This window comes from Pseudomonas wadenswilerensis, assembly GCF_900497695.1.
In the GTDB taxonomy this organism is placed as follows: Bacteria; Pseudomonadota; Gammaproteobacteria; order Pseudomonadales; family Pseudomonadaceae; genus Aquipseudomonas; species Aquipseudomonas wadenswilerensis.
Genome location: NZ_UIDD01000008.1, coordinates 446,309 through 495,266, shown reverse-complemented (window position 1 = coordinate 495,266; position 48,958 = coordinate 446,309). Strand labels below are relative to the sequence as shown.

50 protein-coding genes, 1 pseudogene and 1 riboswitch (1 of these 52 only partly in view) are annotated in these 48,958 nt (G+C 64.1%); of the genes and pseudogenes, 33 read left to right on the top strand and 18 right to left on the bottom strand.

What is annotated here, in order from left to right; translation table 11 throughout:
- The first annotated feature begins 12 nt into the window (after nucleotides 1-12).
- Nucleotides 13-1,214, top strand: a protein-coding gene (locus tag CCOS864_RS17780) for an IS3 family transposase (RefSeq protein WP_244211900.1) whose coding sequence is annotated in 2 segments (ribosomal slippage) — nucleotides 13-319 and nucleotides 319-1,214 — 1,203 coding nt in all. Because the reading frame shifts where the segments join, the coding sequence is not laid out codon by codon here.
- Nucleotides 1,215-1,366: 152 nt separating this feature from the next.
- On the opposite strand, the pseudogene CCOS864_RS17775 reads toward CCOS864_RS17780, so the two are convergent.
- Nucleotides 1,367-1,444: pseudogene (locus CCOS864_RS17775) on the bottom strand (YghX family hydrolase); the annotation flags it as partial.
- 68 nt (nucleotides 1,445-1,512) lie between these two features.
- On the opposite strand from CCOS864_RS17775, the gene CCOS864_RS17770 reads away from it, so the two are divergent.
- Both CCOS864_RS17770 and CCOS864_RS17765 read left to right on the top strand, forming a co-directional pair.
- Nucleotides 1,513-1,824 carry a hypothetical protein gene (locus tag CCOS864_RS17770; RefSeq protein ID WP_115087651.1) on the top strand — a complete coding sequence of 104 codons (312 nt, stop codon included), beginning with the start codon at nucleotides 1,513-1,515 and terminating at the stop codon, nucleotides 1,822-1,824.
- A gap of 3 nt (nucleotides 1,825-1,827) precedes the next feature.
- A complete protein-coding gene (locus CCOS864_RS17765) occupies nucleotides 1,828-2,010 on the top strand; it encodes a DUF1289 domain-containing protein (protein WP_010225542.1) in 183 nt (60 codons plus the stop codon).
- 4 nt (nucleotides 2,011-2,014) lie between these two features.
- On the opposite strand, the gene CCOS864_RS17760 is transcribed toward CCOS864_RS17765, so the two are convergent.
- Nucleotides 2,015-2,926 carry a LysR family transcriptional regulator gene (locus CCOS864_RS17760; RefSeq protein WP_115087650.1) on the bottom strand — a complete coding sequence of 304 codons (912 nt, stop codon included), beginning with the start codon at nucleotides 2,924-2,926 and terminating at the stop codon, nucleotides 2,015-2,017.
- A 125-nt stretch (nucleotides 2,927-3,051) separates the two neighbouring features.
- Between CCOS864_RS17760 and CCOS864_RS17755 the strand changes: the two genes are divergently transcribed.
- Both CCOS864_RS17755 and CCOS864_RS17750 read left to right on the top strand, forming a co-directional pair.
- Complete coding sequence (locus CCOS864_RS17755; RefSeq protein WP_115087649.1) at nucleotides 3,052-3,792, top strand: SDR family NAD(P)-dependent oxidoreductase; 741 nt, start codon at nucleotides 3,052-3,054, stop codon at nucleotides 3,790-3,792.
- A 19-nt stretch (nucleotides 3,793-3,811) separates the two neighbouring features.
- Nucleotides 3,812-4,021, top strand: a complete 210-nt coding sequence (locus tag CCOS864_RS17750; RefSeq protein ID WP_115087648.1) for a tautomerase family protein — start codon at nucleotides 3,812-3,814, stop codon at nucleotides 4,019-4,021.
- 69 nt (nucleotides 4,022-4,090) lie between these two features.
- On the opposite strand, the gene CCOS864_RS17745 is transcribed toward CCOS864_RS17750, so the two are convergent.
- The 3 genes from CCOS864_RS17745 to CCOS864_RS17735 are packed head-to-tail and all read right to left on the bottom strand — an operon-like array spanning nucleotide 4,091 to nucleotide 7,488.
- The gene (locus tag CCOS864_RS17745) at nucleotides 4,091-5,185 is read right to left on the bottom strand and encodes a carboxylate-amine ligase (protein WP_115087647.1); all 1,095 of its coding nucleotides are present in this window, start codon (nucleotides 5,183-5,185) and stop codon (nucleotides 4,091-4,093) included.
- Complete coding sequence (locus tag CCOS864_RS17740; protein WP_115087646.1) at nucleotides 5,182-6,132, bottom strand: methyltransferase; 951 nt, start codon at nucleotides 6,130-6,132, stop codon at nucleotides 5,182-5,184. The genes CCOS864_RS17745 and CCOS864_RS17740 overlap by 4 nt, the downstream gene beginning before the upstream one ends.
- A gap of 12 nt (nucleotides 6,133-6,144) precedes the next feature.
- On the bottom strand, nucleotides 6,145-7,488 hold the full coding sequence (locus tag CCOS864_RS17735) for an iron-containing redox enzyme family protein (RefSeq protein ID WP_115087645.1): 1,344 nt from the start codon (nucleotides 7,486-7,488) through the stop codon (nucleotides 6,145-6,147).
- Nucleotides 7,489-7,646: 158 nt separating this feature from the next.
- Here CCOS864_RS17735 and CCOS864_RS17730 point away from each other — a divergent pair, with 158 nt between their 5' ends.
- The gene (locus tag CCOS864_RS17730; RefSeq protein WP_115087644.1) at nucleotides 7,647-8,369 is read left to right on the top strand and encodes a GNAT family N-acetyltransferase; all 723 of its coding nucleotides are present in this window, start codon (nucleotides 7,647-7,649) and stop codon (nucleotides 8,367-8,369) included.
- Here CCOS864_RS17730 and CCOS864_RS17725 read toward each other — a convergent pair.
- Entirely contained in the window at nucleotides 8,366-9,253 is an 888-nt protein-coding gene (locus CCOS864_RS17725) for a LysR family transcriptional regulator (protein ID WP_115087643.1), read from the bottom strand. The genes CCOS864_RS17730 and CCOS864_RS17725 overlap by 4 nt on opposite strands.
- A 111-nt stretch (nucleotides 9,254-9,364) precedes the next feature.
- On the opposite strand from CCOS864_RS17725, the gene argC reads away from it, so the two are divergent.
- Complete coding sequence (gene argC / locus CCOS864_RS17720; RefSeq protein WP_115087642.1) at nucleotides 9,365-10,297, top strand: N-acetyl-gamma-glutamyl-phosphate reductase; 933 nt, start codon at nucleotides 9,365-9,367, stop codon at nucleotides 10,295-10,297.
- 113 nt (nucleotides 10,298-10,410) lie between these two features.
- On the opposite strand, the gene CCOS864_RS17715 is transcribed toward argC, so the two are convergent.
- Nucleotides 10,411-10,746 (bottom strand): SH3 domain-containing protein, encoded by a 336-nt coding sequence (locus CCOS864_RS17715; protein WP_233673815.1) that lies wholly within the window; start codon nucleotides 10,744-10,746, stop codon nucleotides 10,411-10,413.
- 102 nt (nucleotides 10,747-10,848) lie between these two features.
- Between CCOS864_RS17715 and CCOS864_RS17710 the strand changes: the two genes are divergently transcribed.
- Complete coding sequence (locus CCOS864_RS17710) at nucleotides 10,849-13,500, top strand: excinuclease ABC subunit UvrA (protein ID WP_115087640.1); 2,652 nt, start codon at nucleotides 10,849-10,851, stop codon at nucleotides 13,498-13,500.
- 57 nt (nucleotides 13,501-13,557) lie between these two features.
- On the top strand, nucleotides 13,558-15,000 hold the full coding sequence (locus tag CCOS864_RS17705; protein ID WP_115087639.1) for a SulP family inorganic anion transporter: 1,443 nt from the start codon (nucleotides 13,558-13,560) through the stop codon (nucleotides 14,998-15,000).
- A 6-nt stretch (nucleotides 15,001-15,006) separates the two neighbouring features.
- On the opposite strand, the gene CCOS864_RS17700 is transcribed toward CCOS864_RS17705, so the two are convergent.
- The gene (locus CCOS864_RS17700; RefSeq protein WP_115087638.1) at nucleotides 15,007-15,858 is read right to left on the bottom strand and encodes a CAP domain-containing protein; all 852 of its coding nucleotides are present in this window, start codon (nucleotides 15,856-15,858) and stop codon (nucleotides 15,007-15,009) included.
- Nucleotides 15,859-15,992: 134 nt separating this feature from the next.
- Between CCOS864_RS17700 and CCOS864_RS17695 the strand changes: the two genes are divergently transcribed.
- On the top strand, nucleotides 15,993-16,607 hold the full coding sequence (locus tag CCOS864_RS17695) for a cell wall hydrolase (protein ID WP_115087637.1): 615 nt from the start codon (nucleotides 15,993-15,995) through the stop codon (nucleotides 16,605-16,607).
- Between the two features lies 1 nt (nucleotide 16,608).
- Here the strand turns inward: CCOS864_RS17695 and CCOS864_RS17690 are convergent, their stop codons facing one another.
- Together CCOS864_RS17690 and CCOS864_RS17685 are read right to left on the bottom strand one after the other, a co-directional pair.
- Nucleotides 16,609-17,322: a DUF1963 domain-containing protein gene (locus tag CCOS864_RS17690; RefSeq protein WP_115087636.1), complete on the bottom strand. Its 714-nt coding sequence runs from the start codon at nucleotides 17,320-17,322 to the stop codon at nucleotides 16,609-16,611.
- A gap of 79 nt (nucleotides 17,323-17,401) precedes the next feature.
- A complete protein-coding gene (locus tag CCOS864_RS17685; RefSeq protein ID WP_115087635.1) occupies nucleotides 17,402-17,992 on the bottom strand; it encodes a TetR/AcrR family transcriptional regulator in 591 nt (196 codons plus the stop codon).
- A gap of 89 nt (nucleotides 17,993-18,081) precedes the next feature.
- Here CCOS864_RS17685 and CCOS864_RS17680 point away from each other — a divergent pair, with 89 nt between their 5' ends.
- Nucleotides 18,082-18,681, top strand: a complete 600-nt coding sequence (locus CCOS864_RS17680; RefSeq protein WP_115087634.1) for an NAD(P)H-dependent oxidoreductase — start codon at nucleotides 18,082-18,084, stop codon at nucleotides 18,679-18,681.
- A 9-nt stretch (nucleotides 18,682-18,690) separates the two neighbouring features.
- On the opposite strand, the gene CCOS864_RS17675 is transcribed toward CCOS864_RS17680, so the two are convergent.
- On the bottom strand, nucleotides 18,691-19,200 hold the full coding sequence (locus CCOS864_RS17675; protein WP_115087633.1) for an RrF2 family transcriptional regulator: 510 nt from the start codon (nucleotides 19,198-19,200) through the stop codon (nucleotides 18,691-18,693).
- A gap of 192 nt (nucleotides 19,201-19,392) precedes the next feature.
- On the opposite strand from CCOS864_RS17675, the gene CCOS864_RS17670 reads away from it, so the two are divergent.
- Entirely contained in the window at nucleotides 19,393-20,598 is a 1,206-nt protein-coding gene (locus tag CCOS864_RS17670) for an NAD(P)/FAD-dependent oxidoreductase (RefSeq protein ID WP_115087632.1), read from the top strand.
- 5 nt (nucleotides 20,599-20,603) lie between these two features.
- Here CCOS864_RS17670 and CCOS864_RS17665 read toward each other — a convergent pair whose 3' ends face one another.
- A complete protein-coding gene (locus CCOS864_RS17665) occupies nucleotides 20,604-21,497 on the bottom strand; it encodes a GNAT family N-acetyltransferase (RefSeq protein ID WP_115087631.1) in 894 nt (297 codons plus the stop codon).
- Between the two features lie 162 nt (nucleotides 21,498-21,659).
- On the opposite strand from CCOS864_RS17665, the gene CCOS864_RS17660 reads away from it, so the two are divergent.
- From CCOS864_RS17660 to CCOS864_RS17650, 3 genes are all read left to right on the top strand, one after another.
- A complete protein-coding gene (locus CCOS864_RS17660) occupies nucleotides 21,660-22,166 on the top strand; it encodes a sigma-70 family RNA polymerase sigma factor (protein ID WP_115087630.1) in 507 nt (168 codons plus the stop codon).
- A complete protein-coding gene (locus tag CCOS864_RS17655; protein WP_115087629.1) occupies nucleotides 22,163-23,146 on the top strand; it encodes a FecR domain-containing protein in 984 nt (327 codons plus the stop codon). Before CCOS864_RS17660 ends, CCOS864_RS17655 begins: the two co-directional genes overlap by 4 nt.
- A gap of 86 nt (nucleotides 23,147-23,232) precedes the next feature.
- Entirely contained in the window at nucleotides 23,233-25,683 is a 2,451-nt protein-coding gene (locus CCOS864_RS17650) for a TonB-dependent siderophore receptor (protein ID WP_115087628.1), read from the top strand.
- A 426-nt stretch (nucleotides 25,684-26,109) separates the two neighbouring features.
- On the opposite strand, the gene thpR is transcribed toward CCOS864_RS17650, so the two are convergent.
- Nucleotides 26,110-26,649, bottom strand: a complete 540-nt coding sequence (gene thpR / locus CCOS864_RS17645; protein WP_115087627.1) for an RNA 2',3'-cyclic phosphodiesterase — start codon at nucleotides 26,647-26,649, stop codon at nucleotides 26,110-26,112.
- Between the two features lie 149 nt (nucleotides 26,650-26,798).
- Here thpR and CCOS864_RS17640 point away from each other — a divergent pair, with 149 nt between their 5' ends.
- The 11 genes from CCOS864_RS17640 to CCOS864_RS17590 all read left to right on the top strand — a co-directional run bounded on the left by CCOS864_RS17640 (nucleotide 26,799) and on the right by CCOS864_RS17590 (nucleotide 37,309).
- Entirely contained in the window at nucleotides 26,799-27,575 is a 777-nt protein-coding gene (locus tag CCOS864_RS17640) for an ABC transporter substrate-binding protein (RefSeq protein WP_115087626.1), read from the top strand.
- A gap of 24 nt (nucleotides 27,576-27,599) precedes the next feature.
- Entirely contained in the window at nucleotides 27,600-28,289 is a 690-nt protein-coding gene (locus CCOS864_RS17635; protein WP_115087625.1) for an ABC transporter permease, read from the top strand.
- A 13-nt stretch (nucleotides 28,290-28,302) separates the two neighbouring features.
- Nucleotides 28,303-28,998, top strand: a complete 696-nt coding sequence (locus CCOS864_RS17630; protein ID WP_415842522.1) for an ABC transporter permease — start codon at nucleotides 28,303-28,305, stop codon at nucleotides 28,996-28,998.
- 9 nt (nucleotides 28,999-29,007) lie between these two features.
- Nucleotides 29,008-30,120 carry a succinylglutamate desuccinylase/aspartoacylase family protein gene (locus CCOS864_RS17625; RefSeq protein ID WP_115087623.1) on the top strand — a complete coding sequence of 371 codons (1,113 nt, stop codon included), beginning with the start codon at nucleotides 29,008-29,010 and terminating at the stop codon, nucleotides 30,118-30,120.
- An 18-nt stretch (nucleotides 30,121-30,138) separates the two neighbouring features.
- Nucleotides 30,139-30,903 carry an ABC transporter ATP-binding protein gene (locus CCOS864_RS17620; RefSeq protein ID WP_115087622.1) on the top strand — a complete coding sequence of 255 codons (765 nt, stop codon included), beginning with the start codon at nucleotides 30,139-30,141 and terminating at the stop codon, nucleotides 30,901-30,903.
- Nucleotides 30,904-30,985: 82 nt separating this feature from the next.
- Complete coding sequence (locus CCOS864_RS17615) at nucleotides 30,986-31,891, top strand: MurR/RpiR family transcriptional regulator (RefSeq protein ID WP_115087621.1); 906 nt, start codon at nucleotides 30,986-30,988, stop codon at nucleotides 31,889-31,891.
- Between the two features lie 76 nt (nucleotides 31,892-31,967).
- Nucleotides 31,968-32,432, top strand: coding sequence for a bifunctional diaminohydroxyphosphoribosylaminopyrimidine deaminase/5-amino-6-(5-phosphoribosylamino)uracil reductase RibD (gene ribD, locus CCOS864_RS17610; RefSeq protein WP_115087620.1), 465 nt, complete (start codon nucleotides 31,968-31,970; stop codon nucleotides 32,430-32,432).
- A 157-nt stretch (nucleotides 32,433-32,589) separates the two neighbouring features.
- Entirely contained in the window at nucleotides 32,590-33,489 is a 900-nt protein-coding gene (lpxO, locus tag CCOS864_RS17605; protein WP_010225312.1) for a lipid A hydroxylase LpxO, read from the top strand.
- Nucleotides 33,490-33,682: 193 nt separating this feature from the next.
- Nucleotides 33,683-34,027, top strand: coding sequence for a carboxymuconolactone decarboxylase family protein (locus tag CCOS864_RS17600; protein WP_115087619.1), 345 nt, complete (start codon nucleotides 33,683-33,685; stop codon nucleotides 34,025-34,027).
- Nucleotides 34,028-34,122: 95 nt separating this feature from the next.
- The gene (locus CCOS864_RS17595; RefSeq protein ID WP_115087618.1) at nucleotides 34,123-34,680 is read left to right on the top strand and encodes a GNAT family N-acetyltransferase; all 558 of its coding nucleotides are present in this window, start codon (nucleotides 34,123-34,125) and stop codon (nucleotides 34,678-34,680) included.
- 172 nt (nucleotides 34,681-34,852) lie between these two features.
- Nucleotides 34,853-35,058: riboswitch (cobalamin riboswitch) on the top strand.
- Nucleotides 35,059-35,167: 109 nt separating this feature from the next.
- A complete protein-coding gene (locus CCOS864_RS17590) occupies nucleotides 35,168-37,309 on the top strand; it encodes a TonB-dependent receptor (protein ID WP_115087617.1) in 2,142 nt (713 codons plus the stop codon).
- Nucleotides 37,310-37,420: 111 nt separating this feature from the next.
- Here CCOS864_RS17590 and CCOS864_RS17585 read toward each other — a convergent pair whose 3' ends face one another.
- Nucleotides 37,421-38,338, bottom strand: coding sequence for a LysR substrate-binding domain-containing protein (locus tag CCOS864_RS17585; protein WP_115087616.1), 918 nt, complete (start codon nucleotides 38,336-38,338; stop codon nucleotides 37,421-37,423).
- A gap of 99 nt (nucleotides 38,339-38,437) precedes the next feature.
- Between CCOS864_RS17585 and CCOS864_RS17580 the strand changes: the two genes are divergently transcribed.
- The 7 genes from CCOS864_RS17580 to CCOS864_RS17550 all read left to right on the top strand — a co-directional run bounded on the left by CCOS864_RS17580 (nucleotide 38,438) and on the right by CCOS864_RS17550 (nucleotide 47,141).
- A complete protein-coding gene (locus CCOS864_RS17580) occupies nucleotides 38,438-39,529 on the top strand; it encodes a tartrate dehydrogenase (RefSeq protein WP_115087615.1) in 1,092 nt (363 codons plus the stop codon).
- Nucleotides 39,530-39,725: 196 nt separating this feature from the next.
- On the top strand, nucleotides 39,726-41,324 hold the full coding sequence (locus CCOS864_RS17575; RefSeq protein ID WP_115087614.1) for a BCCT family transporter: 1,599 nt from the start codon (nucleotides 39,726-39,728) through the stop codon (nucleotides 41,322-41,324).
- A 170-nt stretch (nucleotides 41,325-41,494) separates the two neighbouring features.
- Entirely contained in the window at nucleotides 41,495-42,616 is a 1,122-nt protein-coding gene (locus tag CCOS864_RS17570; protein ID WP_115087613.1) for an aromatic ring-hydroxylating oxygenase subunit alpha, read from the top strand.
- A 51-nt stretch (nucleotides 42,617-42,667) separates the two neighbouring features.
- Nucleotides 42,668-44,116 (top strand): NAD-dependent succinate-semialdehyde dehydrogenase, encoded by a 1,449-nt coding sequence (locus CCOS864_RS17565; protein ID WP_115087612.1) that lies wholly within the window; start codon nucleotides 42,668-42,670, stop codon nucleotides 44,114-44,116.
- A gap of 57 nt (nucleotides 44,117-44,173) precedes the next feature.
- Complete coding sequence (locus CCOS864_RS17560) at nucleotides 44,174-45,145, top strand: PDR/VanB family oxidoreductase (protein WP_115087611.1); 972 nt, start codon at nucleotides 44,174-44,176, stop codon at nucleotides 45,143-45,145.
- A gap of 192 nt (nucleotides 45,146-45,337) precedes the next feature.
- Complete coding sequence (locus CCOS864_RS17555; protein WP_115087610.1) at nucleotides 45,338-46,420, top strand: helix-turn-helix domain-containing protein; 1,083 nt, start codon at nucleotides 45,338-45,340, stop codon at nucleotides 46,418-46,420.
- Nucleotides 46,421-46,451: 31 nt separating this feature from the next.
- Nucleotides 46,452-47,141, top strand: coding sequence for a YoaK family protein (locus tag CCOS864_RS17550; RefSeq protein ID WP_115087609.1), 690 nt, complete (start codon nucleotides 46,452-46,454; stop codon nucleotides 47,139-47,141).
- 6 nt (nucleotides 47,142-47,147) lie between these two features.
- Here the strand turns inward: CCOS864_RS17550 and CCOS864_RS17545 are convergent, their stop codons facing one another.
- From CCOS864_RS17545 to CCOS864_RS17530, 4 genes are all read right to left on the bottom strand, one after another.
- Nucleotides 47,148-47,498, bottom strand: a complete 351-nt coding sequence (locus CCOS864_RS17545) for a hypothetical protein (protein ID WP_115087608.1) — start codon at nucleotides 47,496-47,498, stop codon at nucleotides 47,148-47,150.
- A gap of 157 nt (nucleotides 47,499-47,655) precedes the next feature.
- Nucleotides 47,656-48,480, bottom strand: a complete 825-nt coding sequence (locus tag CCOS864_RS17540; RefSeq protein ID WP_115087607.1) for a methyltransferase domain-containing protein — start codon at nucleotides 48,478-48,480, stop codon at nucleotides 47,656-47,658.
- 26 nt (nucleotides 48,481-48,506) lie between these two features.
- Nucleotides 48,507-48,869 (bottom strand): DUF1641 domain-containing protein, encoded by a 363-nt coding sequence (locus CCOS864_RS17535; protein ID WP_115087606.1) that lies wholly within the window; start codon nucleotides 48,867-48,869, stop codon nucleotides 48,507-48,509.
- 26 nt (nucleotides 48,870-48,895) lie between these two features.
- Nucleotides 48,896-48,958 carry the 3' end of an NAD(P)/FAD-dependent oxidoreductase gene (locus tag CCOS864_RS17530; RefSeq protein WP_115087605.1) on the bottom strand. Its footprint extends 1,128 nt past the window's final position, so 63 of the gene's 1,191 nt are visible here — the last part of the coding sequence; the start codon falls outside the window, past its right edge — the gene reads right to left on this strand; its stop codon occupies nucleotides 48,896-48,898.

Genomic DNA, 48,958 nt, shown 5'->3' with positions numbered 1-48,958 from the left:
TGAACTGGCCTAATGATTTTGGACACCTTCGTCGGGCGCTATTATGGCGCCCAATTGGAGGCAAAATCAGTGCGAAAATCTTACTCGAACGAATTCAAAATCAAAGCTGCCGAGATGGTGCTGGACGATGGTGAGTCAGTCCCTGATGTCTGCGAGAGCCTTGGCCTAGGGCGGACCGCGCTTCGTCGCTGGGTCGAGCAACTGCGCCAGGAACGAGAAGGTCAAACACCAGTCGGCGCCAAGGCCATCACTCCAGAGCAGCAGCGAATCCAGGAGCTGGAAGCGCTAGTCCGGCAAAAGGACCGGGATATCGAAATCCTAAAAAAGGCCAGTGCTCTCCTGCTTCGGGACTCCAAGGATCGTTCTCGTTGATCAACGAACTGAGTGAGCAATTTGGTGTTTTCGACTGCTGTCGCGTCCTTGGAGTTCGGCGCAGCAGTTTCTACGCATGGCGAAAACGCCAGGGACGAAAGGATCCGGTCAGAGAGGATCTGCGTTCAACGATGGCCAGCCTTTTCAAGGCCTCTCGTAGCTCTGCTGGGTCGCGAACGCTGGTTCGGGAATTGCGTCGTGCTGGCCATAAAGCCGGGCGATACAAGGTACGTATGCTGATGAAGGAAGCCGGTCTGCAATGCAAGCAACGCAGGCCGCATCGTTACCGATCATCGGGCACAGAAGCATTGATCGCGAGTAACCAGCTCAAGCGAAACTTCAACGTCTCGACGGTCAACCAGGTGTGGTGCGGCGATGTCACCTACATCCAGGTAGGCAAGCGTTGGCTGTACTTGGCGGCTGTGATCGACTTGTATGCTCGCCGAGTGGTGGGCTGGGCTTTCTCAATGATCGCCGATGCCCGGCTTGCCTGCGAGGCGCTACGAATGGCGGCCGAATCTAGAGGTAGACCGGCTGGAGTGATGTTCCACTCGGATCAGGGCTGTCAGTACACCAGCCATAAATTCAGGGCTGCTCTTGAGGAGTACGGTCTGGAACAGAGCATGAGTCACCGAGGCCAGTGCTGGGATAACGCCGTCATGGAGCGCTTCTTCGGTGCATTGAAGTCTGAGTGGATGCCAGCAGAAGGTTACGAAACCGAAGCGCAAGCACAGTTAGACATCCAGGCTTATCTGATGCGTTACAACCTTAAGCGTCTCCACAGCTACAACGGCTATGAAACCCCGGTAGCCATGGAGAAAAAGCTCAAGGTTGCGGCATGAACCTAAACCGGTGTCCAAAATCTGTTGACCAGTTCAGCTTGCCAGCGATGAGGCCGGTACAGCCAGCACACCAGGTGTTGCCTGAATTACGAGCGCTTTGCGCTCGATCGCGGGCAAGCCCGCTCCCACAGGGTTGGCGCTGGACCCGCGATCAGGCCATCACCATAGCAAAAGCCGGTGATGCCAACCTTGCCGGTGGTTGCCGGATGCTTCATCAGCCATTCGATGGCCCACAAGCATAGTAGGCGTGGGCAAATAGCGTATGATCTGCCCGCCCTTCCACGAGGCTCCTCATCCCATGCCAATGAGCAAACGCGAACAGGCGCAGCTTGACCGCCGTCTGGTCGCTACCCTGACCGATGCCTGCGAGACCGCCAAGGCCGAAATCGTCGGTTTTGCCTGGCTCACTCACCTGGTCGACTACACCCGCTTCCCTTCCAGTTTGCAGGTGATCTGGGTATTCGAAAGCCGGGCCGCCAAAGACCACGCCCTGGCCAGCGGGCAAGGTGAGCGGATGATCGAGCTGACTGCTTTAGCGTTGCAGGATGCCGACGTCGAATTGCGCCCGCTTGCCCCCCACGTGCAGTTCGACGTCGAAAAACGAGGCTGACACATGGCCAAGGACATCGAGAACCCCTGCATCGCCGTGTGCCAACTAAGCGGCGACCTGTGCCTGAGCTGCGGCCGCAGCAAAGACGACATCCGCAAATGGAAGCGCATGAAACGCCCGGAAAAAATGGCTGCCGTGCAACGCGCCACCCAACGGATGAAAAGCCTGAAAAAAGCCAAAGGCTAGCGCTTCAGGCACCCGCACCCTGGGTCAGAAAATCAATGAAGGCCCGAACCCGTAGTGGCACATGGCGGGCATGAGGGTAGAGCAGGATGAACGGCCGTGAAGTGCCGCCATAGGGCGTCAGCACTTCCAGCAGCTGGCCGCTGTCAAGCTCCTGCTGCACAGTAAAGCGATACGCCTGCATCAACCCCGCGCCGCTTTTGACCAGGGTGACGGTGGCCAGGAAATCTTCCAGGCAGGTGATGCCACCGGACACCTCCAGTTCCTCGCGCTTGCCCCCGACCAGAAACGACCAGGGCACCTTGCGCCCGCTGCTGGGCAGTTCGAACTGGATGCACTCGTGAGCGGCCAGGTCTTGCGGCGTCTGCGGTGTGCCCGCTACACGCAGATACTCCGGCGTCGCCACGATCACCAGCTCGGCGTCTTCCAGGCGCCGGGCGATCAGGCTGGAGTCGGCCGGCTCGCGGCCGCGGATGGCCAGGTCGTAGCCTTCATCGGCAAAGTCGATGTTGCGGTTGCTGGCGTGAATGTCGATCTGCACCTGCGGATACAACTGGCGGAACCCGGCCAGCCTGGGCAGCAAGCGAAAGTGGGCATAGGGTGTCGGCACGCTGATGCGTAGCAGCCCGGACGGCACAGCCTGGCCACCGCTGAGCGCACGTTCGGCCTCCACCAGTTGGCTCAGGGCCTGGCGGCATTGTGCGTAGTAACTGCGCCCGCCTTCGGTCAGGCGCATCTGCCGGGTGGTGCGCACGAACAGGCGCACACCCAGGCGTTCTTCCAGGCGCGCCACCGAACGGCTGACCGCTGCCGGCGTCACCCCGGCCAGGGTCGCCGCACCGGTGAAGCTGCTGGTTTCGGCGGCCAGGCAGAACAGCTCGATACTGCCCAGTTGAAGGTCATCGAAGTGGCGGGTCATGGCGGCTCAATTGATTACATGAAGTATCAATTCAAATTCCATACACGCCATTTTTCAAGACCTGATTGCAAATTAAAGTCTGCCTCACTTGCCCGGCGACCCGCCTGGCCCACTGGAGACTGACCATGCACACCGCCAAGACTGTCATCGTAACCGGCGCCTCGAGCGGCCTGGGTTTCGCCATCGCCAAGGCTTACCTTGAGCGCGGCGACAATGTCGTCGGCAACGCCCGCACCCTCGCCCGCCTGCAGGAGGCCGCCGCCAAACTCGGCAACCCGGCCAATCTGCTGCTGGTCGAAGGCGATATCGCCCAGCCGCAAACGGCGCGAAAACTGTTCGACCAGGCCATCGAGGCGTTTGGCAAGGTCGATATCCTGGTCAACAACGCCGGGATCTTCATTGCCAAGCCGGTGACCGACTACACCGAGGCCGAGGTCGAAGCCATCGTCGACACCAACCTCAAGGGCTTCTTCTACCCGGCCCAGGCCGCAGCACGGCACATGGCCAAGAATGGCGCCGGGCATATCGTCAACATCACCGCGTCGATCGCCCTGCAGCCGAACATCAAGGTGCCGGCGCTGCTGCCGGTGCTGATCAAGGGCGGCATCAACCAGGCGGTGCGTGCCCTGGCCCTGGAGCTGGCACCGTCGCAGGTGCAGGTCAATGCCGTGGCCCCGGGGATCATCGATACCCCATTGCATGGCGACGACTCGCAGGCCCGCGAGGCCCTCAAAGCGCTGGCGCCGACCGGGCAGATCGGTTCGCCCGAGGATGTGGTCGACGCGGTGCTATACCTGACGGACTCGACTTTTGTCACCGGCACGGTGATTGCCGTGGACGGTGGTTCGGCGACGGGTACCTGGTAATTACAGCGAGGAAATGAACATGCCGTATGTCCATATTCGCGTGACCGATGAAGGCGTCACCCGCGAGCAGAAACAGCAGTTGATCGAACAGACCACCGCGATGCTCAAGCGGGTGCTGAACAAACCGCCGGCGTCGACCTTTGTGGTGATCGAGGAAGTGAACACCGACAACTGGGGGGTGGGTGGCGAAACAGTGACGACACTGCGCAAGCGAGAGAAAACAGAGTAGGCATCTGTCGCGGGGCAAGCCCGCTCCCACAGTAATCCCCTGTGGGAGCGGGCTTGCCCCGCGATAGCGTCAACACGATCTGACCTCTTGCAGCAACTCCCGCACCACTGCCAACATCCCCTGCTGCGCCATCGCCAACTGCCGGTCCGCACTGCTCCCCTGAGCGATAATCACCGCAGCCCGGGCAAAACTGCGATCACCGTCAAAACCCTGCGCAGCGTCCGCAAACACCGCCCGCGCCCGGGCCAGCCATTGCCCGGCGCTACCCTGCCCTTCGTCCTCCAGGCAGATGAACCGGCCATGCCGGCCATGGCGCATGGCCCGCCAGTAGTTCTCCTGGGCAATCCAGTGCGCCTCGCGGCTCAGGTGCACGGCAGCGCGTGGTTGCGCCAGATAATGTTCGACCATGCAGCGGAACATGCCGGCAATGCACAATGCCTCTTCAAGGTTCGGGCAGGCATCGGCGACTCGCAGCTCCACGGTGGGGAAACGCCGCGACGGCCGGATCGCCCACCAGCAGTCAAACCCCTCGCGCAACGAGCCGGTGCGCCGCAGCAGGGCCAGGTAACGCTCGTAAGCCTGCCAGTCACTCAAGCGCTCCGGCAGGCCCATGTGCGGCCATTCCCCGCACGCCACCTGGCGATAGCTCATGTAGCCCGTGGCCTGGCCTTCCCAGAACGGCGAGGAGCTACTGAGCAGCAACAGCAACGGCAACCAGGGCAGCAACTGGTTGATCAGTTGAATGCGGTCGTGCCCGGGCGGCACGCCAACGTGCACATGCAGGCCACACAACAGGCTGCGCCGGGCCACCTGCTGGTAGTCAGCGAACAGCTGGCGAAAGTGCTCATCGTCGGCAGGCTGCTGGTTGCGCCAGCCGCCCATGGGGTGACTGCCGGCGGTCAGCAGGCCGATGCCTTCCTCGGCCAGTACCTGCACCAGTTGCGTTCGACATCCGGCCAGAAATTCCCGGGCCTGGGCCAGGCTGCAGAACACTGGCGACGCCACCTCGATCTGGCCCTTGAACATCTCCTGGGCGAAGTGCGCGCCGAGCACCTGGCGGCACAGGTCGATCTGCGCCGCCGAGGGCGCGGCGAGCATGCGCCCGCTGGTCAGATCGACCAGCAGGTATTCTTCCTCGATGCCAAAGCCGCAGGGGCTGTTCATCGACGGGTGACGCTCAAGGCCACCGCGGCAATGCGTTCGACCTGCTGGTAACCGGGTTCGAGCAGTTGCTCGCCGAACACATCCGGGTCCAGTTCGTGGTAATGCCAGGCCCAGTCGGGTGACGCCAGCGGCGCTTGCAAGGCTGCCAGGAACGGGTCGCGCCCTTCGAGCATGGCCACCCCGGTGTACAGCAGCAAGGTGCCGCCCGGCGCCAGGCGTGGCAGCGCTTCTTCGACTATCCGCAACGACAGCCCGGCCCCCAGGGCACCGCCACCATGACGGTAGGCACGCTCGCTGGCGTCGAGCATGTAGGGTGGGTTGGCGACAATCAGGTCGAACGTACCGGTGATGCCCTGAAGGACATCACTGTGCTCGACCGAAACGTTGGCCAGCTCCGCGAGGGCCACGTTGATGGCGGTCAGGCGCAGGGCCTGCGGGTTGATATCCACGGCGCTGACCTGCGCATGCCGGCGGGCACGGGCGATCAGCACCGCGCCGACCCCGGCGCCACAGCCGATATCCACGGCGTGATTGATGCAGGCGAAACTTTGCTGCAAGTGCGCTTCGATCAACTGGGCGAAGCGGTAGCTGTCCGGGCCGAAGAACACCGCGTCGCTGCTGTCGGTGGGAAAGGCGGAATGAACGAACAACAGATCATGCAGGCTCGACCAACGCACCCGGCTGCGCAGCAGCTCTCCCTGTTCGTCGATGATCTGCGCCAGTTGCATCTGCGCCACCTCGTCCGGCGACAGCAACGAGGAGGAAAAGGGCCGGTTCCAGCCGAAGATATCGCGCAGAGTGCCGGCCTGTTGCGCGCCCTCACGCTGGTTATTGCGCAACTGGGTCAACGGCGTGACGCTGGTAAAGCGATAGCCATCGGCCAACAGCCGCCGCCCCAGTTGCAGCAAGGCCTGGTCGGCCTGGCGTTGAGCCTCGGTCAATTGCATGGTCACCCTCCCTCAAGATTCAAGCCCGGTCATCTGTGCGTATTTGCGGGTCGCCGCCAGGCCCTGGGGCAAAGCGTGGCGGGCGCCGGCCATTTCACTGATCAGGTAGGCGATCCGCGCTTCAGGGGGCAGGTCGTGGAGCTCGCGCTCAAGCGCATTCAGCACGGCATCATCGTGCATGGGCACTTCAGCTTTAACCGGCCCATGGCGCGGCCGGCGCGGCTGCCAGCTGACAGCGATCCAGTCATGCAGCAGCTGCTTTTCATAGGGGCTGAAGACGCCGAACATCGCCGCTGCCGGGCCTTCGATCAGTTGCCAGAAGCGGCTGTGCGCCGGGTCCTCGCCGCGCTTGATCCAGCCCTTGTCCTGCAAGGCGGCGAGAAAGCCTGGAATGCTGCCAGGCTCGGCCAGCCACTGGTTGACCGTACGCCCTTCGATGCGACAGTAATCGGAGTGCATGTGCTGGCCAAAACTGCGCTTGCGCTCGAAGGCCGCCAGCAGCTCGGTTTCCAGGTCAAAGCCGGCAATGATCGTGGGAGAACAAGGGCCCAGCTCGTTGAGCCGATAACCCCGGGCAACCCGCCGATAGAACTCGCTGCCCCCCTGCTCCGGCCACAGCTGCGCCAGCGCCTGCACCGCCTTGCAGGCATGGCCGCTGCTGGCGTTGTCGATGGTCACGTGCAGGCGAAAGTACTGCGGATCGATACCCAGTTCGTCCAGCTCATAAGCGCTTATCAGCAAATGCAGGGGCAGCTGTTCATAGCCCAGGTTATAGCCGATCACCTCGGGCAAGAAAGCCTCGGTGTTGAAGCCCAGCGCCAGTTGCAGTGCGCCCTGCCGGTAACGGTCGTCAGCCAGCGGCAACACCTCGTGGCAGCCCAGCTCGCTGAGCAGGCGCCGGTAGATCAGCACATGGTTGCAGGCCGGGTCGCCATCGCCGAGTTCTTCCAGGTAGATGCGGATCAGGCCGTGGTAGCGCGGGTCGGCCCAGTGCCTGAGCATGCCGAACAGCCAGGCGCCATCCACCGCCTTGGTCGGAGCGACATGCTGGAGAAAATACAGGGCATGGGCGCGGTTGCTGAAATAACGCCGGGCACCGCCCGCCTTGCGTTCGGCCAGGTACCCGGCGTAGTGCCCGGCCACGGCCGCCGCGCGGTCGGCGGTCCATTGCCCGAGCTCGGCAGGGTTGTTCGGCAGTTCATCAGGCAACGCTTCGGCCTGCTGCAGCTGCTCGGCCAGCCAGGTGGCGCTGCCGCTCAGGTCGCCCCGCAGCAAGGCATGGTAGCGTGCCTCATGGCCGGCACGGGGGTTCAAGGCCAACGGGTCGAGCGCGGGTGCGGCGGTCATCACGGTCATGGCGGCAGCCTTCGGCAGTCGGGCGAAAAGTGCCCTCTAAGCAAGGGAGCGCTGCGCTGAAGATGAAGTTCAGATCAACCGCGCGTTGAAGGGACGGATGGCAGGCCAGCGCGGTAGAATCGCGCCATTGCCGTTTTTCCCTGGAGTCACCCCTACCGATGCCCGCCCTCCACCACTTCGTCGCCCCGCCAGCGGAGCCGATCAAAAGCCAGATCCTGCAGATGGTGGTCGACTACCTGACCGACATCAGCAGCGTCGCCCTGCCGCCGAGCAACCCGCTGTACAGCCTGTACCAGTACGGCATCGGCTTCGAAGTGCACCTGTACCTGGAGGCCATGAACGGTTCGCGCGGCATTCCGGTCGAACTGATCGTGGCCATGGACCTCGACGATCCCGAGCAGGTGGTGGGTTTCTTGCTGTACTTGCCGCTCAAGGATGATCCCGAGGCGTGTTCCGTGGCCTACCTCGCCGTCCAGGCCAGCCACCGTCGCCAGGGTATCGCCCGCGCCATGCTGGCGCAGATGACCGCACGCTACCCCCATGCCGAGCTCGGCTGCGTGGCAAGCAAAGTGCCGGTCTTCGAGTCCCTGGGCTTCCAGGTGACCGGCGCACGCGGCCCGCAGGTGTTGCTCAACACCCGCGCCCAGCCCAGCACCGGCATGGCGGCGGTACTGGACGTGGCGCCGATCTACCGCACCCTGGAAGTGCAGCAGATCCACAGCTACCTGCTCAAGCAACACGGCAAGCGGGCGATGGTCGATGCCGAGAAACAGCGCGACCGCCACCTCGACCAGCTCAGCCGCAAAGCGCGCACCCTGGCCCTCGAACGCCTGGGTGAAGGGCCGTGGCTGGACGGCGGCCGCGGGCCGCGGCTGGTCTAGCTTTTCGCTACCTGGCTCATCAGCACCTGCAGCACGAAGCGGGTCCCCTGCTCCACCTCGCCCTGGCGGCAGGCGATGCCCAGGTGCCGCCACAGGCCTGGGCGCAACGGGCGCATGCAGATACGCGGATCATGCTCCGGCGCTGCCGATTCATGGGGCAGCAAGGTGGCGCCATAGCCCGCGGCTACCAGGCTTTTCACCGCGTCGTTGTAATTGAGCTGGATGCGCGCCGGCGGTTGCAGGCCGGCGCTGGCAAACCAGTCGCTGGTGACCCGTGACAGCTGGGTGCTGTTGTCGTTGAGGATCAGCGCGCGGCTGGCCAGCCAGCCCGGGCTGATGCGCGCCGGTGGCGACCAGCTCGACGGAATGAAAGCCATGATCGGGTCGCGCCGCCACGGACGGATCTCCAGGCCCTTGATCGCCGCTTGCGGCAGCGCCACCAGGCCAATGTCGAGGCTGCCGTCCTGCAGGCGCGCCAGGGATTCGCTTGAAGTCAGTACCTGCACCTGCACATCGATGCCCGGATGCTGCACGCCGAGGATGTCCAGTGCCTGCGGCAGCAAGTGGGCAATGGCGCCGGTCGAAGCGCCCAGCCGTACTCGCCCGGCCAGGCCCTGGACCTGACGCTGGACATCATCCAGCGCCTGTTCGACATCGGTCAGCAGACGCCGGGCGCGTTCGAGCAGGGTTTCACCGATGGCCGTGGGGCGGACCTGCCCGCGTTTGCGCGACAGCAACGGTGCGCCAATGCGCGCTTCAAGGTCTGCAATGTGCAGGCTGACCGTGGGCGGCGCCAGGTTCAGCGCCCGCGCCGCCTGGGCAAAGGAGCCGAGGTCGGCGATCACCACCAGGGTACGTAGCCGGTCGAGGCTGATCTCGCGCATGGGCTTATCGTTCAGAAAAGATGAAGGTGAGCATCATGATATTCAAATTTTCTTTCGTCCAGCCACAGGTGAAGATGGCCGCTCATTTGTAGCCTTTGCACGAGAGCACCCATGCACCAGCCCCTGGTTTTTATCGACGGCGATCAAGGCACCACCGGCCTGCAGATCCACGCCCGCCTGAACGGCCGCAACGACCTGCGCCTGCTGACCCTGCCAGCGGCCGAGCGCAAGAACCTGCAACTGCGCGCCGAGGCCATCAACAGCGCCGACGTGGCGATCCTGTGCCTGCCGGACGATGCCGCGCGTGACGCAGTGGCGGCCATCGTCAACCCGGACGTGCGGGTGATCGACGCCAGTTCTGCGCACCGCACGACACCGGGTTGGGTGTATGGCTTGCCGGAACTGGACGAACAACAGGCCGAGCGCATCGCCCGGGCCAAGCGGGTCAGCAACCCTGGCTGCTACCCGACGGGCGCCATCGCCTTGCTGCGGCCGTTGATTGCCGCAGGCCTGCTGCCGGCGGACTATCCGCTGACCGTGAACGCGGTGTCGGGTTATTCCGGTGGTGGCCGTGCCGCGGTCGAGCGCCATGAAGGGCCCGACGCGCAGGCGGCCCAGGGCGTGCTGGTGTATGGCTTGCACCTGGACCACAAGCATGTGCCGGAGATTCAGCAGCATGCCGGTTTGTCGCAACGGCCGGTGTTCGTGCCCAGCTATGGCAGCTACCGTCAGGGCATCGTGCTGACCATCGCCCTGCAGACCCGGCTGCTGCCGGCGGGCGTCACTGCCGCGCGTTTGCAGGCGTGCCTGGCTGAACATTACAACGGCGCGCGCTATGTCCAGGTGGCGCCGCTGCAACTGGGTGCATCAGCGGTGCAACTGGACCCGCAAGCGGTCAACGACAGCAACGACCTGCGCCTGGCCGTGTTTGCCCATGAGCAGCACGGCCAGGTATTGCTGACGGCGGTGTTCGACAACCTCGGCAAAGGTGCGTCGGGGGCAGCGGTGCAGAACCTGGAGCTGATGCTTGCGGCCATGGGCTGAGTATCGGGGCTGCTGCGCAGCCCATCGCTGGCAAGGCCAGCTCCCACAGGTCTGGTGTACGCAAGACTATTGTGGGAGCCGGCCTTGCCGGCGATGGGGCGCGAAGCGGCCCCTCATTTGTCCCGTAACACTCGCAACGGCACCCACCCCGACGCACTCCCCTTGCGACACCACACCCAGCCGTTCAACTGCCGGCCACCCACCAGGCAATCGCCCACCTCCACATCCAGCTCCCGGGCACAGTAGTCTTCCAGGGCGATACCCTGATCATCGCCAAGCCGCTCGATCACCTGCCCCGGCACCCAGCCATCCTGTTGCCCGGGTGTGCTGCACAAGTACCAGTTATCCCAACCCTCCTCACCGTCATAGCGCTCGCCGATGTTCAGTGGCGCGCCTTTGGCAAAGGTAATGGGCGCAGGGTATTCACTTCGATGCGCTTCGATCACCATGAACTTCACTGGGTTTCACCTCCATTTGAAAATCGACGGCACTGGCGCCATGCTCAGCGGTCTGCCTCTTATGCGGATCGGTCAGCAGGGAAGAATATCGCCATGTGCGCAAAACCAGTAGGTCCCGCCAACGCCAGCGGTTGTGTCCGGGTGCGCGGCGCCCGTGAACACAACCTGAAGAGTGTCGACGTCGACATTCCCCGCGATGCGCTGGTGGTGTTCACCGGGGTGTCCGGCTCGGGCAAATCGTCGTTGGCATTCTCCACCTTGTATGCCGAAGCCCAGCGCCGCTATTTTGAATCGGTGGCGCCCTATGCCCGGCGCTTGATCGACCAGGTCGGGGTGCCAGCGGTGGATTCGATCGAGGGCCTGCCGCCAGCAGTGGCCCTGCAGCAACAACGCGGCACGCCCAGCGCGCGCTCATCGGTCGGCAGTGTCACCACCCTGTCGAGCCTGATCCGCATGCTCTATTCGCGTGCCGGCAGTTACCCGGCCGAGCAGCCGATGCTGTTCGCCGAAGATTTTTCGGCCAATACCCCGCAAGGCGCCTGCCCGCAGTGTCATGGCCTGGGCCGGGTGTTCGATGTCAGCGAGGCGTCGATGGTGCCCGACCCGTCGCTGACCATCCGCGAACGGGCGGTGGCCTCCTGGCCCATGGCCTGGCAGGGGCAGAACCTGCGCGACATCCTCGTGACCCTGGGCTATGACGTCGACATCCCCTGGCGCGAGCTGCCCCAGGAACAGCGCGACTGGATTCTGTTCACTGAAGAAACCCCGACCGTGCCGGTGTACGCGGGAATGACGCCTGCGCAGACCCGCCAGGCGCTCAAGCGCAAGCTCGAACCCAGTTACCAGGGCACCTTCAGCGGCGCCCGACGCTACGTGCTGCACACCTTCACCCATTCGCAAAGCGCGCTGATGCGCAAACGCGTCTCGGCCTTCATGCGCGCCAGCCCCTGCCCGGCCTGCGCCGGCAAGCGCCTGAAAGCCGAGGCGCTGACAGTGACCTTTGCCGGCAAGGACATCGCCGAGCTGTCGCGCCTGCCGCTGCTGGCCCTGGCCGAGCTGCTCAAGACCGTGGCCACTGCCGACTACCTGAATCAGCCTGACGAAGCCGGCGCGGTGCTCAGCCATGCGCAAACCCGCCAGGCGCGCCAGCAACGCGCTGCTCGGGGCGACAACCCCCACGCAGGCGGCGCGGACGTGCGCCACACGCCCAACCTGTCGGTGGAAAAACGCCTGGCCGCGCAACGCATCGCCGAGGAGCTGCTGGAGCGCATCACCACCCTGATCGACCTGGGCCTCGGTTACCTGGACCTGGAGCGCAGCACGCCGACGCTGTCCTCGGGCGAACTGCAACGCCTGCGCCTGGCGACCCAGCTCAACTCGCAGCTGTTCGGGGTGATCTACGTGCTCGATGAGCCTTCGGCCGGGCTGCATCCAGCCGACAGCGAGGCGCTGTTCGAGGCCTTGCAGCGGCTCAAGCAGGCGGGCAACTCGGTGTACGTGGTCGAGCACGACCTGGACACCATGCGCCGCGCCGACTGGCTGGTGGACGTCGGCCCGGATGCCGGTGAACACGGCGGCCAGGTGCTGTACAGCGGCCCGCCGGCCGGCCTGGCGAAGATCGATGCCTCGCGCACCCGCCATTACCTGTTCAACGACAACCTGCCTGCGCCTCGCCAACCGCGCCAGGCTCAAGCATGGCTGCAGCTGGAAGGCATCAGCCGCAACAACCTTGACCAGCTCGAGGTGGCCTTCCCGCTGGGCTGCTTCAGTGCGGTCACGGGGATTTCCGGCTCGGGCAAATCGAGCCTGGTCAGCCAGGCGCTGCTCGACCTGCTCGGCGAGCACCTGGGCCAGGCCCGCAGCCAGGAAGAGCCACCAGAGCAGAGCCTGGAAGATGAACCGAATCAAACCAGCGACGGCTGGATCAGCGCCGGGCTTGAGCATATCCGCCGCCTGGTGCCGGTGGACCAGAAGCCCATCGGCCGTACCCCGCGCTCGAACCTGGCGACCTACACCGGCCTGTTCGACCACGTGCGCAAGCTGTTCGCGGCAACATCCGCGGCGCAGGCGCAAGGCTTCGATGCCGGGCAGTTCTCGTTCAACGTCGCCAAGGGCCGCTGCGAAACCTGCGAAGGCGAAGGCTTTGTCAGCGTCGAACTGCTGTTCATGCCCAGCGTCTATGCGCCCTGCCCGACCTGCCATGGCGATCGCTACAACCCCGAGACGTTGGCCATCACCTGGCAAGACCTGAACATCGCCCAGGTGCTGCAACTGACCGTCGACCAGGCCAGCCAGCGTTTCGCCGAACAGCCCGCCATCAGCCGCGCCTTGCGGGTACTGCAGGAGATCGGCCTGGGTTATCTGCGCCTGGGCCAGCCGGCCACCGAGCTGTCGGGCGGTGAAGCCCAGCGCATCAAGCTGGCCACCGAGCTGCAGCGCCTGGCCCGTGGCGCCACCCTGTACGTGCTGGACGAACCCACCACCGGCCTGCACCCGCAGGACATCGACCGTTTGCTGGTGCAGTTGCAGCGCCTGGTCGAGGCCGGGCATACGGTGATTGTGGTCGAGCACGACATGCGCGTGGTGGCCCAGAGCGACTGGGTCATCGATATCGGCCCCGGGGCCGGCAGCGCGGGCGGCAAGGTGGTGGTCAGCGGGCCACCTGCGCAGGTCGCGGCCTGTGCCGACAGCCGCACGGCGGGATTCCTGGCCAGGGCGCTGGCTTGCGATCGGGAAATTACGTAGCATCCTACGCTTTTTTCCCGGCAGCACCCCGCTGCCGGGCCGTTTTTCAGGTAGGTCATGAGAACAACCCCGCTACGCGCCGATGTCCTGGCAGGACTCACCACAGCCTTCGCCCTGGTGCCCGAGTGCATCGCCTTCGCCCTGGTGGCGCACCTCAACCCGCTGATGGGCCTGTATGGCGCCTTCATCATCTGCACCCTGACCGCCCTGCTCGGTGGCCGCCCGGGGATGATTTCCGGCGCGGCCGGCTCCATGGCCGTGGTCATCGTCGCCCTGGTGGTGACCCACGGCGTGCAGTACCTGCTGGCCACGGTACTGCTCGGCGGGCTGATCATGATCGCTTTCGGCCTGCTGCGCCTGGGCAAGCTGGTGCGCATGGTGCCGTATTCGGTGATGCTCGGCTTCGTCAACGGCCTGGCGATCATCATTGCCCTGGCCCAGCTTGAGCACTTCAAGGCCGATGGCGCCTGGCTCAGCGGCTCGCCGCTGTACCTGATGCTGGGGCTGGTGGCGCTGACCATGGCCATCGTCTACTTGCTGCCACGCCTGACCCGCAGCGTGCCACCGGCATTGGTCGCGATCCTTGGCGTGGGCGTCGGGGTCTACCTGCTCGACCTGCCGGCCCGCACCCTGGGAGACCTCGCGCACATCGCCGGGGGCCTGCCGGCTTTGAGCTGGCCGCAAGTACCGTGGAACCTCGAAACCCTGCAGGTCATCGCCCCCTACGCGCTGCTCATGGCCCTGGTCGGCCTGCTGGAAACCCTGCTGACCCTCAACCTCACCGACGAGATCACCGAAACCCGCGGCCACCCCAACCGCGAGTGCGTGGCCCTGGGCGTGGCCAACATGACCTCCGGGCTGTTCGGCGGCATGGGCGGTTGCGCGATGATCGGCCAGACCGCGATCAACCTCAGTTCCGGCGGCCGCGGGCGGCTGTCCGGGGTGGTCGCCGGGGTGATGATCCTGATGTTCGTGCTGTTCCTCTCGCCGCTGATCGAGCGTATTCCATTGGCGGCGCTGGTCGGGGTGATGTTCGTGGTTGCCCAGCAGACCTTCTCGTGGGCGTCGTTGCGGGTGCTGCACAAGGTGCCGGTCAACGATGTGCTGGCGATCATCGCCGTGACCCTGGTGACGGTGTTCACCGATCTTGCGACTGCGGTGCTGTGCGGCATCGTCATCGCCGCGCTCAACTTCGCCTGGCAACAGGCCCGCGAGCTGTATGCCGACAGCCATGACGAAAGCGACGGCAGCCGGTTGTACAAGGTCCATGGCACGCTGTTCTTCGCCTCGACCACGCCGTTCCTCAACCAGTTCGACCCGGCCAATGACCCGGCCCGGGTGACCCTCGACTGTCGTCACCTGAACTTCGTCGACTACTCGGCGATTGCCGCGCTCAAGACCCTGCGCGAGCGCTACAGCAACAACGGCAAGCACCTGCGCGTGGTGCACCTGTCCGAGCGCTGCAAGCAACTGCTCAAGCGTGCCGGGCTTGAGCACTAAGGCCCATCAGGGCGCGCCGAACATCGCTGTCCAGTAGATCCCGGCGTCACTCTTGGGATCGACCGCGTAGGCCGCGCCCAGCTCGCTGAACTGCGGGTTCATCAGGTTGGCGCAGTGACCGGCGCTGGCCAGCCAGCCATCGACCACCTTGCGCGGGGTGTCCTGCCCGGCAGCGATGTTCTCGCCGACCTGCTGGCCGGCATACCCGGAGAGCTCGGCGCGATCCCCCGGGGTACGGCCGTCGCGGTCTTTGTGGTCAAAGAAGTTGTTGTTGGCCATGGCCCGCGTGTGGCTCTCGGCGGCGCCGGCCAGGGTGGCGTTCCAGGCCAGCGGCGTGGTGGCGTTGAATGCCTGGCCACCGCATTGGCGCGTCTGGCTGCGCGCCGCGTTGATCATCTCCAGGACCTTCTGCCCTTCGGCCTGCCAGTCGCCCAGGCGCCCTGCCAGCAACGGCCGCGCCAGGACGATGCGCCAGTCGCGGCCCTCGCGGCTGACCCCGACATCGACGAACTGCGGGTTGAGCACCACCTGACAGAAACTCTCCTGCACCGCCTTCATGGCCGACTGCACATCCCGCGGCCCGGACAGGCTGATGGCCTGGACGTTGACCATCGGGTAGCTCTTTTGCGCCAGGGCCTCGCGCAGATCGCCCATGCTGTTGGCCGGCAACACCAGGCGCGGATCGCTGGCCAGCGGCGGCAGCTCCATCGAAACCTGGCCGGCACAGCGCTGGGCCTGGCTGCGGTAGGCGTTGATCGACTCGACCAGCTGCGACTCGTCGCTGGCCTGGGCCGTCACGGTGGACGCCAGGCCCAACGCCAACAAGGCCAGAGGTGCAACAGATGACGTGACGCGCATGGAAATCTCCCTTGATCGGACTGCGTAGATGATGCACGAAGTTGCCCGTGGTCTGACAGCGGGAATGTTTTGCGCCCGGCGCGGTCGACCCTGTAACAGGAAGTTGTACTTCTACGCCACCCAAAGGTTCGAGCATGCGCCTGCTAACGATTGCAACGTGCCTGGTACTGGCGCTCTCCGGCGCCGTGGCAATGGCGGCTGACTCCAAGGCCCAGGTGGCCGAAGAAAAGGCCCAGGTGCTGGAGCAAAAAGCCGCGAGCAGCCCCGATGCCCCGCCCGCACCAAAGTACCAAGCCATCACCAAGACCGAAGTCCAGGCCGTCGACCCGGCCGGCGCAGCCGCGCTGGACGATGCCATCACCTGCCTGGCGCGCAGTATCTACTGGGAATCGAAGGGCGGTAAATCAGCGGACATGGAGGCGGTGGCCAACGTGGTGATGAACCGGGTCGGGCACGAGGGCTTTCCCGATTCGGTCTGCGGCGTGGTCAAGCAAGGCTCGGAGAAAGGCGCCTGCCAGTTCTCCTGGTGGTGCGATGGCCGCTCGGACGATGTCCAGGAAGAAGTGCGCTACACCCTGGCCAAGGAGATCGCCCGCAAGGCGCTGAACAAGCAGTTGCCTGACCGTACCGGTGGCGCCCTGTACTTCCACGACCGGCGCGTGCGCCCGGACTGGTCGAAGACCTTTGCCAGGACTGCGCAGACCTCCGAGTTTCTGTTCTACAAGCCGCGTAACGGTGCGTCGCACTAGCTCAATAGAAGTCGTAGTAGATCGTCCACTCGCCGGTGTCGCGGTGCTTGAAGAACATCAGGCTGCCGCTGTCGACCACGTTGAGGTTGATCTTGGCATCGGATGAAACCTGGAAGACGAACTCGAAGCCGTCGCCCGGGTATACGCCCGACTGGCAGAACGACGGATAGCCGCCGATCTTGTGCTCGTAGGCGTGGGTGATGACCTCGTAGTAACACTCGATGTCCCCTGCCCGTTCGAGCTTGACGATTTCCGTGACCAGCTCATCCGGCACACCGCCGCCATCCCACAGTGGATAGTCTTCGGCGAGTTCTTCAGCGCGCAAGGGAAAGGCTTTGAGGAAAGAGTTGGCGACCGGCAGGTCCTTGCGTACCAGCTCATCGTCGGCGCGGTATTCACGGATCAGCCAGTTGTCGCCCATGGCCTCGAACTCATCCGGAAACGGGTAGCCGACGAACAGGGTGAGGACGCGGATGTCCTTGAGCGCCGGGCTGCTGAACGGCAGGCTGGGCAGGTGGAACTGGGCCACCGGCAACAGTTGTTCGCCGGCAGCGTTGGTCGGTACGCCTTCGTCGGGGCGGTAGAGGAACACCCGGCCGAGCCAGCTTTCTTCATCGCTGTTAGTGGGGCGAAAGCCACCGGCGAAAAAGCGCGTGGCGGGTTTGGCCAGGCGTTGCTTGATTTCTTGAATGTCCGTATTTCTCGTCCGCTTAATAAGGCCCTATCGCGGGTCAAGCCCGCTCCTACAGGGGGGGTAAGCAGCCTGTGGGAGCGGGCTTGCCCCGCGATGTATTTTAACTGCGCACCACCATCGCCTTGATGGTCTCGAACAACTCCTGCTGCGCCTGCTCCGCCGTAATCTCACCGTTCGCCGCAGAATGAGACAACGCCTCGGCCGCGCCGATCATCGCCCGCAGTCCCGCGACGCCAATCTCGCCACGGCCACTGAACGGCTCCAGCAGCGCCCGGCATTTGCCCATGAACACCGCCTCGTACTCGCGCTTGAGCTGCTCAAGCTCCGGCGAGCTGGCCAGCGCGGCGATCACCCCGGGAATCTCCCGGCCCTGGGTCAAGACGCAGTCGACGTAGGAGCTGGCAATCACCGCAGCGGTACTTTCAAGCGTCGGCTCACAGGCGGCCAGGGCGGCATCCATCACTGCTGTCTGGCGCACATCAAAGGACTGATACAGCGCCGCCAGCAACCCCGAACGGGTACCAAAATGGTCATACACCACCGGTTTGGTAACCCCGGCCAACTCAGCCAGGCGCCCCAGGGTCAGGGCTTCGGTGCCCTCCTCACGGATCAGGTGCCAGGCCACGTCCAGGAGTTGTTGCTGACGGTCTTGACGCGACAGACGACGACGCGGTTGCGGATCGCTTGACATGCTTACCTACCAAAAGTAACTTACCAAAGGTAACTTATGCCCAGCATACAACTTACGCCCCTTCCCCGCAATTCGCAGGAGTCCTTGCCATGCACGCACTTGTGGTTGTCGCTCATCATGATCCACGCTCGCTGACCCACAGCCTGGCCGCCAAGCTCGCCGAAGGCCTGGTGCACAACGGCCATAGCGCCGAGGTCGCCGACCTGTTCGCCGAAGGCTTCAACCCGCTGTTCGGCCCGGCCGACCACGCTGTTCATCATCGCACCGCAGCGCCTGCCGATGATGTGCTTGCCGAGCAGGCACGCATCGACCGCAGCGACGCTCTGGTGCTGGTCTTTCCGGTGTATTGGTGGTCCATGCCGGCGCTGCTCAAAGGCTGGATTGACCGGGTGTTCAGCAATGGCTGGGCGTTCGACTTCAGCACGCAGGCGCCGATGGTAAAAATGCTTGGCCGCTTGAACGTACACCTGATCGGTGTCGGTGGCGCCGATGCCGCGACCTTCAGCAAACATGGCTATGAGCGGGCGATGAAAACCCAGATCGACCACGGCATCTTCGATTACTGCGGCGCCCGGGTACTGAGCTCGACCTTGCTGCTGGACTCGGAAAGCGCCGACCCCAGCGCCCACCTTGAAAGCATGTTCGAGCACGGCCGCACGCTGTTCGCCGAAGTCGCCGAGCCCGCCTGAAACCGCGCCTTACTTGCTGTCGCGGCGGTCGTTGATCCACCTGACCACCTGGGTGGAAAACTCCGCTGGCGCCTTGCGCCCCAAGCGCCGCGACAGATCGAGGATGGTCTGCTGGGCCAGGGCTTCTTCCATGCGCTTTTGCGCGGTCAGCATCACCGCGTGAATGGCACAGGTGCCGTCAATGGCCCAGGCCGGCGGCGCACCGTCGAACAGCGTGCAGCGGTCGCGCACATCGCGGCAATCGAAGATCGCCTTGTGCCCGTCGATGGCCGTGACGATATCCAGCACGGTGATTTCGTCCGCAGGCCTGGCCAGCTTGAAGCCGCCACGCACGCCTTCGGTGGCAACCACCAGTCTGGCCTTGGCCAGTTTGGTAAAGACCTTGGCCAGGTATTCATGGGGCACACCCTGCAGCTCGGCCAGGTCGCGCACGCTGGCTTCGCGGCTTTCGCCCAGGTCGTCGACCAGAAACAGCAGGCAGTGCAAGCCGTACTCGACGCCGGCGCTATACAGGGACATGTCAATCTCCGACTGGATTTGTCGCCAATACTACCAGTTCACTACGACCACCAGCAAACCGGGGCAGGCACAAACCGGTTTGAAAAAAAACTTGCACTTGATAACTACGACCAATACAGTCGTAGTTATCCGCTGCGGGTCACGACGTACCTGCGACCGGCAAACAACAGCCCTTCTTTCTCGGAGCAGAACATGAAACAGCACATCCTGATCATCGGCGCCGGCTTCGGCGGTATGTGGAGCGCCCTCAGCGCCACTCGCCTGCTGGAGCAGCACGGGCGCAACGACGTCAGCGTCAGCGTGCTCGCCCCCCAGGCCGAACTGCGCATCCGTCCGCGCTTCTACGAAACCGATGTGCAGCAGATGAAAGCGCCGTTGGCTGAACTGTTTACCGCCGTGGGCGTGAACTTCATCCAGGGCGCGGTGGACGAGATCGACGTGGCCGGCAAGCGTGTCGGCTACCGCGACGGCCAGGGCCTGCAGCAGGTGCTTGGCTACGATCGCCTGGTCATGGCCAGCGGCAGTGGCGTGGTCCGGCCAAACCTGGCCGGGCTTGATGAGCACGCCTTCGACGTCGACCAGATCGAATCGGCCAGCCGCCTGGAGCAGCACATCAAGGCCCTGGCGCAACGGCCTGGATCAACGGCGCGCAACACCGTGGTGGTGGCCGGCGGCGGCTTCACCGGCATCGAGACCGCGAGCGAAATGCCCGCCCGCCTGCGCGCAGTGCTGGGCCAGGACGCTGAGGTGAAGGTGATCATTGTCGATCGCGGCAACAAGATCGGCGCGGCCCTGGGCGAAGGCATCAGCCCGGCGATCGTCGAAGCCAGCGCGGCACTGGGGGTCGAGTGGCGGCTCAATGCCTCGGTGGCCGCCGTGGATGCCGACGGCGTGACCCTCGCCGACGGCCAGCGCATCGAGGCCAGCACCGTGGTCTGGACCGTCGGCGTCCGCGCCAGCGCGCTCACCGAACAAGTGCCGGGGCAACGCGATGGCCATGGCCGCCTGCATGTCGACGGCAACCTCAAGGTCATTGGTCAGGAGCATGTATTCGCCACCGGTGACGTGGCCTACGCCGCCACCGACGACCTCGGAAACCACGCCTTGATGACCTGCCAGCACGCCATCGCCCTGGGCCGGCATTCGGGCAACAACGTCGCCGCCGACCTGCTGGGTGTCGAACCGCTGCCGTACCGCCAGCCCAAGTACGTCACCTGCCTGGACCTGGGGGCCTGGGGCGCGGTGTACACCGAGGGCTGGCAGCGTGAGGTCAAGCTGATCAAGGACGAAGCCAAGACCCTCAAGCAGCAGATCAACTCGGTGTGGATCTACCCGCCCGTGGCCGATCGTGCGATTGCCCTCGCCGCTGCCGATCCGCTGATTCCGGTGGTGGCCTGAGCGACTCAGGCGTGTGACAGCAACGGAAACATCAGCCTGGCATGCTCGATGAACTGACCGGCCTGGCCGAGCACGAACAGGCTGTCATCCGACTCAAGCGGCTGCGCCTCGAAGCCGCTGACATCCAGCGGCGTAAACCCCAGTACCACCCGGGTGGTCTGGGGTGTCCTCAGTTCTGCAATCAGTGCCTGCAGGTCGAGCGCTTGCCTGGCGAACACCTCATAGAGCGTCATCACGCCGTCGACGATTTCCATCACCACATAGGCCTGCAGCGCTGCCGAGTAGTGAACGCAGTCTTTGAAAAACGACGTGCAATAGAACATCGTCTGATCAGGATTACTGCGCATCGCCAACCGTGCAGCGGGTACCGCGCTGGCGACCGCGCTGATGAAGCGCAGGCGCTCGAGCACGTCGCTCATGTCGACCCTGTAGAAGCTGCAAGGCTGCGCTGATGGGCTTAACGCCGCGCTGTACTGATGTTCGAGCACCCGGCGAAAACCGAACCTGGGGTAGTAATCCAGCACTGTATCGTTGGCAAACAGGTAGATCAGCTCGCACTGGCCCTGCCATCTGTCCAGCACCCGCTCCAGCAGCACGCGGCTCAGGCCTTTGCCACGATACTCCGGCGCGACCATGACCGTGCCTAGCTGGATGCAGCGCTTAGGCTCGCCGAGCACCTCGAAGTGCATGAGGTTGACCGAAAGGTTGGCGACGATGCGCCCGTCATGGGCCAACGCACAGGGCTGGTAGCCTTCGCCCCAATAGCCGTCCTGGTACCACTGTTCGAAATCGAATTCGAACGTCTGGTGGGTCAAGGCGTTGAAGCTGGCGCGCAGCCGTGTATCGTCCTTGAAGTTCTCCAGCAGGGTGAACCGCTGGCCTGCGAGCGACAGGTCCATTCTCTTTTCCCTTGATTCGTCTGGCCGCCACCCTATTACTGCGCCCAAGGGCAGTCTGTAGGAAAATTGTAAAGCACGGTTGGCGGCGGTGATTGCACCTTGCCTTGCCGCACAGGTAAGATTGAGAACGATTCACACTAACACCTTCGGGAACGCCAACCGGTGCCAACCTCCTCCACCCGCAAGCTGGGCTTCTTTTTCAGCGACCACCACCGTTGGCTCCTGCAGCACATCCACAAGCGCCTGCGCAACCGCGCCGACGCCGAAGACACCGCCGCCGAGACCTTCTGCCAGATGCTCGCCGCCCAGGTCGATCCGGCGAGCATCCAGCAGCCGCGCGCCTATCTGTCGACCATCGCCCGCCGGTTGATCTTCGATCGCCATCGCCGTCGCCAGCTGGAGCAGGCTTACCTGGAACGTTTGGCGGCCCTGCCTGAGCCGCTGGCGCCCTCCCCGGAAGAGCAACTGCTGCTGATCGAAGCACTGGTGAGCATCGACCAGGTGCTCGACGGCCTGCCGATGATCGTCAAGGCCACCTTCCTCTACAGCCAGCTCGACGGCATGAGTTATGTCGATATCGCGCGCAAGCTCGACCTCTCCGAGCGCACTGTCAGCCGCTACATGAAGCAGGCCCTGAGCCAGTGCTACCTCAGTGAGCTGGCGCCATGAGCCAGCGCCGTCTCGACCCCAGCGCAGAAGCCGCCATCGACTGGATGGTGCGCTTGAGTTCGGGCAACACCGACGCCCAGTTGCACAGCGACTTCAGCCAGTGGCTGGGCAGCGACCCGGCCCACGCCCAGGCCTGGGCACGCTTGCAGGAACGCCTGGGCGGCGCCTGCCAGACCGTGCGCAATTTCGAGCGCCGCGCCCCGGGGCACACCGGTGAGGTTCGCCAACTGTTGCTGCAGCCCAACGGCTCGCGGCGCGAACTGCTGCGCGCCTTCGTCGGCATCGGCGTGCTCGGCGGTGGCCTGTGGCTGGGCGCGCGCAGTGAGGTGGGTGAAGCACTGCTGGCCGATTTGCGCACGGCCAAGGGCGAGCGTCGCGACTTCACCCTGGCCGATGGCAGCCGCCTGAGCCTGAACGCCGGCAGCGCCGTCGACCTGCAGTTCGATGGCCATCAGCGGTTGCTGATCCTGCGCCAGGGCGATCTGATCATCCAGGTCGCCGCCGACCCGCAGCGGCCGTTGCGGGTGCGTAGCGCCCAGGGTGAAATGCGCGCCCTGGGCACGCGCTTTCTGGTCAGCCAGGAGGCCGAGGCCACGCGCCTGGTGGTGCTTGAGCATTCGGTACGCGCGCGGCTGTTCAACGGCAGCGAACTGGATGTACAGGAAGGCCAGGCCGCGCTGCTGCATGGCGAACGCATCGAAGCCCTGGGCAATGACGAGCGTCAGCGCGCCGACTGGCTCAGCGGACGCCTGAATGTGCTGGATGATTCCCTCGAGTCAGTGGTCGAGGCGCTGCGCCCTTACTACCGCGGGTTTGTCCGGGTCGAACCCGAAGTGCGCGGGCTGCGGGTGCAGGGGGTCTTCCCGCTGGACGAACCGCAGCGGGCCTTCGCCGCACTGGCCGAAACCCTGCCGGTCAAGGTCGATCAGTACAGCCCGTGGCTGACGCTGATTCGGGCGAAAACCCCGCTGCAAAAATAATTTATGCAAATCACTCGTATTTGTGTCCGGTTTTCATTTCTCATCGCACCTATCTCCTGACACGCCAACATAATCAGGAGAATTCCGTGCTCAACCCTTGGTCCCACGCCCTTCCTGTCGCCGTGGCCCTGGCCACGCTGGCCAGCACCGTCCAGGCCCAGGAACAGGCCCTGAGCTTCAACCTGCCCGCCGCCTCCCTGGCCAGCACCCTCAATGCCATCGCCAGCCAGAGCGGCCGCATCGTTTCGCTGGACCCAGCGCTGGTACAGGGCAAGCAGGCACCGGCGATCATCGGCAGGATGAGCGCGATGCTGGCCATGCAGAAGGCCCTGGCCGGCAGCGGCCTGCAGTTGCTGGTCACCGAACAGGGCAACTTCAGCGTGCTGCCGAGCATCGACGCCGGCAACGCCCTGGAGCTGGGCGCCACCAGCATCAGCGGCATCGGCGGCGATCTCAATGCGGCCACCACCGAGGGCACCGGCTCCTATGCGGCGCGGGCGACCACCATTGGCAAGGGCAGCCATACCCTCAGGGAAATTCCCCAGTCGGTCACGGTGATGACCCGCCAGCAGATGGACGACCAGAACATCGTCGACCTCAAGGACGCGGTCAACCAGACCACTGGCCTGGTCGGCCTGCAGGGCGTGGGCCCGGGCCTGATCATTTATTCGCGCGGCTTTCAGATCGACGACTGGCAGTACGACGGCGTGGCGATCCCGCGTAACACCTATTCGCTGGGCAACTGGGCGACCCAGGACCTGATCTTCTTCGACCGCATGGAAGTGCTGCGCGGCGCTTCCGGCCTGTTGCAAGGCACCGGCAGCCCGGGCGGCGCCGTTAACCTGGTACGCAAGCGCGGCCAGGCTACGCCGACCGTGACCGTCACCGGCAAGGCCGGCAGCTGGGACCACTACGGCCTGCAACTGGACGCCGGCGGCCCGTTGAACGATGCCGGCACCGTGCGCGGGCGCTTCGTCGCCGACGAGGACCAGAGCGATTCGTTCGTCGACTACGAATGGAGCAAGACCCATTCGCTGTACGGCGCGCTGGACTTCGACCTGAACGAGGCCACCACCCTGGGCTTCGCGGTCAGCCAGTCCAACGCCGAGTCGCGGCCAATGCTGCGCGGGTTGCCGCGCTATGCCGACGGCAGCGGCCTGGATGTGCCGCGTTCGACCTTTACCGGCTCGCGCTGGAACCATTCGGAAATCGACGTCACCACCCTGTACGCCGACCTTGAGCACCGCTTCAACGACGACTGGAAATTCCACGTTGGTGCGATTCGCATGAGTGAAACCAACGAGTCGACCCACCAGCGCGTACAGACCGTTGACGATGCCATCAACTTCGATGGCAGCGGTGTCAGCTATGCCGACTGGGTGACCGATTTCGACTCCACCAAGGTGGGTGTCGACATGAACCTGGTGGGCAAATTCAACGCCTTCAACCTCGAGCAGGAAATCACCCTGGGCGGCAACTACTCGAAGCTGACCACCGATGATCTGTTCGCGCGCACGTTCAACGACAGCACTGACAACATCTTCGATATCGACCATCACCGCCCGGATATCAGCTACGACAGCTTGCTCGACAAGCCCAACGGCCGTGGTTTCAGCAGTGCCTATGACGTGCGCCAGAAAGGCCTGTATGGCGCCTGGCGGGTCAAGCTGGCCGAGCCGTTGACCCTGGTGCTGGGTTCGCGGGTCAGCTGGTTCGACTACAGCTATGACACGACCATGCATGCCGGTGTCACCCGCGCCCCTTCGGTCAGCCCGACCAGCACCATGACCGAAAGCGGTGAAGTTACCCCGTACCTCGGTATGGTGTACGACCTGAGCCGCGAATGGTCGCTGTACGCAAGCTACGCCGACGTCTTCGTGCCGCAGACCGAACGCAGCGTCGGCGGCGCGGCGCTCAAGCCGATCATTGGCAGCAACTACGAAATGGGCATCAAGGGCGAATTGCTCGATGGCCGCGTCAATACCTCCCTGGCGGTGTTCCGCTACGACCAGGAAAACCGCGCGATCATCGACAAGGCCTCGGGCTTTGCCTGCGATGACTGGTACTGCTCCACCGCCGCCGGCAAGGTGCGCAGCCAGGGCATCGAGGCTGAAGTCAGCGGCGAAGTGCTCAGCGGCCTGCAGCTGTTTGCCGGCTACACCTACAACACCACCACCTACCTCGACGACCCGGACGACAAGGGCAAGGTGTTCAGCACCTGGACGCCCAAGCACATGTTGCGCATGTGGGGTAACTACCAACTGCCGGGTGACTGGAGCAAGGTCAGCGCCGGCCTGGGCTTCACCGCGCAGTCGCATACCCTGGGCTACGAGCACACCTACGACGTGCCCGGCTACGCGGTGTGGAACGCGCGCCTGGCGTACCAGCTGAGCCCGGAAGTGGGCCTGGCGCTGAATGCCAACAACCTGTTCGACAAGCACTACTACATTGCGGCCTACAACCAGCTCAACGGCAACAACAACTTTGGTGACCCGCGCAACTTCACCTTTACCGTGAAGTACACGCCGCAGTTCTAGGTTGCCAGCCAATCGCCGGCAACGCCGGCTCCCACAGTGGGTCTGTGTACGCCGGGTTTGTGGGAGCGGGTCTTGCCCGCGATCGGGCGCGAAGCGGTCGTAATCCAGACACTACCTGATGTGTTGGCTGTACCGGCCTCATCGCTGGCAAGCCAGCTCCCACAGGTAACGCGCCGATCCTGTGGGAGCGGGTCTTGCGAAGCGGTTGTAATCCAGACACTACCTGATGTGCTGGCTGTACCGGCCTCATCGCTGGCAAGCCAGCTCCCACAGGTAACGCGCCGATCCTGTGGGAGCGGGTCTTGCGAAGCGGTTGTAATCCAGACACTACCTGATGTGCTGGCTGTACCGGCCTCATCGCTGGCAAGACAGCTCCCACAGGTAACGCGCCGATCCTGTGGGAGCGGGCGCGAAGCGCGTCGTAGACTATAACGGCCACTGCGCCAACGGCCAGTACTGGCCCTTGCGCGACTCGAACAAGGTGAAGTGCCGCGCACGCAGCACAAATTCCGCCGGCACCAGCGCCTCCGGCTCACTGCCACGGTAGTCACGGGCCAATGTCAGGTGCGGGCGGTAGTCCCGTGGGTCCTGGGCAAAGCCCAACGGCAGCATGGCCTGCTGCAGGGCATAGGCCAACTGGCGCAAGGCCGCCGGCATCTGGCTGGGCACCAACACCAACGCCTTGGCCGAGCGCCACACCTCCAGCCGGTCGAGCACCAGCGTCAGCGCCTCACCCGGCACCTTCACGCCCGCAGCGGCGGCGAGGATCGCAGGTAACTGCGCAGTGCCCGCCGCACCGATGAACATCAGGGTCAGGTGAAAATTCGCCGAGGGCACTGGCCGCCCCGTTTCCATATCCAGCTCACTGCGCCACCGGGCAATGGCCCGGCGTTGCTCTGCCACGCAGTCGAGGGCAAAGAACAGGCGCTTGAAGGGTTCACCGGTTTCGCCAATGCCTGGGTCCATGCCATGCACTCCTGGGGTCGAGTGCTTGAGTCTACCGCCTGGACGGAGGTGCCGTCAGTCGGCCGATTGATATTTTTATTTTCATGAAATTGATTTCTGAAATAAATCATGTCATTTCTATGCGCACCCCACCCACCGGAGTCAAGAATATGAACAAGACCGGACTTCTCGGCGCACTGGCCCTCTGTGCCTGCAGCGCAATGACCCAGGCCGACCAAGGCAGCCTGCGCATCGGCATCGAAGCTGCCTACCCGCCTTTCTCCTACCGTACGCCGCAAGGCGAACTGACAGGGTTTGACTACGACATCGGCAACGCCCTGTGCGCACAGATGCAGGTCAAGTGCCAGTGGGTGATCCAGGAGTTCGACGGCATGATTCCGTCGTTGAAGGTCCGCAAGATCGACGCTGTGCTGTCGTCGATGTCGATCACCGAAGACAGACTGAAATCGGTCGACTTCACCGACAAGTACTACCACACGCCCGGCAAGTTCGCGATGAAGGCCGGCAACCAGATCAGCGACCCGGCCACCGACCTCAAGGGCAAGCGGGTCGGCGTGCAGCGCGCCTCGACCTATGACCGCTTCGCCACCGAGCAGCTGGAAAGCGCCGGGGTCGAAGTGGTGCGCTACGCCTCGCAGAACGAAGCCTTTCTCGACCTTACCGCCGGGCGCCTGGACGCAACCCTCGCCGACATCGTCAACACCGAAGAAAGCTTCATCAAGACCCCCGCCGGGCAAGGCTTTGCCCTGGTCGGCCCGGATATCAGCGACCCGCAATACTTCGGCCGTGGTGCCGGAATTGCCGTGCGCAAGGGCGACAGCGCCAACCTGGCCAGGCTCAACGCCGCCATCGCGGCAATCCGCGCCAACGGCACCTACCAGCAGGTGCAAAGCAAGTACTTCCCGTTTGATATCTACGGCCACTAACCCCGGCTGGCGAGGACTTTCATCATGCTTCATGGCTACGGATCGAGCATTCTCGATGGCGCCTGGCTGACCATCAACCTGGCTTTGCTGGCCATGGCCATGGCCATCAGCCTCGGCCTGATCGGCGCGGCCTGTCGCTTGTCGCCAGTCAAATGGCTGGCAGGCCTGGGCGAGTTGTACACCACGGTGGTGCGCGGCATCCCCGACCTGGTGCTGATCCTGCTGGTGTTTTATGGCGGCCAGGACCTGGTCAACCGCCTGGCACTGGCCCTGGGTTACGAGCAGTACATCGACATCAACCCGTTCATTGCCGGGGTCTGCACCATGGGCTTCATCTTCGGCGCCTACCTCTCGGAGACTTTCCGCGGCGCCTTCCTGGCCATTCCCAAGGGCCAGGCCGAAGCCGGCGCGGCCTATGGCATGAGCCCCCTGCAGGTGTTCTGGCGGATCAGCGTGCCGCAGATGGTGCGCCTGGCGCTGCCGGGCTTTACCAACAACTGGCTGGTGCTGACCAAGTCCACCGCGCTGATTTCGGTGATCGGCTTGCAGGACATGATGTTCAAGGCCAAGAACGCGGCCGATGCCACCCACCAGCCGTTCACCTTCTACCTGGCCGTGGCCGGCCTGTACCTGCTGCTGACCAGCCTGTCGCTGCTGCTGTTGCGCGGCGTCGAGAAACGCTACTCGATCGGCTGCAAAGCCGCCGAACTCTGAGGGGAGTTGCCTGATGCTCGACTATCACCTGATCTGGCAAAACCTGCCGCTGTACCTCAACGGCATTCTGCTGACCTTGAAGGTGCTGATGATCTCCCTGGCCTGTGGCCTGGCGCTGGCAATTCCGCTGGCCCTGATGCGGGTCTCGCGCAACTGCCTGCTGCGTTACCCGGCCTGGCTCTACACCTATGTGATCCGCGGCACGCCGATGCTGGTGCAGCTGTTTCTGATCTACTACGGCCTGGCCCAGTTCGAGGCGGTGCGCAACAGTGTGCTGTGGCCGTACCTGTCCAGCGCGACCTTCTGTACCTGCCTGGCCTTTGCCATCAACACCAGCGCCTACAGCGCCGAGTTGCTGGCCGGCAGCCTGCGGTCCACGGCCCGTGGCGAGGTCGAGGCGGCCCGGGCCATGGGCATGTCGCGCCTGACGATGTACCGGCGCATCCTGCTGCCCTCGGCCCTGCGCCGGGCCCTGCCGCAATACAGCAATGAAGTGCTGATGATGCTGCAGACCACCAGCCTGGCCTCGATCGTGACCCTGGTGGATATCACCGGCGCGGCAAAAACCTTCAATGCCCGTTACTACCTGCCCTTCGAGGCCTTCATTACCGCCGGGCTGATCTACCTGGTCCTGACCTTCATGCTGGTGCGCCTGTTCAAGCTGGCCGAGCGCCGCTGGCTGGCCTACCTCGCCCCGCGCAAGCACTAAGGAGCTTTCATGCAGCAAATTGACCATGTTCTGCCCTGGAGTGCCTGCGGCACCCAGCGCACCCTGCGCCTGTTTCGCTTCGGCAGTGGCGCACGCAAGGCCTATATCCAGGCTTCGCTGCACGCTGATGAACTGCCCGGCATGCGGGTGGCGGTCGAGCTCAAGCGGCGCCTGGCCGAACTCGAGGCCCAGGGCCGGCTCAGCGGTGTGATCGAGCTGGTGCCACTGGCCAACCCGATCGGCATCGGCCAGATGTTCCAGGCCACGCACCAGGGCCGATTCGAGTTCAACAGCGGCAAGAACTTCAACCGCGATTTCCCACCCTTGACCGAAGCGCTGGTAGCGCGCCTGGAGGGGCAACTGGGCAGCGATGGCGAAGCCAACGTGGCAACGATTCGCCAGGCCATGGCCGCGACCCTTGCCGAGCTGCCCGCAGCGCGCAGCGAGCTCGACGGCCTGCGCCGCCTGTTGCTGCAAAGCGCCTGCGATGCCGACCTGGTGCTCGACCTGCACTGCGATTTCGAATCGGTGATGCTGCTCTACGCCCTGCCGCAGAACTGGCCAACCCTGCGCTCGCTGGCAGCACGCCTGGGTGCCGAAGCGGTGCTGCTGGCCGAAGACGCCGGCGGCGACGCATTCGATGAAGCCTGTGCGGTGCCCTGGTTGCGCTTGCGCGAGTACTTCCCGGAGGCCGAGATTCCCCTGGCCTGCGTGGCCACCACCGTCGAACTGCGCGGCATGGCCGACACCGGGCGCGAAGCATGCCAGGCCAGCGCCGAACAGATTCTCGGCTACCTCGCCGACCAGGGCCTGATCAACGGCGACTGGCCCGCGGCGCCCAGCCAGTGCTGCGCCGCCACACCCTTTGCCGGCGCCCAGTATGCCTATGCCGAACATCCCGGCGTGGTCAGCTATCTGCAACCTTTGGGGGCGCGGGTCACGGTCGGCGACCCGCTGTTCGAAGTGATCGACCCGCTGACCGATCGCCACAGCGTGGTCCGCGCCAGCACCGACGGCGTCCTCTATGCCCGCGAACGCCTGCGCTTTGCCCAGCCCGGTCTGTGGCTGGCCAAGGTCGCCGGCACCACACCGATTCGCCAGGGCCGCCTGCTCACCGACTGACCCACCGAGTACCTACTGATGAACAAACTGCAAATCAACGACCTGCATAAAAGCTACGGCAACCATCAGGTGCTCAAGGGTGTCTCGCTGCAGGCCAGCGCCGGTGACGTGATCAGCATCATCGGCTCCAGCGGCTCGGGCAAGAGCACCTTCCTGCGCTGCATCAACCTGCTCGAGCAACCCAACGCCGGCGAGATCCTGGTCAACGGCGAGCAGCTCAAGCTGCGCAACTGCTCCCGCGGCGGGCTCAGGGCCGCCGACCCGCGTCAGCTGCAACGCCTGCGCGCACGCCTGAGCATGGTCTTTCAGCACTTCAACCTGTGGTCGCACATGAGCGCCCTGGACAACGTCATGGAAGCGCCGGTGCAAGTGCTGGGCATCAACCGCAAGGAAGCCCGCGAGAAGGCCGAACACTACCTGCACAAGGTCGGCGTCAGCCATCGCCGCAATGCCTACCCTGCGCACATGTCCGGCGGCGAACAGCAACGCGTGGCGATCGCCCGCGCCCTGGCCATGGAGCCGGAAGTGATGCTGTTCGACGAGCCGACTTCGGCGCTTGACCCGGAACTGGTCGGCGAAGTGCTCAGGGTCATGCAGGACCTGGCCAGCGAAGGCCGGACCATGGTGGTGGTCACCCATGAAATGGGCTTTGCCCGCGAGGTGTCCAACCAGTTGCTGTTCCTGCACCAGGGCATTGCCGAAGAACGCGGTCACCCCCGTGAAGTACTGGCCAGGCCGCAGTCCGAGCGCCTGCGCCAGTTTCTTGCCGGCAGCCTCAAGTAAGCCTCCAGGCCACGCCCCGGCTGCACGCCGGGGAGTGGCTTGGGATACACTGCGACCCATCTTTCAGGGAGCCTTGCGCCGGATGTCGAGCACTTCGAAGAACACCACCGTCTACGCCTCGCCGGTCATGCGCAAGCTGTCGGAAAGCCTCGCCGAACTGCAACCCTCGTTGCGCAAGGTGGCTGATTACATCCTGCGTCACCCGCTCAAGGCGGCGACCCTGACCATCGAAGAGATGGCCCAGGCCACCGCCACCTCGCCCGCCGCGGTCAACCGCCTGGCCAAGGCCCTGGACCTGGGCGGCTACAGCGGCATGAAGGCCGAGCTGGTGAGCACCCTGCAACAGATGGTCTCGCCCGTGGACAAGCTGCGTAATGAACTGGCCCAGCGCCCCGGGGGCGAGTTCGGCCTGCACGAGCAGATCCATAGCGCCAGCAGCAACCTGGCGACCACCCGCGACATCAACCAGGCGGAGACCTTCGAGGCCTTCATCGCCAGCCTGACCCAGGCGCGCAAGGTGTACGTGCTGGGCTTTGGCAACAGCGTCTACCTCGCGGGCCTGGCGGCCTCGACCCTGGTGCCGTTCTGCGCCGATGCCTGCGCCATCAGCATGGAAGGCGGCAACGAAAACGCCGCCTACCGCCTGGCAGCGATCACTGACCAGGACGTGCTGCTGGCTATTTCGCTGCCGCGCTACTCCCAGGACACCCTGCAACTCTCGCGCTTTGCCCATGAGCGTGGCGCCACGGTGCTGGCCATTACCGATTCGCCAGCCTCGCCGCTGACGCCGATTGCCCGTCACGTGCTGTTCGCCGCTGCCGATCACCCGGTGCTGACCAGTTCCAGCATTGCCGTGCTGGCGCTGATCGAAGGCCTGGTGGCCGGGGTCATGGCGCGCAACAAGGAAGCGGTGAAGCTGGCCACCGAGCTGACCGAAAGCGTGATGTCGTACCTGCATGTCCCTGGCGGCAAAATCACCCGCAAGTGAGGCGGCAAAAGCGCGCAAGCTGGATTACGCTGTGTACGCGCACTCGCGCCATCACTACCCCAGGAGCTGAACGACAATGGATTGTTTTTCACCCAGCGATAAGCTGTTCATGCACCAGGCCCTGAGCGAAGGCCGCCGCGCCTTGCCCACCTGCCTGCCCAATCCCCCGGTGGGCTGCGTGCTGGTGCGCGACGGCCGGATCATTGCCCGCGGCTTTACCCAAGCACCAGGGCAACACCACGCTGAAGCCATGGCCATGGCGCAGTTCGACGGCGATGCCGACGGGGTGACGGCCTACGTGACCCTCGAGCCCTGCTCCTTCCATGGCCGCACGCCGTCCTGTGCCACAGCCTTGATCAAGCGCGGCATCAAGCGCGTGTTCGTTGCCATGCTCGACCCCGACCCGCGCAATGCCGGGGCGGGTATCGCGTTGCTCGAACAGGCCGGCATAGAGGTGATCATCGGCTTGCTCCAGGCACAGGCGGCGGGTGACCTGACGCCCTACCTGAACAGGGCCGGGGCAGCGCTCGACGTTTGCTGAGGGACAACCGCGCAGGCTGAATCGTTAAGGCAAACGGTTGCGCCTAGCACTATGGTCGGGCACATAACCGGTAACATTTAGTTCAAACCGTGGACATGATTGTTTATGCTGGCGGGCTTATGCCATGGCGCATCGCCACATCGACAAGTATTCGCCCATGAAAATTTTCTTAGTTCTACTGTTTGTTTTCTCGATTGCCTACGTCCATTTCCGCGGCCGGGTACGGCACAAGGTCACCCGCCAGCTGGGTGATCACTCGAGCTTCCTGGCCCCGGTCAACGTGTTCCTGTACCTGTTCTCCAAGCTGCCGGCCAAGCCGTACCTGCCAGTCGAGTCCTTCCCCGAGCTCAAGCCGTTGCAGGACAACTGGCAGGAAATCCGCGCCGAGGCCCAGCAACTGCTGCACGTCGGCGAGATCAAGAGCTCGCAGAACTACGACGACGTCGGCTTCAACTCGTTCTTCAAGAGCGGCTGGAAGCGCTTCTACCTGAAGTGGTACGGCGAGAGCCACCCTTCGGCAATGAAGCTGTGCCCACGCACCACCGAGCTGCTGCAGGGCATCGGCACGGTCAAGGCGGCGATGTTCGCCACCCTGCCGCCGGGCTCCAAGCTGGTGCGCCACCGCGACCCTTACGCAGGCTCGTACCGCTACCACCTGGGCCTGGACACGCCAAACGATGACGGTTGCTACATCTGCGTCGACGGCGAGAACTACGCCTGGCGCGACGGCGAGGCGGTGGTGTTCGATGAAACCTACATCCACTACGCCTCGAACCAGACCGAGCACAACCGCATCATTCTGTTCTGCGACGTCGAGCGTCCGCTCAAGTACCGCTGGGCCACGGCGTTCAACCGCTGGTTCAGCCGCAGCGTGATGGCCGCAGCCGCCGCGCCCAACGATGCCGGTGACAAGACCGGCGGCATCAACCGCCTGTTCACCCGCATCTACAAGATCCGCGAGCGCGGCAAGGCGCTGAAGAAGCGCAACCGCACCCGTTACTACCTGGAGAAATGGGCGGTGGTGGCGGCGCTGGTGCTGGTGTTCATCTATATCTGACTCAGACCGCTATCGCTGGCAAGCCAGCTCCCACAGGTTCAGTGCATGCTTTCTCTGTGGGAGCTGGCTTGCCAGCGATGAGACCCTCTCCCTCCCAAAGTCTTGCCTTTCCCCGACCATCGACCAACGGCGCCCTGCCGCAAAAAAAACTAACGTCACTGTTCTAGTTGCCAACCACACCAAGGTGAAGACAATGAGCATGATGGACTGGGATGCCTACCGTAATCAGTTGATGGGCGGCATCGGCGATCTCAAGCAACTCTCTCCCGACACGGTTAACGGTTACATGACCGCCAGTGGCGCCGGAGCCAGGACCAACCACCTGGACGCCAAGACCCGTGAGCTGATTTCCCTGGCCGTGGCAGTCAGCACCCGCTGTGACGGCTGCATCGCCGTGCACTCGGCCCAGGCGGTCAAGCAAGGCGCGACCCGCGAAGAAATCGCCGAAGCCCTGGGCGTGGCCGTGGCCATGAACGCCGGGGCGGCGCTGGTGTATTCGGCGCGGGCACTGGATGCCGTGGGCAAGGCTGGGCTGTAACCTCTCCCTCACGTGAGCGCGCGGTCGCGCCGCGCCTCACCCACTTCCTGGCGTTTTCGCATAAGCTAGCGGGCGAACCGTTTTCAGGAACCACCATGATCCACATCCGCCCCATGACCGCTGCCGACTTCGAGCTTTTCTGGCCGACCTTCCAGGGCATTGTCAGCGCCCGCGAAACCTATGCCTTCGACCCGGCCATGAGCCAGGAGCAAGCTCGCCAGCTGTGGCTGGAAGCGCCGCTGCGAACCCTGGTGGCCGAAGAGGATGGCGTGCTGCTCGGCTCCTACTTCCTCAAGGCCAATGCCGCCGGCCCCGGCAACCATGTCAGCAATTGCGGCTACATGGTCTGCGACGCCGCCCGTGGGCGCGGTGTCGCCAGGTTGATGTGCGAGCACTCGCAGCAGCTGGCCCGGGAGCTGGGTTTTCTGGCCATGCAGTTCAACTCGGTGGTGTCGAGCAACGAGGTCGCGGTGGCCTTGTGGCAGAAGCTTGGCTTTGCCATCGTCGGGCGTTTGCCCAATGCCTACCGGCATGCGCGCCTGGGGCTGGTGGACAGCCTGGTGATGTACAAGTGGCTGGAAGAGCCGAAGCAGCCAATGCTGATCGGGCGCAAGAATATCGAGGCGGTGGTGTCGCGCAAGCGCGGGCGTTGAGACGTCGCTGTCTGAGCTGGACTCATCGCTGGCAAGCCAGCTCCCACAGCTACGGTGCACACCGAACCCTGTGGGAGCCGGCTTGCCGGCGATGCTGTTGACCTAGAAGCGCCACCCAAAAACTGATCTGCTCAGATACGCAAGCCGTTGACTGCAAAGGTTTTCGGTGTTCAGATGCGCGCCAGTTTCAGGTGTCCTGCGCCGCCGTGCGCAGGGTGAAACGGGAAGCCGGTGCGTCATGCAAATGACCAGTCCGGCGCTGCCCCCGCAACGGTAAGCGAGCGAAGCCTTCGAAACACCACTGTGCCTCGGCATGGGAAGGTGAAGGCCTTCACGACCCTCGCAAGCCCGGAGACCGGCCTGAAGCTTCTGTTTGGCAACCCCGCGGTGGGCGGGCGCAGGCCGGTTGGCGTCCGCCTGCGCGTGCGCCATGCCTCCATGCGTTGTTCCCTCCGGGATTCATTCTTCCTGTTGACTGTGGAACGACATGTCCCGAAATTCCAAGCTTCATACCCTGGCAGCCAATGCTCTGGCCCCCTGCCTGGCATTCTCCGTGCCGGCTTTCGCCGAAGACACCAGCCCCTCTGCCCTGGCCCTGCCCTCGACGGCCATCACCAGCAGCAGCGACAACCAAACCATCAGCCTGGCCACCCCGCTGCCGACCGGCTCGCGCCTGGACCTCAGTGCCATGGACACCCCGGCCAGCACCAGCAGCCTCGCCAGCGAGGTCATCGACGGGCGCAACAACCTCACCGTGCAGGACGCCGTGACCCGCTCGCCGGGCATCACCTCGGTCGCCACCCCGGGCAACGGCAATACGGCGCTGTCGGCCCGCGGCTTCAGCGGCCACGGCTCGGTGATGACCCTGTTCGACGGCTCGCGCATGTACACCGGCGCCGGTACCCAGAGCTTCCCGGTCGACCCGTGGATGGTCGAGCGCATCGACGTGATCCGTGGCCCGGCCTCGGTGCTGTACGGCGAAGGCGCCACGGGTGCGGTGATCAACGTGATTCCGAAAAAACCTTTTACCGGCGAGATCCGTAACCACCTGCGCCTGGGCTATGGTTCCTACGACCGCCAGCAACTGGGCCTGGACAGCGGCGGTTCGCTGAGCGAGCGGCTGAGCTACCGGGTGACCCTCAACCGCCAGGAAAGCAACGGTTGGGTCGACCGCGGCGACTCGAAGAACCTGGCCATGAGCGCCGCCCTGCGCTTCGATGCCAGCGACGACCTGAGCTTCACCCTCGCCCACGAGCGCGGCGATGCCGACCCGATGAACTACTTCGGCACGCCGCTGATCGACGGCCATTATCGCGACAGCCTGCGCAAGAAAAACTACAACCTCAAGGATTCGGCCCAGCACTACCACGACGAGTGGACCCGCTTTAACACCGACTGGGCCATCAGCGATTCGATCAGCGCCAGCAACCAGCTGTACTACCTCAAGAGCCGCCGCCACTGGCGCAACGCCGAGGACTACACCTGGAGCAGCGGCGTCGGCCAGCTTGAGCGCGGCAGCTACCTGGAGATCAGGCACGACCAGGAACAGGTCGGCGACCGCCAGAGCGTCACCTTCGACCATTCGCTGTTTGGCCTGGCCAGCAAAACCGTGGTCGGCGCCGAGTACAACCGCATCCGTTTCGGCATCGACAGCAACTCGCCGTACAACGACATCGGCGGCGATTTCATCGACCCGTGGCAGCCGGCGCCGGGCTACTTCCACAGCGCCAGCCCGACCCGCCCGCAAACCGACAGCACCACCCGCACCTTCGCCCTGTTCGCCGAGAACCGCACCCAGCTGTCGGAGCGCTGGTCGCTGGTCACCGGCATTCGTCGCGACCAGAACCACATCGACCGCAACAACCTGGTCAACGACACCCGCACTGACCGCAGCCTCAACGGCGGCAACTGGCGCGCCGGGCTGGTGTTCGCAGTCAACGACGAGCTGAGTCTGTACGGCCAGTACTCCACCAGTGAAGATGGCGTCAGCGACCTTGTGACCTTGAGCCCGAGCCAACAGAAGTTCGACCTGACCGAAGCCAAGCAGACCGAGTTCGGCCTCAAGCAGCTGTTCTGGGATGGCCGTGGCGAGTGGACCCTGGCGGCCTATCACATCGTCAAGAAGAAGCTGTTGGTCGACAACCCCGACACCCACCAGAAGGAACAGGCCGGGCAGCAGACCTCCGATGGCCTGGAAGCGACCCTGGAGCTGGCCCTGGCCAACCAGTGGCATGTCTCGGCCAACGCCTCGGTGGTGCGCGCCAAGTACGACGATTTCGACCAGACGGTGGGCGGGCAAACCGTTTCCCGTGCTGGCAATCGCCCAAGCAACGTACCGCGGCGGACCGCCAACCTGTGGGTCAGCAAAGGCTTCAGCCACAACGTAGACGCCGGCATGGGCCTGCGTTATGTCGATGAGCGCTATGCCAACACCGCCAACTCCCAGAGCGTGCCGGGCTTTACCGTGGTCGATGCCAACCTGGGCTGGCAGGTGCTGCCGGATGTGCGTCTGGGCCTGCAGTTGAACAACCTGCTCGACCGGCGTTATGCGGCCACTGCGCACAGTGGCGAGCAGTGGCTGATGGGTGAGCCGCGGTCGTATTTTGCGACGGTGGATTACACGTTCTGAGGTGAACCGGGGCTGCGTTGCAGCCCATCGCCGGCAACGCCGGCTCCCACAATGGGCCTGTGTACACCGGGCCTGTGGGAGCTGGCCTTGCCAGCGATGAGGCCGGCCCTGTCAACCTAGCTCAGGCAAGCTATAGCGCTCGGCAAAATACTGGCGAAAAAACTCCACCGCCACCCGCACCTTGGCCGAACTGGCCAGCGGCGTGGTATACACCGCCCAGATGTCCGCCGGCTGGTGATACTCCGCCAGCACCTGCACCAGGCGCCCATCGGCCAGGCTGTCGTGCACATCCCACCACGAGCGCAGCAAAATTCCTCGCCCATCCAGGCACCACTGGTGCGCCACTTCACCATGGTTGCTCGACAGGCTGCCGGTCACCCGCACGCTCTCCTCGCCCCCCGGCCCTTCCAGCTGCCACACGCCAAACGGGTGGTCACGCTCCTTGATCACCAGGCAATCATGGCTGGCAAGCTCGGCCAGCACCTTGGGCGTGCCGCGCCGGGCCAGGTAGGCCGGGGAAGCGCACAGCACCCGGCGGTTCCTGGCCAGCGGCTTGGCAATCAGGTTGGGGGCGATGGCGTTACCGACGCGAATATCCAGGTCGACGCCCTCTTCAATCAGGTCCACCAGGCGGTCATGCACGTCCAGGCGCACATCCAGGCGCGGGTAGCGCTCGGCCAGTTCCGACAACGCCGGGGCCACAAATCGCCGGCCCAGGCCAAGGCTGCTGGCAATCCGCAGCTGGCCCACCGGTTCGCGGTGCTGGGCGCTGATGTCGTCGCCCATGCGCTGCACCGCATCGAAAATCTGCTGCGCCCACTGGTACACCCGCTCGCCCTCCTCGCTCACCGTCACCCGCCGGGTGGTGCGGTGCAGCAGGCGCACTTCAAGGGTTTGCTCAAGCACGCGGATGCGTTTGCTGATGAACGCGGCCGACATGCCGAGCTCTTCGGCCACCGCCGCGAAGCTGGCGCGCTTGGCCACCTGGAGGAAGATATTGAGGTCGTCGAGGCTGGGAAGATTATTCACGATGCGTGCACTAAGAATCCATGAATCACGAGATTATCTCTGAATCCTGCCCTTATAGCATGAGCCGCACCTGTTCCCTAGACAACGAGTGCGCCCCTCATGAGCAAGACTTTCAGAATCGCCGCAATTCCCGGTGACGGCATCGGCAACGAAGTACTCCCCGAAGGCATCCGCGTGGTCGAGGCCGCCGCGCGCAAGCATGGCCTGGACATCAGCTTCGAATTCTTCGAATGGGCCAGCTGCGACTACTACCTGGCCCACGGAAAAATGATGCCGGACGACTGGTTCGAGCAGCTCAAGGATTTCGACGCCCTGTACTTCGGCGCCGTGGGCTGGCCAGACAAGGTCCCGGACCACATTTCGCTGTGGGGCTCGCTGCTGAAGTTTCGCCGCGACTTCGACCAGTACGTGAACATCCGCCCGGTGCGCCTGTTCCCCGGCGTACCCTGCCCGCTGGCCGGCCGTGAGCCTGGCGACATCGACTTTGTGGTAATCCGCGAGAACACCGAAGGCGAATATTCGTCCCTGGGCGGGCGCATGTTCGAAGGCACCGACAATGAGTTCGTGCTGCAGGAGTCGGTGTTCACCCGCCGGGGTGTCGACCGCATCCTCAAGTACGCCTTCGAGGTGGCGCAAACCCGCGAGCGCAAGCACGTGACCTCGGCGACCAAGTCCAACGGCATGGCCGTGAGCATGCCCTACTGGGACGAGCGCACCGCGGCCATGGCTGCCAATTATCCGGAAATCAGCTGGGACAAGCAGCACATTGATATCCTCTGCGCCCGCTTCGTGCTGCAGCCGGATCGCTTCGACGTGGTGGTGGCCTCGAACCTGTTCGGCGACATCCTCTCCGACCTCGGCCCGGCCTGCGCCGGCACCATCGGCATCGCGCCATCGGCCAACCTCAACCCCGAGCGCAAATTCCCGTCGCTGTTCGAACCGGTGCACGGTTCGGCCCCGGACATCTTCGGCAAGAACATCGCCAACCCGATCGCGATGATCTGGTCGGGCGCGCTGATGCTCGAGTTCCTTGGCAACGACGGCGCCGACCCGCGCTACCGCGCCGCCCACGACGACATTCTCAAAGCCATCGAGCAGGTCATCGCCGCCGGCGATACCACCCGCGACATGGGCGGGCAAAAGTCGACCCAGCAAGTCGGTGAAGCTATCAGCGCGCTGATCGAAGGTTGATGACCAGGGGCCGATTGTCAGAATTGTCTGACAAAACGGCCCCTTGGCTCTTGCGGGTGAAGCGGATTATCTGCAGAATCTGTTAACCAAAAGATTCACGTTAACTTTAAGTTAACAACGAAGCAGGGAGTGCTGCCGCAACACCCCGGAGTGCCTGCCGGGTATAGCTAAGAACGCCAACGTCCAGGAGACGATGATGTCGCACAAAAATAAAAAGATTGATGTGTTCCTGATTACCGTGAGTTTGATTGCCGTGCTGCTCACCGTCATCGGCCTTGCAGCCTTCCCGGGCGAAGCCGAAAGCGCGGCCAACCAGTTGTTCGAACTGTCGACCCGGACCTTCGGCACCAGTGTTCAGGTGCTGGTGTTCGGCAGCTCGCTGGCGGTGCTGTACCTGGCCTTCAGCAAGTACGGCAACATCCGCCTGGGCAGTGGCAAACCCGAGTACGCCACCGCCACCTGGGTGTTCATGTTCATCTGCGCCGGCATGGGCTCTTCGACCCTGTACTGGGGCGTGATGGAATGGGCCTACTACTACCAGACCCCGGGCCTGAACATCGCCGCCGCCACCCCCAAGGCACTCGAGTACAGCATCAGCTACTCGTTCTTCCACTGGGGCGTCAGTGCCTGGTCGATCTATGCCCTGGCCTCGCTGGCCATGGCCTATCACTTCCACGTGCGCAAGAAGAGCGGCCTGAACCTGGCCTCGATCGTCGAAGCGGTGACCGGCTTCAAGGCCACCGGCCCGGTCGGGCGCAGCGTCGATTTGATCTTCCTGCTGACCATGATGGGCGCGCTGACCGTGTCGCTGGCGCTCACCGCCTCGACCCTGACCCGCGGCCTGCATGACCTGGCCGGCACCCCGGACACCTTCACCGTGCAACTGCTGGTGATCGGTGCGGTGGCGGTGATGTTCTCGCTCAGCTCCTACATCGGTATCGATGGCGGCCTGCAGCGCCTGAGCAAGATAGTCTGCATCGGCGCCCTGGTGTTTGCCCTGGTGGTGCTGCTGGTCGGCCCGACCCAGTTCACCATCAACAACACCGCCAACTCGATTGGCCTGATGATCCAGAACTACGTGCACATGAGCCTGTTCACCGACCCGGCGGGCGACGGTGCCTTCACCCGCAACTGGACAGTGTTCTACTGGCTCTGGTGGGTGTCCTACGCGCCAGGCGTGGCCATGTTCGTGACCCGCGTGTCGCGTGGCCGGCAGATCAAGGAAGTGGTCATGGCCCTGCTGCTCGGTGGCAGCTTCGGTTGCTGGTTCTTCTTCGGCGCCCTGGAAAGCTACAGCATGCACCAGTTCATCACCGGCGCCGTGGACGTGCCGAAGATGCTCAGTGAACAAGGCGGCGAATCGGCGGTGACCCACCTGCTGCTGGCCTTGCCGTGGGGCCAGGTGTTCCTCGGCGTGTACCTGTTCATCATGGCGATCTTCTGCGCTTCGCACATGGACGCTGCCGCTTATGCCGTGGCCGCCACCAGCACCCGCAACCTGCGTGAAGGCGACGACCCGACGCCGACCCACCGCCTGTTCTGGTGCGTGGTGCTGACCCTGGTGCCGCTGGCCATGCTGTTCGCCAAGGCTTCGCTGTCGACCATGAAAACCGCCGTGGTGCTCACCGCCATTCCGTTCATGGTGATCCTGCTGGTGAAGATCTACGGCTTCTTCAAATGGATGATCGAAGACTACGGCCAGATGCCGGCCTACCGCATCGAGGAAGAAGCGGCGCGCATGGCCGGTGAAGAGCCTGCGCAACAAGCGCCGCGCAGCGCCGCTGCCGTGCACTGATCACACACCTGTGGGAGCGGGCTTTCCCGCGATAGCGATCTGAGCCTTGTACGGGCCAGATCGCGGGGCAAGCCCGCTCCTACAACAGCAGTAAATTTTTTTGCCTGGCTTGTTAACTGATAGATACGCGTTAACCAACAACTAAAAACCGTGCTTGTGAGACCCCAACCATGAATGACTTCAAACGCCTGCCCGCCGATTTCTGCGCCAACGCCGAAGAGGCGTTCACCATTCCCGCCAGCTTCTATACCCAGGCCGCAGTGTTCGAGCACGAGAAAGAAAACATCTTCGCCCGCAGCTGGATCTGCGTCGGCCACCGCAGCGAAGTGGCCGAGAACAACGCCTACATCACCCGTGAAGTGATCGGCGAAAGCATCATCGTCGTGCGCGGCCGCGACAGCGTCCTGCGCGCCTTCTACAACGTCTGCCCGCACCGTGGCCACCAGTTGCTCAGCGGCAGCGGCAAGGCCAAGAACGTCATCACCTGCCCGTACCACGCCTGGACCTTCAAGCTCGACGGCGACCTGGCCCACGCGCGCAACTGCGACAACGTGGTCAACTTCGACAAAGAAAACTCGACCCTGGTGCAGCTGCGTGTCGAAGAATACGCAGGCTTCATCTTCATCAACATGGACATGGAGGCCGGCTCCGTCGAAGACCAGCTGCCTGGCCTGCAAGCGCGCATGCGTGCAGCCTGCGCGGTGATCGACGACCTGCACCTGGCCGCGCGCTTTGTCAGTGACACCCCGGCCAACTGGAAGTCGATCGTCGACAACTACCTCGAGTGCTACCACTGCGCCCCGGCCCACCCCGGCTTCGCCGACTCGGTCGACGTCGGCCAGTACAGCCACAGCATGCACGGCAACTGGACCCTGCAGTACGGCCTGGCGAAACCTTCGGAGCAGTCGTTCAAGTTCGACGAAAGCGTCAAGGATCCGTCCTTCGCCGGTTTCTGGGCCTGGCCGTGCACCATGTTCAACGTGCCGCCAGGCGCCAACTTCATGACCGTGATCTACGAGTTCCCGGTCGATGCCGAAACCACCCTGCAGCACTACGACATCTACTTCCTCAACAAGGACATCAGCGAAGAGCAGCAGAAGCTGATCGACTGGTACCGCGAAGTGTTCCGTCCGGAAGACCTGCGCCTGGTCGAAAGCGTGCAGAAGGGCCTCAAGTCCCGCGGCTACCGTGGCCAGGGCCGGATCATGGCCGACCGCGAGCGCAGCGGCATGAGCGAGCACGGCATTGCTCACTTCCACAACCTGATCGCCGTCGCCCACCTCAACGACTGATACCGCTCGCCGCAGGCTTCACCGCCTGCGGCGCGCTTCGGAGTGCCTTGCGTGAAACTCAATGACAACAAGCTGTTCCGCCAGCAGGCCTACATTGCCGGGCGCTGGTGCGACGCCGATGACGGGCGCAGCCTCAACGTGACCGACCCGGCCAACGGCGAGCTGCTCGGCAGCGTGCCGCTGATGGCCGGTGCCGAAGCCGTGCGCGCCATCGAAGCCGCCGAAGCGGCCCTGGCCGACTGGCGCGGGCGTACCGCCAAGGAGCGTGCGCAGGTGCTGCGCCGCTGGTTCGAACTGCTGCTGGAACACGAGCAGGACCTGGCCCGGCTGATGACCTTCGAACAGGGCAAGCCGCTGCACGAAGCCCTGGGCGAAATCCGCTACGCCGCCTCCTTCGTCGAATGGTTTGCCGAAGAAGGCAAACGCGTCTACGGCGACGTGATCCCCAGCCCGTCCAACGACAAACGCCTGCTGGTGATCAAGCAAGGCATCGGCGTATGCACCGCCATCACGCCGTGGAACTTCCCGGCGGCGATGATCACCCGCAAGGTCGCCCCGGCCCTGGCCGCAGGCTGCACCATGGTGGTCAAGCCGGCCAATGAAACCCCGTTCTGCGCCCTGGCCCTGGCCGCGCTCGCCGAACGCGCCGGCGTGCCTGCCGGTGTGTTCAACGTGGTCACCGGCGATGCACCGGCGATTGGCGCGCAGTTCACTGGCCACCCTTCGGTGCGCAAGCTGAGCTTCACCGGCTCGACGCCGATCGGCCGCCTGCTGATGGGCCAGTGCGCCGAAACCATCAAGAAGGTCAGCCTGGAGCTGGGTGGCAACGCGCCGTTCATTGTCTTCGCCGACGCCGATATCGACGCTGCGGTCGAAGGCGCCATCGTCGCCAAGTACCGCAACGCCGGGCAGACCTGCGTGTGCGTCAACCGCTTCTACGTGCACGACAGCGTGTATGAGCAATTTGCCCAGCGCTTCGTCGAGCGCGTGCGTGCCCTGGAGGTTGGCCATGGCAGCGCCGCCACCAGCCAGATCGGCCCGTTGATCAGCGACAAGGCGGTGGCCAAGGTGCGCAGCCTGATCGACGACGCCCTCGGCAAAGGCGCCGAGCTGGTGCTCGGCGGCCAGGCCCATGCCCTGGGCGGCAACTTCTTCGAGCCGACCGTGCTGGCCGGCATTGGCCCGGGCATGGAGCTGCTCGAAGAAGAGATCTTCGGCCCGGTAGCGGCGCTGGTGCGCTTCAGCAGCGACGACGAGGTCATTGCCCTGGCCAACGCCACTCAATACGGCCTGGCCGCCTACTTCTACAGCCGCGATATCGCCCGGGTATTCAAGGTCGCCGAGCAGCTGGAATACGGCATGGTCGGGGTCAACACCGGGCTGATCTCCAACGAGGTCGCGCCATTCGGTGGCATCAAGCAATCGGGCCTGGGCCGTGAAGGCTCCAAGTACGGCATCGAGGATTATCTGGAAATCAAATACCTGTGCCTGGCGGTCTGAGCACAGGTTCCGCCACGCGGCAGGGCCTGCCGCGTGCTGTTGCAGTCGAGGTGAAACATGGCCAACAAGTATGAAATGTTCAGCGTGCTGGTAACTGAAGTCGAACAGGCAACGCCGCTGATCAAGCGCTTCACCCTGGCCCGCGAAGACGGCGCGCCGATGCCCGCCTTCACCGGCGGCAGCCATGTCATCGTACAGATGCAAGGCGCTGATGGCAGCCAGTTCAGCAATGCCTACTCGCTGATGAGCGACCCGCGCGACACCCGCAGCTACCAGATTGGCGTGCGCCTTGAAGAGCAGTCCAAGGGCGGTTCGGCGTTCATGCACCAGCAGGTGCAAGTCGGCAGCCGCCTGACCCTTTCCTCGCCGAACAACCTGTTCGCCCTGGACCCCAGTGCCGGGCGTCATGTGCTGATTGCCGGCGGCATCGGCATCACCCCGTTCCTGGCCCAGTTGCACGAGCTTGAAGGCGGCGCCAGCGATTACGAACTGCATTACGCCTTCCGCGCCCCGGAGCACGGTGCGTTCCAGCAGCAGCTGGAAAGCGGCCCGCATGCCGCCAACACCCGTTTCTACATCGACAGCCTCGAGCGCAAGCTCGACCTCACCGCGCTGTGCGCCGGCCTGGCCGAGGATGCTCACCTGTATGTATGCGGGCCCAAGCCGCTGATCGATGCAGTGATCGCCACTGCCGCCAAGGCCGGCATCGCCGAACAGCGCGTGCACTGGGAACAGTTCGCTGCAGCACCGGTCACCGGCGCCGCCTTCACCGTGGTGCTGGCCCGTTCCGGTACCGAACTGCAGGTCGAGGAAGGCATGACCATCCTCCAGGCCATCGAAAAGTCCAAGGCGGCCAAGGTCGAATGCCTGTGCCGCGAGGGTGTGTGCGGCACCTGCGAGACGGCGATCCTCGAAGGTGAAGCCGAGCACTTCGACCAATACCTGAGTGATGACGAAAAGGCCGCGCAGCAAAGCATGATGCTCTGCGTATCGCGGGCCCGCTCGGCGCGGTTGGTGCTGGATTTGTAAACCCTGTGCCCCTCCTGTGGGAGCTGGCTTGCCAGCGATGAGGTCAGTGCGACTGGTTGATTACGAGCGCTTCGCACTCGTTCGCTGGCAAGCCAGCTCCCACAGGGATTTGCAGTGACCTCAGCGTAAACCCAAAGTTGACAGCTTCTGTATACTGGCAGGCTCTTGGCCCCCGATCAGGACACCCTGCCGATGATGGAAAACAGTTTCGCCTTCCGCCTCAAGGAACTGCTCGAGCATCACAAGCTGACCTTGCAAGCCGTCGGCACGGCCCTGGGTATCTCGCGCACCGCGGTGCACAAATGGACCCGCGGCGGCGAAATCGATTACGACAACCTGCGCAAGCTGGCCGACTTTCTCAAGGTCAACTGGATCTGGCTGCGCTACGGCGAAGAAGCCCTGCAGAACATCCAGCAGCCACAGGTGGTCGAGCTGCCGATGACCGACCTGCGCCGGCGCTACACCGCCGAGATCATGGAAAGCGAAACACGCATGAAGCTGGCCCAGGAAGGCGCGCGCATCGTCACCTGGGAGTGGAACCTGATCAGCGACGAAGTCACCTACTCGCCCAACGTCGAGCAGGTCTACGGCTGGCCGGTCAACCGCAACGAAGACTTCTGGGCCCACCTGCCGCCTGAAGACATCGAGCACATGCAGGCCATGTACGCCCAGGCAGTGGCCGATGGCAGTGGCTGCGAATGCGATTTTCGTATCACTCGCCCCGACGGCGAAGTGCGCTGGATTTCTTCCCGCGCCACGGTGGTGCGCGACAGTGCCGGCCGTTCGGTGAAGATGGTCGGCATCAGCATGGACAACACCGAACGCAAGGTCGCCGAAGAGGAACTGCGCAACAGTGAGGAGCGCTTCCGGGCGATCTTCGAACTGGCCTGGGGCGCCCTCGCCTACATCGACCCGGACGGCACCTGGCAACGGGTCAACAACAGCCTCTGCGAACTGCTCGGCTACCGCGCCGAAGAACTCTACGGCATGACCTTCCAGCAGATCACCCACCCCGATGACCTCGCCGCCAACCTGCAACTACTGCAGGGCATGCTCGAGGGCCAGAGCGAGCGCTACGAGGTGGAAAAACGCGTGCGCCACAAGAACGGCGAGTACCTCTGGGTCCGTGCCCGCACGTCGCTGCAACGCCGCCAGGACGGTGCGCCGGAGCACCTGATCAGCGTGTTCGAAGACATCAGCGCCGAACGTTGCGAGCACGAGCGCCTGGAGGCGCATATCGCCGGGCTCGAAGCACGGCTGACGGAAAAAAGCTAAGCCCACTCATCGCGTATCGGGAGCGCCAAGGATGCTGCCAGGTTCCACTTCCACCTCTGCCAGGGTCGCCCGCCTGCGCGGCAAGGTCGGCCTGTACTTTGTCGCCGCGCTGTCGGTGCTGGCCGGCATGACCGATGCCATCGGCTTCATGGCCACCGGCGACTTCGTTTCGTTCATGAGCGGCAATACCACGCGCCTGGCGGTATCGCTGGGCGAAGGCGAACCGGGGCCGATCCTGCGCATTGCTGCAGTACTGCTGGCCTTTGTCGTGGGCAATGCCCTGGGCGTGGTGATCGCGCGCCTGAGCGGCCGCCGCCCGTGCCCGTTGCTGCTGATCATCGCCGCGCTGCTGGCCCTGGCGGCGTTGCTGCCCACTGCGCTGCAGTTGCCGGCACTGGTGTCGGCAGTCACCGCCATGGGCATGATCAACGCCGTGGTCGAGGAAGTGAACGGCCTGCCGATTGGCCTGACCTATGTCACCGGCGCGCTTTCGCGTTTTGGCCGCGGCCTCGGCCGGGCGCTGCTGGGCGAGCGCCGGCAAGGCTGGCGGGTGCAGCTGATCCCCTGGACCGGGATGTTCGTCGGCGCCGTGCTCGGGGTGTTGCTGGAGCAGGCCTTCGACCTCGCCGCGCTGCTGTTCAGCGCCCTGCTGGCGGCGGCGCTGGGCTTGATCTCGCTGAAGATCCCGCGGCGCTGGCAACTCAGGTACATGCCGCGCTAGGCAAATTTACAGGCAGGTGGCCAGGGCCGCCATGCGCCGCAGGGCGACGTTGTCGTTGTGCTTCGCGTAGTAGCTCACTGCGGTGCTGGCGCCCTGGGACTTGATGTCGGCAAAGGACTCCGCCTCGCGGGTGTAGACGGTGAAGCCGCCTTGTTTGGCAGGCTCAAGGTAGCCGCTGGCATCGACGCCGAACACTGCTTCATCCTGCCAGCCGAACTGGATGCACTGGGCAACCACATCCGCCGACTTGCTCGAAGTAAACGCCTTGGTCGGCGCCTGGCTGCGCGCCGCCTCCATGGCCGAAGACGCACACCCGGCCAACAACGCTACAGCGACCATCGCCATTACTACCCGCATGACTCTTCCTCGTCAGAAAAAAGACGTGACTGTAGCATTGCCCGGGCATCAAAGAGACAACCCGGAGGCAGACTTCATCGTTTCACTGCCGATGGACCTGACCCAGGATGTCGTGCTGCTGTCCTACGACATTGCCCGTCGCTGAATCGGCACGCATTCACCGCGTGGCAATGATGAAGGTACGCTTGAACGGAAACAGCGTGCGCCCGTCGTCCTCCTGCAGGTAGTGCGCGTGCAGCAGCTTCAGGTACTTGCCGAGAAAGGCTTCACGCTCGGCATCATCCAGGGCAATGAGCACCGGGCGCAGGGCCGAGACCTTGACCCAGTCGAAGATCGGCGAGTTGCCCTCGACCACCTGCAGGTGCTCGGTTTCCCAGATATCCAGCTCACGGGTCAGCGGCGCCAGCAGGCGGTAGTAACCGTCCAGCGACAGCACATTGCGCGAGGCCATGAACTTGCGCAATTCCAGGGTCGCCAATGGCCGGCCGCTGGGCCCGGGCTCGCCGAGGGCCCGGAGCATCAACTGATACCAGGGCGCATCGCGCCAGTTGGGCATGTGCACGGCCAGGCAGCCGCCCTCCTGCAACTGCCCGAGCAGGCGCGGCAACAGGCTTTGGTGGTCCTCGATAAAGTGCAGCACTGCGGCGGCGAACAGCAGGTTGGCCGGTTTTTGCGCCTGCCACTGGCTGACATCGACATGCAGCCAGTTGACGCTGATCGGCAGGGCCAACGCCTCCTGGAGCATCTCTACCGAACTGTCGACGCCGAACAGCTCGGCCCGTGGCCAGCGCTCGGCCAGCAGACGCGTCGCGATGCCGGTACCGCAGCCCAGGTCGTAGATGCACTGGGGCGAATCGAGGTGCAGGCGGTCGAGCAGTTCCAGCACCGGGCGCTCGCGCAAGCGGGCAAATTGCAGGTAGCTTTTCGGGTCCCAGGCGCTATTGGCGCCGGGTGCGGTGGAGCGTTTACGCTGTTCGAGCATGACGGTGGTCCTCTAGCTCCGTGCGATCAATCCTGTCGTCCAATGACATTCAATATTCTGAGTACCAGGGCAAGCCCTCGACGGGTTTGCGGGTCTCGTAGCAGCAACAGCAGGCCATACAGGCTGGGAGTGGGTTCATTGCGGGTTTGCGCCGAGGCCATGCGCATGGCATTGCCCAGGTTCCAGCTCAGGGCCGTGGCCTCCTCGAACAGCCCCGAGAGTTTCTCGACCATGGCCGCATCGAGCAGATCAACGAGGTCGGCGCTCAGCGACAGCAGATCGACCACGTTGTCCATCCGGCCGCTGTCGAGCAGCGGTTGCAGTTTGCGCAACAGGGCGTCCAGCCCCGGGTTGGCGTTCAAAACCGCGGGTAAATCGGTGGCATCCATGACAATCGGCTCCTCCCGTCGTCGGGTCAAAGCATTCCACGGGCCACGGCCCAATACAGGCCGCGGTTGAAACCATTGCGCAGCAGGCT

What these genes read in the sequence shown, in the direction of transcription:
- CCOS864_RS17600 (WP_115087619.1), top strand. Translation starts at nt 33,683, where the DNA reads ATGAGCATGATGGACTGGGATGCCTACCGTAATCAGTTGATGGGCGGC.
- CCOS864_RS17740 (WP_115087646.1), bottom strand. Translation starts at nt 6,132, where the DNA reads ATGCAATTGACCGAGGCTCAACGCCAGGCCGACCAGGCCTTGCTGCAA.
- CCOS864_RS17665 (WP_115087631.1), bottom strand. Translation starts at nt 21,497, where the DNA reads ATGGACCTGTCGCTCGCAGGCCAGCGGTTCACCCTGCTGGAGAACTTC.
- ribD (WP_115087620.1), top strand. Translation starts at nt 31,968, where the DNA reads ATGGATTGTTTTTCACCCAGCGATAAGCTGTTCATGCACCAGGCCCTG.
- CCOS864_RS17745 (WP_115087647.1), bottom strand. Translation starts at nt 5,185, where the DNA reads ATGAACAGCCCCTGCGGCTTTGGCATCGAGGAAGAATACCTGCTGGTC.
- CCOS864_RS17705 (WP_115087639.1), top strand. Translation starts at nt 13,558, where the DNA reads ATGAGAACAACCCCGCTACGCGCCGATGTCCTGGCAGGACTCACCACA.
- CCOS864_RS17685 (WP_115087635.1), bottom strand. Translation starts at nt 17,992, where the DNA reads ATGTCAAGCGATCCGCAACCGCGTCGTCGTCTGTCGCGTCAAGACCGT.
- CCOS864_RS17550 (WP_115087609.1), top strand. Translation starts at nt 46,452, where the DNA reads ATGCTGCCAGGTTCCACTTCCACCTCTGCCAGGGTCGCCCGCCTGCGC.
- CCOS864_RS17670 (WP_115087632.1), top strand. Translation starts at nt 19,393, where the DNA reads ATGAAACAGCACATCCTGATCATCGGCGCCGGCTTCGGCGGTATGTGG.
- CCOS864_RS17620 (WP_115087622.1), top strand. Translation starts at nt 30,139, where the DNA reads ATGAACAAACTGCAAATCAACGACCTGCATAAAAGCTACGGCAACCAT.
- CCOS864_RS17535 (WP_115087606.1), bottom strand. Translation starts at nt 48,869, where the DNA reads ATGGATGCCACCGATTTACCCGCGGTTTTGAACGCCAACCCGGGGCTG.
- argC (WP_115087642.1), top strand. Translation starts at nt 9,365, where the DNA reads ATGCACCAGCCCCTGGTTTTTATCGACGGCGATCAAGGCACCACCGGC.
- thpR (WP_115087627.1), bottom strand. Translation starts at nt 26,649, where the DNA reads ATGGACCCAGGCATTGGCGAAACCGGTGAACCCTTCAAGCGCCTGTTC.
- CCOS864_RS17590 (WP_115087617.1), top strand. Translation starts at nt 35,168, where the DNA reads ATGTCCCGAAATTCCAAGCTTCATACCCTGGCAGCCAATGCTCTGGCC.
- CCOS864_RS17630 (WP_415842522.1), top strand. Translation starts at nt 28,303, where the DNA reads ATGCTCGACTATCACCTGATCTGGCAAAACCTGCCGCTGTACCTCAAC.
- CCOS864_RS17595 (WP_115087618.1), top strand. Translation starts at nt 34,123, where the DNA reads ATGATCCACATCCGCCCCATGACCGCTGCCGACTTCGAGCTTTTCTGG.
- CCOS864_RS17750 (WP_115087648.1), top strand. Translation starts at nt 3,812, where the DNA reads ATGCCGTATGTCCATATTCGCGTGACCGATGAAGGCGTCACCCGCGAG.
- CCOS864_RS17635 (WP_115087625.1), top strand. Translation starts at nt 27,600, where the DNA reads ATGCTTCATGGCTACGGATCGAGCATTCTCGATGGCGCCTGGCTGACC.
- CCOS864_RS17555 (WP_115087610.1), top strand. Translation starts at nt 45,338, where the DNA reads ATGATGGAAAACAGTTTCGCCTTCCGCCTCAAGGAACTGCTCGAGCAT.
- CCOS864_RS17640 (WP_115087626.1), top strand. Translation starts at nt 26,799, where the DNA reads ATGAACAAGACCGGACTTCTCGGCGCACTGGCCCTCTGTGCCTGCAGC.
- CCOS864_RS17545 (WP_115087608.1), bottom strand. Translation starts at nt 47,498, where the DNA reads ATGCGGGTAGTAATGGCGATGGTCGCTGTAGCGTTGTTGGCCGGGTGT.
- CCOS864_RS17570 (WP_115087613.1), top strand. Translation starts at nt 41,495, where the DNA reads ATGAATGACTTCAAACGCCTGCCCGCCGATTTCTGCGCCAACGCCGAA.
- CCOS864_RS17700 (WP_115087638.1), bottom strand. Translation starts at nt 15,858, where the DNA reads ATGCGCGTCACGTCATCTGTTGCACCTCTGGCCTTGTTGGCGTTGGGC.
- CCOS864_RS17710 (WP_115087640.1), top strand. Translation starts at nt 10,849, where the DNA reads ATGTGCGCAAAACCAGTAGGTCCCGCCAACGCCAGCGGTTGTGTCCGG.
- CCOS864_RS17615 (WP_115087621.1), top strand. Translation starts at nt 30,986, where the DNA reads ATGTCGAGCACTTCGAAGAACACCACCGTCTACGCCTCGCCGGTCATG.
- CCOS864_RS17770 (WP_115087651.1), top strand. Translation starts at nt 1,513, where the DNA reads ATGCCAATGAGCAAACGCGAACAGGCGCAGCTTGACCGCCGTCTGGTC.
- CCOS864_RS17765 (WP_010225542.1), top strand. Translation starts at nt 1,828, where the DNA reads ATGGCCAAGGACATCGAGAACCCCTGCATCGCCGTGTGCCAACTAAGC.
- CCOS864_RS17625 (WP_115087623.1), top strand. Translation starts at nt 29,008, where the DNA reads ATGCAGCAAATTGACCATGTTCTGCCCTGGAGTGCCTGCGGCACCCAG.
- CCOS864_RS17580 (WP_115087615.1), top strand. Translation starts at nt 38,438, where the DNA reads ATGAGCAAGACTTTCAGAATCGCCGCAATTCCCGGTGACGGCATCGGC.
- CCOS864_RS17655 (WP_115087629.1), top strand. Translation starts at nt 22,163, where the DNA reads ATGAGCCAGCGCCGTCTCGACCCCAGCGCAGAAGCCGCCATCGACTGG.
- CCOS864_RS17695 (WP_115087637.1), top strand. Translation starts at nt 15,993, where the DNA reads ATGCGCCTGCTAACGATTGCAACGTGCCTGGTACTGGCGCTCTCCGGC.
- CCOS864_RS17760 (WP_115087650.1), bottom strand. Translation starts at nt 2,926, where the DNA reads ATGACCCGCCACTTCGATGACCTTCAACTGGGCAGTATCGAGCTGTTC.
- lpxO (WP_010225312.1), top strand. Translation starts at nt 32,590, where the DNA reads ATGAAAATTTTCTTAGTTCTACTGTTTGTTTTCTCGATTGCCTACGTC.
- CCOS864_RS17675 (WP_115087633.1), bottom strand. Translation starts at nt 19,200, where the DNA reads ATGTCCCTGTATAGCGCCGGCGTCGAGTACGGCTTGCACTGCCTGCTG.
- CCOS864_RS17730 (WP_115087644.1), top strand. Translation starts at nt 7,647, where the DNA reads ATGCCCGCCCTCCACCACTTCGTCGCCCCGCCAGCGGAGCCGATCAAA.
- CCOS864_RS17735 (WP_115087645.1), bottom strand. Translation starts at nt 7,488, where the DNA reads ATGACCGTGATGACCGCCGCACCCGCGCTCGACCCGTTGGCCTTGAAC.
- CCOS864_RS17680 (WP_115087634.1), top strand. Translation starts at nt 18,082, where the DNA reads ATGCACGCACTTGTGGTTGTCGCTCATCATGATCCACGCTCGCTGACC.
- CCOS864_RS17725 (WP_115087643.1), bottom strand. Translation starts at nt 9,253, where the DNA reads ATGCGCGAGATCAGCCTCGACCGGCTACGTACCCTGGTGGTGATCGCC.
- CCOS864_RS17755 (WP_115087649.1), top strand. Translation starts at nt 3,052, where the DNA reads ATGCACACCGCCAAGACTGTCATCGTAACCGGCGCCTCGAGCGGCCTG.
- CCOS864_RS17715 (WP_233673815.1), bottom strand. Translation starts at nt 10,746, where the DNA reads ATGGTGATCGAAGCGCATCGAAGTGAATACCCTGCGCCCATTACCTTT.
- CCOS864_RS17540 (WP_115087607.1), bottom strand. Translation starts at nt 48,480, where the DNA reads ATGCTCGAACAGCGTAAACGCTCCACCGCACCCGGCGCCAATAGCGCC.
- CCOS864_RS17560 (WP_115087611.1), top strand. Translation starts at nt 44,174, where the DNA reads ATGGCCAACAAGTATGAAATGTTCAGCGTGCTGGTAACTGAAGTCGAA.
- CCOS864_RS17575 (WP_115087614.1), top strand. Translation starts at nt 39,726, where the DNA reads ATGTCGCACAAAAATAAAAAGATTGATGTGTTCCTGATTACCGTGAGT.